Here is a 53304-nt window from a genome sequence, read left to right as displayed (position 1 = left end):
GGGCCTCGTCATCTTGCCGCAGGACCTCCCCATCACCGCGGTGCAGCAGACGGTGGAGTTCGTCAAGAGCCGCGACCTGGTGCTCGACACCCCGGTGGTGCTCGGGCCCGACGATTCGGTGTCCGACGCCACGGCGCTGATCCACAAGCGCGCGCACGGGGTCGCGGTGGTGACCTTCGAGGGCCGTCCACTAGGCCTGGTCAGCGAGTCATCGTGCCTGGGCGTGGACCGCTTCACCCGGGTGCGCGACGTCGCCTTGACCGATTTCGTCAGCGCCCCGGTGGGGACCGAGCCGCGCAAGGTCTTCGACCTGCTCGAGCAGTCACCCCTCGGTGTCGGGGTGGTGACGAACGCCGACGGCACGCTGGCCGGCGTGCTGACCCGCACCGGCGCCATTCGCGCGGGGCTGTACACCCCGGCGGTCGACGCGCGCGGGCGGCTGCGGGTGGGCGCGGCCGTCGGCATCAACGGCGACGTCGGAGCCAAGGCGCGGTCGCTGGTCGAGGCCGGGATCGACGTGCTGGTGATCGACACGGCGCACGGGCACCAGGTCAAGACCATCGAGGCGATCCGGACGGTCGCGGCGCTGCAGCTGGGGGTGCCGCTGGTGGCCGGCAACGTCGTCTCGGCCGACGGCACCCGTGACCTGCTGGACGCCGGGGCGACCATCGTGAAGGTCGGCGTCGGGCCGGGGGCGATGTGCACCACCCGGATGATGACCGGTGTCGGCCGCCCCCAGTTCTCCGCTGTTGTCGAATGCGCTTCGGCGGCACGGGAACTGGGTGGGCACGTGTGGGCCGACGGCGGCGTCCGGCACCCGCGGGACGTGGCGCTGGCGCTGGCCGCCGGGGCGTCCAACGTGATGATCGGGTCGTGGTTCGCCGGCACCTACGAGTCGCCCGGCGACCTGATGCGCGACCGCGACGACCAGCCGTACAAGGAGAGCTACGGCATGGCCTCCAAGCGTGCGGTGGTTGCGCGCAGCGGGGCGGACACGGCGTTCGACCGGGCCCGCAAGGCGCTGTTCGAGGAGGGGATTTCGACGTCCCGGATGGGCCTGGATCCGGCCCGCGGCGGGGTCGAGGACCTGCTCGATCACATCACCTCCGGCGTGCGCAGCACCTGCACCTATGTCGGCGCCGCGAATTTGGCGCAGCTGTACGAACGGGTGGTGATCGGGGTGCAGTCGACCGCGGGCTTCGCCGAGGGGCATCCGCTGCCGCAGGGGTGGTGACACGGGCGATAGTAAGGCTAGCCTTGCCTAACTATGGCTGCTAACCTACTGCGCCATGACCTCCTCTTCCCCCACCTCCTCGGCCTCCCCCGCCCACGTCAGCCCCGAGCTGCTCAGCATCCTGCGCGACGAGCTGAACGTCGACGCGGCCCGCGTGACGCCCGATGCCCGGCTGGTCGACGACGTCGGACTGGATTCGGTGGCCTTCGCCGTGGGCATGGTGGCGATCGAGGAGCGGCTGGGCGTCTCGCTGTCTGAAGAGGAACTGCTGAGCTGCGACACGGTCGCGGACCTGCAGGCCGCGATCGCCGCCAAACCCCGCGATGAGTGAACTGGCCGCGGCGCTGACGGACGCGATGCGCACGGGCACCAGCGAACTGGTTGTCTTCGACCGCGAGACGTCGACGTGGGGCCACCATCCCTGGCCGGAAGTGCACGGGCTGGCCGAGAGCATCGCCGCATGGCTGCTCGATCGGGGGCGCCCGGCCGTGGTGGGGCTGGTCGGCGAGCCGACCCTCGAATTCGTCGCCGCCATCCAGGGCGCCTGGCTCGCGGGCGCCGCCGTGTCGATCCTGCCCGGTCCGGTGCGCGGCGCCGAAGGCCGGCAATGGGCGGCCTCGACGCTGGCCCGGTTCAGCGGCATCGGCGTGCGCACCGTCTTGAGCCACGGCTCGCAGCTGGACGGCTTGCAGGCGCTGGATCCGCCCGGCGACATCGTCATCGAAAGCCTTGCCGCAGCGGCAGATACGGGTCGCTCATGCGCCGCGGTTGGCGCCGACGGGAATCCGGCAATCTTGCAGGGCACGGCGGGTTCCACCGGCTCGCCCAAGACGGCCATGCTGTCGGCGGGCGCGGTGCTGGCCAACCTGCGCGGCCTCAATCAGCGCCTCTGCGTGACGCCGGCCGACGTCGGCTGCTCGTGGCTTCCGCTGTATCACGACATGGGCCTGTCCTTCCTGCTCGCCTCGGTGCTGGGCGGGATGTCGCTATGGCTGGCGCCGACGGCGGCTTTCACCGCCTCGCCGTTTCGCTGGCTGAGTTGGCTCTCGGAGAGCCGGACGACGATCACCGCCGCGCCCAACTTCGCCTACAACCTGCTGGGCAGGTATGCCCGCCGGGTGTCCGACGTCGACCTGGGCGCGGTGCGGGTGGCCATCAACGGTGGCGAACCGGTCGACTGCGAGGGATTCCAACGGTTCGCCGACGCGATGGCCCCGTTCGGATTCGACGCCGGTGCCGCGACCCCGTCCTACGGGCTGGCCGAATCGACCTGCGCCGTGACCGTGCCTGCGCCGGGCACCGGGCTGCGCGTCGCCAGCGTCGCCGGCGAGACCGGAACGCGTCGCCACGCGGTGCTGGGCCAGCCGATTCCGGGCACCGAGATCCGCATCGCGCCGCACGACGACGCCGACGGCGACATCGGTGAGATCGAGATCCGGGGCGCCTCGCTGATGGACGGGTACCGCGACCACCCGCCACTGGACCGCGAAAACTGGCTTCCCACCGGTGATCTCGGCTTCTTCGACGAAGCCGGGCTGGTGGTGTGCGGCCGCGCCAAGGAGCTCATCACCCTCGCGGGTCGCAACATCTTCCCGACCGAGATCGAGACGGTCGCCGCCGGCGTCCGCGGGGTCCGCGAGGGCGCCGTGGTGGCGCTGGCTACCGGCGAACGGTCCGCGCGCCCTGGCCTGATCGTCGCGGCCGAATTCCGCGGGGCGGATCAGGCGGGCGCCCGCGCCGAAATCATTCAGCGCGTCGCATCCATGTGCGGCGTCGTTCCCTCCGACGTGATCTTCATGGCACCGGGGTCGCTGCCCCGCACGTCGTCGGGCAAACTGCGCCGGCTGGAAGCCCGGCGCGCTCTGGAGGCGGTGGACTAAGTGACGACAACATCCATGCCGACCGAAGAATCCGCCACCACCCTCGACGACTACCGGCGCCTGCTCGCCGGCGCGTTCGACGACCGGGTGCTGGCCTGGACAGCCGAAGCCGACGCGCGGCAACGCTTTCCGCGTGAGCTGATCGAGCACCTGGGCGCCTGCGGCGTGTTCAGCCACAAGTGGGGCACCGGACCGCTGCCCGACGTGGCCCGGCTGGTGGAACTGGCGCTGGCGCTGGGCGGGCTGTCGTCGGCCGGCATCGGGGTCGGCGTCAGCCTGCACGACTCGGCCATCTGTGTGCTGCGCCGATTCGGCAAGTCGGACTACCTCAAGGACATCTGTGAGCGGGCGATCCGCGGCCAGGCCGTGCTGTGCATCGGGGCCTCCGAGGAGTCGGGCGGGTCGGACCTGCAGATCGTTCGCACCGAAATATCCTCTCGGGACGGCGGTTTCGACGTTCGCGGCATCAAGAAGTTCGTGTCGCTGTCCCCCATCGCCGACCACATCATGGTGGTGGCCCGCAGCGTCGCCCACGACTCGGCCAGCAAACACGGCAACGTCGCGCTGATCGCGGTGCCCACCGCGCAGGTCAGCGTGCAGCGGCCCTACAACAAGCTCGGCGCCGGGCCGCTGGACACCGCCGCCGTGCACATCGACACCTGGGTGCCCGCCGATGCCCTGGTCGCGCGGGCCGGCACCGGGCTGGCCGCCATCAGCTGGGGGCTGGCGCACGAACGAATGTCGATCGCCGGGCAGATCGCCGCATCGTGTCAACGGGCGATCGGAATCACCTTGGCCCGCATGATGACTCGGCGCCAGTTCGGCCACACGCTGTTCGAGCATCAGGCGTTGCGGCTGCGGATGGCGGATCTGCAGGCGCGCGTCGATCTGCTGCGACACGGCCTGAACGGCATTGCGGCGCAGGGCCGTTTGGAGCTGCGTGCCGCCGCGGGCGTCAAGGTGACCGCGGCCCGCCTCGGTGAGGAAGTGATGTCGGAGTGCATGCACATCTTCGGCGGCTCGGGATATCTCGTCGACGAGACGCCGCTGGGGGCGTGGTGGCGCGACATGAAGCTGGCCCGGGTCGGTGGCGGCACCGACGAGGTGCTGTGGGAGTTGGTGGCCGCCGCGATGGCGCCCGACTACCGCGGCTACGAGTCGGTGATCGGGGCTTCCAGCGCGTAGAGCGCCATGCGCCGGTTGGTCGTGTCGTGCTCGCCGAGGAACTTGCATCCCGCGTACTCGCACAGCCGGCGCGCGGTGGTGTTGCGGTGATCGGGGTCGAACATGACCCGCCGGCAGCGGGGCTCGAGCGCGAAGACGCTTGCCACGATCCGGGGCAACAGCATCGGGCCCAGGCCGCGGTTCACCAGTTTCAGGTCCGCGATCGCGGCGTGCAGCCCCAGGTCGTACGGCTCGGCGTCGTAGTGACGGGAGATCAGATCCTTTGCGCCCCAATACAGTTCGAGGTAGGCGCAATCCCTGCCCCGGATGCTGCCGAGCAACGGCAGGGAATATGTCCCGTCCAGCTGGGCGCTCAGGTGCTGGCGCCACCGGGGTGCCGGCCAGTCGTATTCCCAGGCCTGCGCCAGATGCGGGCGATTCATCCACTCGGTCACCATGTCCACGTCCTCGAGCTGCGCCACGCGCATGGCGAAGGGTGGATCCAGCGTGGGAACCGGTGGGCGGGGGATGCGAACCACCTCGTCGGGGATGTCGAAGCGTTCGCGCGGCAGGACGTGAATGGACGGCGTCTGAGCGTCGGGCATAGTGCGCAGAGCCTACCGGGTAAGGTTAGCCATACCATAGTTGGGCCGGGCCGATGAGCCGAGGCGGTCGGCATGCCCGCGCCGGGCGGCGCCGTGCGGTGGCGGGCCGGGCTAGCATAAGACAGCAAAGACGGAAGCAACCGCGACCGCCCCGCCATCTGGCAGCGAAAGGATCGACGTGCCGCAGGCACCCGTGCAGGCCATCGGCTTGCGGGCGCACGGGCCGTCCGACGAACCGCGCGATGCGGAGCCTCCCCCGCCGCCTTTTCTCCTGATCGGCGTTCTCCCGTCGGGGCGGCGTAGGTCATGAACGTCACCGTCACCGTGATCAGCGTTGTGGCGATCGCGGTGCTCATTTTCGGCAACGCCGTCTTCGTCGCCGCGGAGTTCTCGCTGACCACCCTCGACCGCAGCGCGGTGGAGGCCAACGCCCGCGGCGGTGGTCGGCGGGACCGTTGGATCCGCCGCGCCCACCACCGGCTGTCGTTCCAACTGTCCGGCGCCCAGTTGGGCATCTCGGTCACCACCCTGGCGGCCGGTTACCTGACCGATCCGATGGTGGACGACCTGCCGCACCCGTGGCTGGATGCCATCGGCATACCCGACAAGGTCGGCGACGCGATCATGGCCTTTGTGGTGCTGGTGATCGTGACCTCGGTGTCGATGGTGTTCGGCGAGCTCGTCCCCAAGTACCTCGCGGTGGCCCGGCCGCTGTCCACGGCCCGCGCGGTCGTCAGCGCCCAGTTGGTGTTCTCGCTGCTGCTGACCCCGGCGATCCGCCTGACCAACGGCGCCGCCAACTGGATCGTGCGCCGGCTGGGCGTCGAACCCGCCGAGGAGTTGCGGTCGGCTCGCTCCCCGCAGGAGCTGCTGTCGCTGGTGCGTTCGTCGGCGCGCAGCGGCGCGCTGGACGCCGCCACGGCCGCCTTGGTGCGCCGCTCGCTGCAGTTCGGCACGCTCAGCGCCGAGGAACTGATGACGCCCCGCTCCAAGATCGTGGCGCTGCAGACCGACGACACGGTCGCCGACCTGGTGACCGCGGCCGCCGAGTCCGGCTTCTCCCGCTTCCCCATCGTCGACGGCGACCTCGACGAGACGGTCGGCATCGTGCACGTGAAGCAGGTGTTCGCCATCCCGCGCACCGAACGGGCCCGCACCCGGCTGGTCACGGTGGCCCAACCCGTTCCGAAGGTGCCGTCCACCCTGGACGGCGACGCGGTGATGGCCGAGATCCGGGCCAACAGCCTGCAGACCGCGCTGGTCGTCGACGAGTACGGCGGCACCGCCGGCATGGTGACCGTCGAGGACCTGATCGAAGAGATCGTCGGCGACGTCCGCGACGAGCACGACGACGCCACCCCGGACGTGGTGCCCGCCGGCAGCGGCTGGCGGGTCTCGGGCCTGCTGCGCATCGACGAGGTGGCCACCGCCATCGGTTTCCGCGCGCCGGAGGGCCCCTACGAGACCATCGGCGGCCTGGTGCTGCGCGAGATCGGTCACATCCCGGTGGCCGGTGACACGGTCAAGCTGCCCGCGCTGGACGCCGACGGCCTGCTGGACGCGGTGACCCGCTGGCAGGCGACGGTCATCCGGATGGACGGCCGCCGGATCGACCTGCTGGAGCTGATCGAACTGAGCAATCACGGCGAGGTCCCCGCCACCGGGGGGCGCCGATGAGCGACACCATGGGCCTGCTGCTGGCCTGCCTGCTGATCGGGGTGAACGCGTTCTTCGTCGGCGCGGAGTTCTCGCTGATCTCGGCGCGCCGCGACCGCCTCGAGGCGCTGGCCGAGCAGGGCAAAGCGGCCGCGGTCACGGTGATCCGTGCCGGGGAGCAACTGCCGTCGATGCTGGCCGGTGCCCAGTTGGGCGTCACGGCCGCGTCGCTGCTGCTCGGGCGGATCGGGGAGTCGGCGGTGTCCAATCTGCTGCGAACGACGCTGGGGCTGACCGGAATTCACCCGGCGCTGCTGCACACGCTGTCGTTCGCGATCGCGCTGGCGATCGTGGTGACCCTGCACGTATTGCTGGGCGAAATGGTGCCGAAGAACATCGCACTGGCCGGCCCGGAGCGCACCGCGATGCTGCTCGTGCCGCCGTACCTGGCCTACGTGCGGGCTGCCCGGCCCTTCATCGTGTTCTACAACAAATGCGCCAACGTGGTGGTGCGCGCGTTCGGCGTCGAACCCAAGGACGAGCTGGAGATCACAGTCTCACCCGTCGAGCTCAGCGAGATGATCGCGGAGTCCGAGTCCGAGGGCTTGCTGGACCGCGAGGAACGCACCCGGCTGACCCGGGCGCTGCAAATTCGCCACCGCGTGGTCGGTGACGTGGCCGTCCCCCTCGCCTCGGTGCACGCGCTTCCGGTGGCCGCGGCGGGCTCGGGGCCGACGGTCGGGGCGGTCGAGCAGGCCCTGGCCCAGACCGGCTACTCCCGGTTCCCGGTGGCCAGCGTCAGCGGCGTGTTCGTCGGATATCTGCACATCAAGGATGTGCTGACGCTCGACGACGATCCGCGGACGGTGATCGATCTGGCGATGGTGCGGCCGCTGCCGCGGCTGTCCCGGTCACTGCCGCTGGCCGACGCGCTGTCCCGGATGCGCCGCAGCAACAGCCATCTGGCGTTGGTGACCGGCGAGACCGGCGCCGTGGTCGCCATGGTGGCGATGGAAGACCTGGTTGAAGACCTCGTCGGGACCATGCGCGAGGCCTAGCGGCACTGGCCGGCCGGAACGACCGCGCGCAGCCCGTATGATCTTCACGGCTACCAGTTAAGAAAGTGCTGGAGGGCGGGCGACCGCGGGCGCGCGGAACATGCGTTGCTGGACACGGATCCCGGCGCCCGCCGCAGCGTCGTTCTTGGGGCGCTCAGCGCGGTCTGACCTGCGCCTGCCGGGTCGGGCGAATAACGCCCGCCACGCTGCGCTCGGTAGGCTTATGACATTGCCAATCTGGGCCTGTGCGGCCCATGGACGGTCCAGTGCGGCCCGTGATGGAGGAGAATCATGACTGATCGCGTGTCGGCGGGGAACCTGCGCGTCGCCCGAGTGCTCTACGACTTCGTGAACAACGAGGCGTTGCCCGGCACCGACATCGACCCGGACAGTTTCTGGGCGGGCGTCGACAAGGTCGTCACCGACCTGACCCCCAAGAACCAGGATCTGCTGCGCCGGCGGGACGAGCTGCAGGCCCAGATCGACAAGTGGCACCGGCAGCGCGTCATCGAGCCGCTCGACATCGAGGCGTACCGCAAGTTCCTCATTGAGATCGGTTATCTGCTGCCCGAGCCCGAGGACTTCACCATCACGACGTCCGGCGTCGACGACGAGATCACCACCACGGCCGGCCCGCAGCTGGTGGTCCCGGTGCTCAACGCGCGGTTCGCGCTCAACGCCGCCAACGCCCGGTGGGGCTCGCTGTACGACGCGCTGTACGGCACCGACGTCATCCCGGAAGACGACGGCGCCGAGAAGGGCTCGAGCTACAACAAGGTCCGCGGCGACAGGGTGATCGCCTACGCGCGTAAGTTCCTCGACGAAGCGGTGCCGCTGGAATCCGGGTCGTGGGCCGACGCGACGGGCCTGTCCGTCGAGGACGGCCAGCTCAAGATCGCGACCGCCGACGGCGCCGTCGGCCTGGCCAGCCCGGAGAAGTTCGCCGGCTACACCGGCGAGCTCGGCTCCCCCAGCTGGTCGGTTCTGCTGGTCAACCACGGCCTGCACATCGAGATCCTGATCGATCCGGAATCACCGATCGGCAAGACCGACTCGGCCGGCATCAAGGACGTGGTCCTGGAATCGGCCATCACCACGATCATGGACTTCGAAGACTCGGTGGCCGCCGTCGACGCCGACGACAAGGTGCTCGGCTACCGCAACTGGCTCGGACTGAACAAGGGTGACCTGTCCGAAGAGGTCAGCAAGGACGGCAAGACCTTCACCCGGGTGCTCAACGAGGACCGCACCTACAAGACACCCGACGGCGAGGGCGAGCTGACCCTGCCCGGCCGCAGCCTGCTGTTCGTGCGCAACGTCGGTCACCTGATGACCAACGACGCGATCGTCTGGAGCGAGGGCGACGAAGAAAAAGAGGTGTTCGAGGGCATCATGGATGCGCTGTTCACCGGGCTGACCGCGATCCACGGGCTCAAGACCGGTGACGCGAACGGCCCGCTGGCCAACAGCCGCACCGGGTCCATCTACATCGTCAAGCCCAAGATGCATGGACCCGACGAGGTCGCCTACACCTGCGAGCTGTTCAGCCGCGTCGAAGACGTTCTCGGCCTGCCCCAGGGCACCCTGAAGGTCGGCATCATGGACGAGGAACGGCGCACCACCGTCAACCTCAAGGCCTGCATCAAGGCCGCGGCCGACCGGGTCGTGTTCATCAACACCGGCTTCCTGGACCGCACCGGCGACGAGATCCACACCTCGATGGAGGCCGGCCCGATGATCCGCAAGGGCGCGATGAAGAACAGCACCTGGATCAAGGCCTACGAGGACGCCAACGTCGACATCGGGCTGGCGGCCGGCTTCAAGGGCAAGGCCCAGATCGGTAAGGGCATGTGGGCGATGACCGAGCTGATGGCCGACATGGTCGAGCAGAAGATCGGCCAGCCCAAGGCGGGCGCGACCACCGCGTGGGTGCCCTCGCCGACGGCGGCCACCCTGCACGCGATGCACTACCACTACGTCGACGTCGGCGCCGTGCAGGAGGAACTCGCCGGCAAGAAGCGCACCAAGATCGAGGAGTTGCTGACCATCCCGCTGGCCAAGGAACTGGCCTGGGCCTCCGAGGAGATCCGCGAAGAGGTCGACAACAACTGCCAGTCCATCCTGGGCTACGTGGTGCGCTGGGTGGCCCAGGGCGTCGGCTGCTCCAAGGTGCCCGACATCCACGACGTGGCGCTCATGGAAGACCGTGCCACGCTGCGGATTTCGAGCCAGCTGCTGGCCAACTGGCTGCGCCACGGGGTGATCACCGAGGAGGACGTGCGGGCCAGCCTGGAGCGGATGGCCCCGCTGGTCGACGAGCAGAACGCCAAGGACGCGGCCTACCAGCCGATGGCGCCCAACTTCGACGACAGCCTGGCCTTCCTCGCCGCCCAGGATCTGATCCTGACCGGAACGCAGCAGCCCAACGGCTACACCGAGCCGATCCTGCATCGCCGTCGGCGGGAAGCCAAGGCAGCCGGCCCGCAGAATTGAGCCCGCGCTCAGTTCGGGTTCGAAACGTGGCATAGCGCCGCCGATGACTAAGATCGGCGCCGAGTTAACGATGGATCGACGGAAAGGCCGAGGGCACTGCTATGGGTAGGCACAGTGCGCCCGACCCTGACGACTCCCTCGACGAGCCATCTCGCGACGACGCCGTCGACGAGCCGTCTCGAGGGCACGAGGCAGGAGATCACCGCCGGGATGCCGGCGCGGATTCGGAAGCCGACCTCTACTCGGACGACGATGACTACGCCGATGAGGGCGACTATGCCGACGAGGGTGGTTACTACTCCGCCGAGCGTGGCCATCCCGACGACGCCTACCCGGCCGAGGATGCCTTCGCAGCCGGCGCCGCCGACGACTACCCGGAGTTCCCGTCGCGGCAGGCGGCCCCGTCGAAGCCTGAGCCGGCGGCCGCATCGCCGTCGCTCTTCCGGGGCGGGCATCGCGGGCTCGGCGATTGGCGGGGCGGTCACCGCAGTGAGGCCGGCCGTCGCGGCGTCAGCATCGGCGTGATCGTGGCGCTGGTCGCGGTCGTGGTCGTGGTGGGAGCGGTCATCCTGTGGAGCTTCTTCGGTGACGCGTTGTCCAAGCGTTCACACAAGGCGGCCGGCGGCTGCGTCGGGGGTCAGGAAACGGTGCCCGTCGTGGCCGATCCGTCCATCGCCGATGCCATCGGGCAATTCGCGGAGAGCTACAACAAATCCGCCGGGCCGATCGGTGACCGCTGCATGGTGGTGAGCGTCAAGCCGGCCAACTCCGACGCCGTGCTGAACGGTTTCATCGGCAAGTGGCCCGCGGAACTGGGCGGCCAGCCGGCGCTGTGGATTCCGGGCAGTTCGATCTCCGCCGCGCGACTCGCCGGCGCCACGGCGCAAAAGACCATCACCGAGAGCCATTCGCTGGCCACCTCGCCGGTGGTGCTGGCCATCCGTCCCCAACTCGCGCCGGCCCTGGCCAACCAGAACTGGGCGGCGCTACCCGGGCTGCAAACCAATCCGAATGCATTGGCGGGGCTGAATTTACCGGGATGGGGCCCGCTGCGCCTGGCGCTGCCGATGAACGGCAATGCGGACGCCTCGTTTCTGGCCGGCGAGGCGGTGGCGGCCGCGTCGGTGCCGCCCGGCGCACCGGTGACGCAGGGCACCGGCGCGGTGCGCAGCCTGTTGAGCGCGCAACCCAAGCTGGCCGACAACTCGCTGACCGAAGCGATGAACACCCTGCTGAAGCCCGGTGACGCCGCAACCGCGCCGGTGCACGCGGTGGTCACCACCGAACAGCAACTGTTCCAGCGCGGGCAATCGTTGCCAGACGCCAAGGGCGCCTTGGCCTTCTGGCTGCCGCCCGGGTCCGCGGCGGTTGCCGACTACCCCACCGTCCTGCTCAGCGGCTCATGGCTCACCCGCGAACAGGCCTCGGCGGCCAGCGAGTTCTCGCGATTCATGCACAAGTCCGACCAGCAGGCCAAGCTGGCCAAGGCCGGCTTCCGCGTCAACGGGGTGAAACCGCCGAGTAGCCCGGTCACCAATTTCCCGTCGCTGCCCGCGGCGCTGTCGGTGGGCGACGACGCGATGCGCGCCACGCTCGCCGAGGCGATGGCCAGCCCGTCGAGCGGGCAGGCCACGACCATCATGCTCGACCAGTCGATGCCCGGTCAGGAAGGTGGAAAAACCCGCCTGGCCAACGTGATCGGGGCGCTGCAGGACCGGATCAAGGCGCTGCCCGCGTCCGCGGTGGTGGGCCTGTGGACGTTCGACGGCCACGAGGGCCGTTCGGAGGTGGCCAGCGGCCCGTTGTCCGACCCCGTTAACGGCCAGCCGCGTTCGGCCGCGCTGGCCGCCGCGCTGGACAAGCAGTACTCGTCGGGTGGTGGCGCGGTGTCATTCACCACCCTGCGGATGCTCTACCAGGACATGCAGGCCAATTATCATGCGGGCCAGAACAATTCGATCCTGTTGATCACCGCGGGGCCACACACCGACCAGACGCTGGACGGGGCGGGGCTACAGGACTTCATCCGCAAGAGTGCCGACCCGGCCAAGCCCATCGCGGTGAACGTCATCGATTTCGGGGCCGACCCGGACCGCGCGACCTGGGAAGCGGTCGCCCAACTCAGTGGCGGCAGCTACCAGAACCTCGCGACGTCGGCGGCCCCCGACCTCGCGTCGGCGGTCAACAACTTTCTGAGCTGACAGCGCTGACCGGCCGGGCCCACCCAGCTCGTAGCCGATGCCGCGGGACGCGAAGCGAAGATCCCGGTCGTTGCGCGATCAGTGCGGCGTTCGGATGCCGATCCCGGATGAATCCGCCGCCGCCCCTGTCCAACGACGGCGGTCTGTGCCAGACTCCACGATAGAATCCGCCTTGATTTCTATCAGGCGTGGGCTGAGGGAGACGTATTCGAAGATGTCCGCTGCACCAGCCGGCCCGGCGCTGACGCCGGCATTGCACCCGATCGGTCCCGGTTCGGCGACGTGGCGGCGCGGCATCGACTGGCGGATGCCGCTCGCCAGCCGAGCGACGCTGTTGCTGCAAGTGGCGCACCCGGTGATCGGCGCCGGGGTGATCGATCATTCGGAGTTCCTCAGGGACAGGTGGGGGCGCATCTCGCGGACACTGGCCGCGGTGCGGCGCTATCACGGATTTCACGGGCCGCAGGCCGCCGTCGCCGAGGGTCAGCGGCTTCGCGACGTGCACCGCAACATCTCCGGGATGGACGCGCTCGGGCGCAGCTATCACGCACTGAATCCGGACGCGTACCTGTGGGCGCATGCCACCACCTATGCGGGTGCCGCCGACGTGCGCCGGGTGTTCGGCGGGACGCTCGACGGCGCGACCGAGGACGCGTTGTTTCGCGAGTGGCGAGACGTCGCGGGGATCCTGCGCATCCCCGAACGGGTGATCCCGCAGACGCGGGCGGCGTTCTGGGATTACTACCACGACACCGTCGAACGCCGTCTGGAACGCAACGCCGCGACCGAACTGCTCCTGGAACTGGACCGCTATCCGATGCCCGTGCCGCCCGGCGTGCGTGTGCCACAACTGGTGTGGAATTCGGCCGCGGCTCCGCTGGCCGCGCTGCTGAGGCTGACCACCGCCGGACTGTTGCCGGTGACCCTCCGGGAACGGCTGCGCATCGAGTGGACTGCCGAACGCAAACAGCGGTTTGAGCGCGCGGTGGTCGCGGTGCGGGCATTGGACCGCGCGCTGCCCGCCAGGGTCCGCTACCCCGCGGCGCACCGCGGCGAGCCGGTGTTCGAATCCGTCTGAGCTGTCAATTAATTCAGGAAGGCACAGCATGGCCCATCCCCTGCCCACCGGCCCGGAGGACGCGGCGGTGCCGCCGGATCGGGGCGCCCGGCGGGCGGACACCGATTCCCTCGACACGGCGTTTCTGGCCGAGGAGATGTCGCCGTGGCTGTCCCCGGCCTACGGTGCGGCGAACGTCGTGATGCAACTGGCGAATCCGGGTGTGGCCTATGGGGTGATGGAGAGCAAGGTCGACAGCGGCAACCTGTACAAGCATCCCTTCAAAAGGGCCCGCACCACCTTCACCTACATCGCGGTGGCCATCGCCGGCAATGCCAACGACCGCAAAATCTATCGGGACGCGGTCAACGCCGCACACGTCCAGGTGCGCTCCGGGCCGCAAAGCCCGGTGCGCTACAACGCCTTCGACCCCGCGCTGCAGCTCTGGGTGGCCTCCTGCATGGCCGCGGTCTTCGAGGACACCCGCAAGCTGCGGGGCGGCCGCTCGCGGCGCGACCCCGAGGCGGTGCACCGGGCCGCGTCGGTGTTCGCCACCACGCTGCAGGTGCCGCGGGACATGTGGCCCGCCGACCTGGACGCAGCCGCCCGCTATTGGCAGGACCAACTCGATCGGCTCGACTTCGACGACCGGATGCGCAGCTATCTGACCGGCATCGCGCGCCTCGATTTCCTGCCCGCACCCATCCCGGCGCTGTTCAGCCGATGGAACCTCTTCATGACCCTGGGCTACCTGCCCCCGCAGCTGCGCGACAAGCTCGGGTTCGCCTGGTCGGACGCGCAGCAACGCCGATTCGACCGCTGGCAGCGCATCTTCGGGCTGCTCGACCTGTTCACACCGCGGTTCCTGGTGCGCCTCGGCGTACACGCGGTGGTGTGGGACATGCGATTGCGTCACCGGATCGGCGCGACGGTGGTGTGACCGACCAGCTCAAGGAGGACCGGGCATGACGACGACGGCGAGTTTCCATGGCAGCGTGGCCGGCGCGGCGTCGAAACCGGACGCGGCGCGCCGGGAACTGGCGGACGACGTACGGTGGTTCGCGGGCTCGCCCTTGGCGGCGGCGTTCGGCCGCCTCGCCCTCGACCAGGTGGCGCACCGCGAAATCGCGGCGGCGGTGGACCGCAGCGGACGGTTCGCGGACAACTTCACCGACCGTGGCATCCGCAGTTTCGCATTCACCGCCCTGGCGACCTTCGGCGACAGTTCGGACGTGCGGACGTCGCGGGCCGACCTGAAGCGACTGCATCGAGACGTGCGGGGCGCCGGCAAGGACTCGTTCAGCGACACCCGTTACAGCGCACTGAATCCCGACGTGTGGATCTGGGTGGCGGTGAGCGGCCTCAACCTGCTGTATCAGGCCTATCTGCGGGTGTGCGGTCGCCGGCTCACCGCGGCCGAGAAGGAGGTCGTCTACCAGACGCTGCGGGGCGAACTGCAGTTCCTGGAATTGCCCAGTAAGCAGGCGAAGCTGCCGGCGACCCTGCACGACATGCTCGAGTACTACGACTCCGTCGCCGTGAAAGACCTGGCGGACAACGAATTTCTGCAATTCGCGAATCGCAGTTTCGTCGCGCCGCCCATCCCGAAGTTGTTGGTAGCCAAACAAGTTCGGCCACTGCTGCGATTGGTGTGGCCGGTGATGACGACGCTGGCGTCGCGGCCGGTGATCGTGTGTTCCGCCGCGGTCGCCCATCCGGCCATGCGCGAGCTGCTGGGCGTGCGGTGGGGTGCGCGCGAGCAATTCGAGTTCGCCGTCTACGTTGCCGCGTTGCAGCTGGGCTGGCGATGGTTGCCGCGACGGCTCGCCCTGGAGCCGTTGGCCTACAACCGCTACCAGTACGAGCGGCTGCGCGACCGGTATCGCTCGGTGCTGCTGGATTCCTTCGCCGCGCCCGACCGGCCTGATTCGGCACACTAGGTCGCGAAGCGCCCGGCGGCGCCCGATAGCGCACAATCGTCGTGACACCCCGATCGGCTGGAGGCCAGATGGTAGACCCCGCGATGCTGCTCGGCTTGGTGCCCGACGGCCTGGCCACCCTCGATCCGACCGCCCGCACCATCGTCACCGCGGCGCGCACCTGCTTTACCGAGCGCGGATTCTCCAACACCACCATGCAGGACATCGCCGACACCGCCGGTGTCGGCGTCGCCACGGTCTACCGCCGGTTCCGGCACAAGCGAAACCTGGTGCGGCTGACCATCATGGACGAGTCGCTACGGCTCAGCACGCTGGTCTCCGAGGTCGCCGGCCGGGCGTCGACACCGCAGGAAGGGATCGCCGAAGTCTTCGCCGCCTTCGTTCACGAAGCCTCGGCGCCCAAGCTGCTGACCCGAAGCATCCGCGAATCACCCGCCGCCGGTGAGCTGACCGCCTACCTGACCGATGAGAACCTGATCGCCATGACCCGCGGCTACATCGCCACGTGGCTTCGCCGCTGGCAGGAGCGCGGCGAGCTGGCGGCCGATCTCGACACCGAGATCGTCGGCGAGATGATCGGGCGGCTGATCATTTCGCTGATCAAGACGCCGCAATCGGCCATCCCGATTTACAACCTGAGCCAGGCCCGCGATTTCGCCCGCCGGTATCTGGTGCCGTTGGTGGTGCCGGCCCCGGCGACGACGCCCGGCTGAGGGCCGGCCGGACCGTCAGGCGAACGCCTCCACCGGCGGGCACGAGCAGACCAGATTGCGGTCGCCGTAGGCGCCGTCGATGCGACGCACCGGCGGCCAGACCTTCGGCCGGAACTCCTTGCCCAGCGGGTAGGCAGCCTGCTCCCGGGTGTACGGGTGGTCCCAGTCGCTGACCACCAGGCACTCGGCCGTGTGGGGCGCACCGCGCAGCGGGTTGTCTTCAACAGGCCACTCCCCCGCGCCCACCCGGTCGATCTCGGTGCGGATGGCGATCATCGCGTCACAGAAGGCGTCGACCTCGGTCAGGCTCTCGCTCTCGGTGGGCTCCACCATCAGCGTGCCGGCCACCGGGAAGCTCATGGTCGGTGCGTGAAACCCGTAGTCCGCCAGGCGCTTTGCCACATCGTCGACGGTGACTCCGGTGGACTTGGTGATGCCCCGCAGGTCCAGGATGCACTCGTGGGCGACCATGCCGTTCTCGCCGGTGTAGAGCACCGGGAAGTACTCGTCGAGTCGCCGGGCGATGTAGTTGGCCGACGTGATCGCGGTCAGCGAGGCCGCGCGCAGCCCCTCGGCGCCCATCATCCTGATGTAGGCCCAGCTGATCGGCAGGATCGAGGCCGACCCGTAGGGCGCCGCGGACACCGGGTGGCCCTGGGGTAGTTCGGGGGCGTACGGATGCCCGGGCAGGAACGGCGCCAGGTGCGCGCGCACCGCCACCGGCCCCACGCCGGGCCCCCCGCCGCCGTGCGGGATGCAGAACGTCTTGTGCAGGTTCAGGTGGCTGACGTCGCCGCCGAATTTGCCCGGCCGGGCCAACCCGACCAGCGCGTTGAGGTTGGCGCCGTCGACGTACACCTGGCCGCCGGCGTCGTGCACCGCGGCGCAGATCTCGGCGATGTCGTGCTCGTAGACGCCGTGCGTGGACGGATAGGTGATCATCAGCGCGGACAGCCGGTCGCGGTGCTCGCCGACCTTGGCGCGCAGGTCCTCGAGATCCACGTCGCCGTTGGTGTGGCAGGCCACCACCACGACCCGCATCCCGGCCAGGGCCGCCGAGGCCGCGTTGGTGCCGTGTGCGCTGGACGGGATGAGGCAGATGTCGCGGTGCGGTTCCCCGCGGCTGGCGTGGTAATCGTGAATGGCCAGCAGGCCGGCGTACTCGCCCTGCGACCCGGCGTTGGGCTGCAGCGAGACGGCGTCGTAGCCGGTGATCTGCACCAGCCAGGTCTCCAGCTCGGCGATCAGGCGCCGCAGCCCGGGGGTGTCGGACGCCGGCGCGAAGGGATGCTGGCGGGCGAATTCCGGCCAGGTGATGGGCTCCATCTCCGCGGCGGCGTTCAGCTTCATGGTGCACGACCCGAGCGGAATCATGCTGCGGTCCAACGCGATATCCTTGTCGGCCAGCGCGCGCAGGTAGCGCATCATCGCGGTCTCGGTGCGGTACTGGGTGAAGGCGGGGTGGGTGAGGAACTCCGACGTGCGGGTGACGATGCCGGCGTCGGCACCCGCCTGCCCGGTAGGTCGCACCCCGAAGGCGTCGAGCACGGCGGCGACGTGCTCGCCGGTGGTGGCCTCGTCGCAGGCCACCGACACGTGGTCGTCGTCGACCCGCCACAGGTTGATGCCCTTGGCCTTGGCCGCGGCGATCACCTCGGCGGCGCGCCCGGGCACCCTGGCCAGCACGGTGTCGAAGTACTTGTCGTGCACCAGCGCATCGCCGAGCGCGGCGGCGATAGCCCCGGCGTGGCCGTGGACGCGGCGCGCGATCGCCGTCAGCCCCTCGGCGCCGTGGTAGCTGGCGTACATCGCGGCCATCACCGCCAGCAGCACCTGCGCGGTACAGATGTTGCTGGTCGCCTTGTCGCGGCGGATGTGCTGTTCGCGCGTCTGCAGCGCCAGCCGGTAGGCGGGCGAACCGTCGGCGTCCAGCGACACCCCGACCAGCCGGCCCGGCAGCTGACGCGCGTGGTTGGCGTGCACCGCCAGGTAGCCGGCGTGTGGTCCCCCGAATCCCATTGGCACGCCGAATCTTTGGGTGCTGCCGAAGGCGACGTCGGCGCCGATCTCACCGGGCGGCGTGACCAGCGTCATGGCGAGCAGGTCGGCGCCGATGGCGACCAATGCGCCGCGCTCGTGGGCCTGCTCGACCAGGGCCGACCAGTCGGTGACCCGGCCGCTGGCCCCCGGCAGCTGGGCGATGACGCCGAAGAAGTCCCCGTCGGGCAGGCCGTCACGCAGGTCGGCGGTGACGATCTCGATGCCCAGCGGCTTGGCCCGGGTGGCCACGATGGCCGCGGTCTGGGTGAACAGGTCGGCGTCCATCACCAGGCGGTTGGCCTTGCCACGAGCCGCCCGGTGCATCAGCGTCATGGCCTCCGCCGCCGCGGTGCCCTCGTCCAGCATCGAGGCGTTGGCGACCTCGAGGCCGGTGAGGTCGGCGACCATCGTCTGGAAATTCAGCAGCGCCTCGAGCCGGCCCTGGCTGATCTCCGGCTGGTACGGCGTGTAGGCGGTGTACCAGGCCGGGTTCTCCAGGATGTTGCGCAGCAATACCGGCGGGGTGAGCGTGTCGTAGTAGCCCTGCCCGATCATGGACACGGCCACCGTGTTGGCCTCGGCCAGCGACCGCAGCTCGGCCAGCGCCTCGGTCTCGGTGGCCGCCGGCGGCAGTTGGTCCAGACCGGGTGCGACGCCGCCGTCGCCGCGCCGGTCCAGGATGCCGGCCGGCACCGCCTTGGCGGCCAGGTCGTCCAGCGAGTCGACACCGATGACGGCGAGCATGGCCGCGACGGCCTGACTGTCCGGGCCGATGTGCCGAGCTGCAAAGGTGAATTGATCGGACACTGGAACTCCTGTGTGGGCGGGCGAAGACGGATCGGGGCAGAGGACTAACGGCCCTCTCCCTCTGTCTTCACCCATCGCCGGGCGCCTGAGAGATTCGGCGCCCGCTACCGAGCGCCTTTCCCCATCGGCGGGTGCGGACCCACAGGTCCACGCCGCTTTCCAGAGGCATCATGATGTCGCGCGGTCCGGGTGCCTGAGAGGTTGACGGAGAGGTGTTGCTCCTTCGGCGTCCGTGACTGGCAGCCACGAAACTCTCCCGCACGAAAGCGATGCGCTGCCCAGCTTACTCGGCCGCGCGAAGCGCCACGTCGCGCGTGGCGCGGTGCGCCGTCAGCCGATCTTGCGGTCGCGGTGCTTGCGCCGGGACGCCAGCTCGTCCTCGGGCTCGGCGATCGATTCGCCGCCGTCGGCCCGCTCGCCGGGGAAGTCCGCGATGACGCCGGTCAGCTCGCGCATGGCGCCGGACACGGCGATGCCGAAAACGCCCTGCCCGCCCTGCAGCAGGTCGACGACCTCTTCGGCCGAGGTGCACTCGTAAACGGTGGTGCCGTCGGAGAACAGGGTGATGTTGGCCAGGTCCTGGACGCCGCGCTGGCGCAGGTGATCGACGGCGACGCGGATGTTGTGCAACGAGATCCCGGTGTCCAGCAACCGCTTGACGATCTTGAGGACCAGGATGTCCTTGAACGAGTAGAGGCGCTGGCTGCCCGAGCCCGCCGCGCTGCGGATCGACGGGACCACCAGTGAGGTGCGGGCCCAGTAGTCCAGCTGGCGGTAGGTGATGCCGGCGATCTGGCAGGCGCTCGGACCGCGGTATCCGACCAGCTCGTCGGGCACGGAGTCGTCCGGGAACAGGCCGGGCTGTACGGGTGCGCTGGCTACGGTGACACTGCGGTCACTGGGCGCCGGGTTAGCGCTGTCCGCTAGGTTGAGCTGCTCTTGGCGTGGCTGCTCGCTCACGGTGGTTCCTCTCCGCGATCGCGCTCTCGTCGTTGGCTGCGTCTGAAGGCTGCATCGCAGCCACGTTTGCTCAAGCCCGAGTGCTAGTAGAGCTTACGCTCTGTAGATAGCCACCGCGCCTGTAGTCGCGATCAAAGTATGGCCGCCGCGGGGCCAAGTCGGCGAGCTATCCGCCAGCGTGTCGAGATCACGGTGCTGTTTGAGACGCATCCGTGATGTCGCCATCCAGGCTAAACCAGCCGGCACCCCGATCCCAAAGCGCTGGTAACAGGCTTAGGTGGCTTTGAAGTCGTCCGGAGACACGCTGTCGAGAAATTCCTTGAACTTCTCCACCTCGTCCTCGCGGACGGCGGTGCCGCCTTCCTCGTCGCTCTCGTCCGGAATCAGCAGGCCGGCCTGGGCAAGCACGCCTTCCTCGACGTAGATGGGCACGCCGACGCGCAGCGCGATCGCCACCGAGTCCGAGGGGCGGGCCGACACGGTGATGTTGCGGTCGAACACCAGGTCGGCGTAGAAAGTGCCCTCTTGCAGATCGACGATCCGCACCTCTTTCAACGAATGTCCAAGGGCGGCAATGACATCCCTGATCAAATCGTGCGTCAACGGGCGCGGGGGCTCGACGCCTTGCTGTTCGAGGGCGATGGCGGCGGCCTCCGACTGACCGATCCAGATCGGAAGGTAACGGTCACCGTTGGTTTCGCGCAGTAACAACACCGGCTGGTTCTGCGGCTGCTCTACGCGAATGCCGACAACACGAACTTCACCCATTTGTGTCTGCCCTCCGCATTGTGGCGCCGGTTGGATTGGTTACTCGCCAGGACGGCGAGGTCAAAAATCCGCCCTACTGCCGAAAACCAAGCTGTCGAACGAAGTCTAGTCCTCACCGATCCAGAACGTCGCGAACGGCGGATTTGATCAACGACGTGTGCAACGTGATGGCGAGTGCGGCGACCTCGCGCGCCAAATCGTCGGCGCGGTCGCGGGCGCCGGCTTTGCCGGCTTTGACTACCGGCCCGGCGATTTGGGCGATCAGGTCCGACTGCCGATCGGCGGCCGAGCGGAAAGCCCGCAAGTGCCGTGGTTCGACACCGTAGTCCGACAGCGCCCGGGCGCATTGCAGGATGACCACGGCGTGCTCGTCGAAAAATCCGGCGGGCCCGGTGGTGATGACTCCCGCTTTGAGAAGCGAGGTCAGCAGCTCGTCGTCCACGCCCGCGCGCGCCAGCAGCTCTTCGCGGCTCAGCCGGACGTGGGTGGGGGCCACCGCCGAAGTGTCCGAGCGCGGATCCGAGCCGGCGCCGTCCCCGGTGCCCGCCACCGACACCAGTCGCGGGACCGAATATGACGATTTGACGGGCGGCAGCTCGCCGTCGGGCTGGGCGTCCAGTTGCGCCCTGATGACCTTCAGCGGCAGATAGTGATCACGCTGCGCAGTAAGGATGAACCGCAACCGCGCGCAGTCATATGCGGTGAACCTTCGATACCCCGACGCGGCCCGCTGCGGCGTCACCAGCCCCTCGGCCTCCAGGAAGCGGATTTTGGAGATGGTGACATCGGGGAAGTCCGGCCTCAGCAATTCCAAGACCGCCCCGATCGACATCCCGGCCAGTGCCGAGCTATCGGGTGCGCTCACTAGCCTGAAGATCCTCCGTCCTCACCCTGCTTGGGTCCGGTGAGAAACACCAAGCGGAACTTGCCGATCTGCACTTCGTCGCCGTTGGCAAGCACCGCCGAGTCCACGGGCTCACGGTTGACGTAAGTGCCGTTGAGACTACCAACGTCGACCACGCTGAATTCGTTGTTTTCCAACCTGAATTCGGCATGCCGGCGGCTGACGGTCACGTCGTCGAGAAAAATGTCGCTGTCGGGATGCCGCCCGGCGGACGTGGTGGCCTGATCCAGCAGGAATCGCGAACCGGCATTCGGTCCCCGCTTGACGACCAGCAACGCCGAGCCCGCCGGGAGCCCTTCGACCCCGGATACCGCGCTCTCGGTTCCCGCCTGCGCGGGCGCGTCCAATTCGTTGAGGAAGTCCGCACGGAAGACCGAAGTCGTCTCTACCGTGACTTCGTCCGAATTCTGGTCGTTGTCCATGTCCGTCACGCGCTGCTCCTCACTGGCTGCTGTGGCGTTGTCTGTCCGGGCCGCTCGGCCGGCTTGTGCACCAGGTTTCTCTGCCCGGTATGCCGATTACTGCCGTTTCGTACTGTCAAAGTGTCTGTCACGTGTCTTTCAGCGATCTTCGAAGGTCTTCAAAGGTCGATGTGTCGACGGTACCGCGCACCGGCCTGCAATGCGCCCACCACCTGACGAACCGAAACTCCGATTCCCCCGTACCCTGGCCCCGCCGCTCGCCGGCGGTGCGGGGCTGCAGGGACATTAGCAATCGTCATTCGGTAAGCGTTCCGCGGTAGGCCTCAGCGTCGAGCAGCGAAGAAATTGTCGACTCCAATTCGCCGACCTCGGATACCTGGACGTCCAGCAACCACCCGGCGCCGTACGGGTCGGAGTTCACCAATTGCGGACTGCCGTCCAGATCGGCGTTGACCGCCGAGACTTTGCCCGAGACGGGCGCATACAAGTCCGACACCGATTTCGTGGATTCGACCTCACCGAAGGATTCGCCCGCGGTCAACTCGGTGCCCACGTCGGGCAGCTGAACGAAAACCACATCACCCAACGCCGATTGCGCAAAATCGGTGATGCCCACTCGCACGGTGTCATCCCCACTTCGACGAACCCATTCGTGTTCGGCGGTGTAGCGCAGATCGGGCGGGATATCGCTCACGAGTGATCCTGTTCTGTTCGGGTGATGCTCACTTGACCGGCTGAGCGTATTGGTGCGGTTTTGGTTGCCGCAAGGTGGTCACGTCCACCCGGTCGGCCTGCTGGACCGACATTCGCCCCCCGACGCGCTTGACGGTGTCCTGGGCGCCGCCGGGAATGTTCATGGCCGCGGCCAGGGTGGGCGGATCGCCAATCGCCAGAATCGAATACGGCGGTGCCAGCGTTTTCGAGTCGATGGTCAGCGACCCGGGCGTCCCCACCACCCAGGTGTCGACACCCACTCGCACCGACTGGTGTGCGTCGTTGACCTCGATCGCCTCGGCGCCGGCGGCGCGCAACTCGTTGATCACGTCGAGCATCGCCTCCGGCGAAACCCCGGGCCCGGGGTCCTCGATCGTGACGGTGACGCCGGGCCCGGTGGCACCGACCGCCCCCACCAGAATGGACAGCGCCGCCAGCCTGGACTGTGCGGACTGGATGGCGGCCTGGTCGTTGTTTCCCGACGCCTGCAACGAATTCAGCGTGTTCTGTAGCTCGTTCACCTCGGTGTTGAGCGTGCCTTCGCGTTGCCGCAACGAATCCAGCAGCACCAACAGGTCCGCCGGCCGCGCCGTCTCCAGCGCGTCACCCGACTCGGTCTGGCGGGCCTGAGTGACGATCGCGAGGCCCAGCAGCAGGCACAGCATCGCGGCCAGCGTCCCGAACGCCATCCGGGAGCGGCCGCCGCGCACCATCCCCGACAACCCGGTGCGGTGCACCGCACCGATTTCCGGACGGGGGCTTTTCGCGGCCAGTTCGTGGCGGCCGCGCGGCGAACCCTGTTCCGGGGTCGCACCGTCACCACCGTGGCCGGCGGCCCGCTGGCCGCCGGCGCGATCTTGCGGATCCTGGCTCACGTCAACCTCAACCTCAAGTGCGTCACGCCCCGAACAGCCTGCGGCGCAGCGCGGCCGCATTGCCGAAGATGCGGATACCCAGCACGACGATGATGGCCGTGGACAGCTGGGTGCCCACCCCCAATTGGTCACCGACATAGACGATCAGGGCGGCCACGAACACGTTGAACACGAACGAAATCACGAAGACCTTCGGGTCGAAGATCCGTTCCAGGTATGCGCGCAACCCGCCGAACACGGCGTCCAGCGCCGCGACCACCGCGATCGGCAGATAGGGCTGGACGACTTCTGGCACCGCGGGGTGAAAGACGAGGCCGAGCACGATGCCGATCGCCAGCGCTGCGATACCGATCATGCGTGGTTTCCCGTCCGCGTCTCGCACAGGGGAATGCGTCTGTTCAGGACTTCTCTCACCGTGGCCCAATCTGCTTGGCGAACTTGACATCCCGGATCGATCCGGCTGGCAGCGACAGACCGTCGGCGGCGTCCACCGTAACCACGACACCGTAGGAAATCTGCAACAGCCGCAGTCGCTGCAGGCCGGGGCTGCTGTCGAAGACGTCGCGCATCGCCCGCGGCGCACCGATGGCCAGGACCGTGTACGGGCTGCTGGTCGGGTTGTTGTCGACCAGGATCGCGCCGCCGGCCTGCCGGATGGTCACGTTCGGCCCGATCCGCACTCCGCCGACGGAGATCGCCTCGGCGCCGCTGGCCCACAACGAGTTGACCAGCAATTGCAGATCGCGGTCCAGGATGATCTGCCGGCTGCCGCTGACCCGCTGCTTGGACACGTCGGAAAGGTTCGGGCTGGCGCCGGGATCGGTGACGGTCACCTTCAGGCCGGGCCCGATGATCGCCGTGCTGGCCGCGGCCAGGCTCAGCGCGTCCAGGCGTTTCAGCAGCCGCTGCCCCTCGGCGTCGTCGGCCAGGGCGTGGCGCTGAACGTCGTCGACGCGCGTCGTCAGCTCGCCGCGGCGCTGGTTCAGCTTGGCCGCAGCGCCTTCGGCCGACCGCACATTGCCCAACAGCAGCTGCTGGGCGGTGCGCACCCCCGGAGCCACCGAGCGGGCCTGCGCGACCGCGGCGGCGAACACCGTCGCGATCAGCAGCGCCGCCAGCGCCTGCCAGAGCCAGCCGACCACCCGCCGGCGCCCACCGGATGGTGCGTCGGCGGCACCGCGCTTGGCCGCCGCCGCGGCGTAACCGGGATCGAGGTGCTCAGAGAGCAGGGCGCGCAGCAGCGAGGGCACCGGGATCTGTTTCGGTCGCGACGCCACATGCGCGCTGTGCCCGGCATTGGGGTCATAGCCGCCGAGCAGGGGATCCCTATCAGCCATGGTCAGCCACCTTCGCCGCGGCCGACGGGCGAGAACCGCGATCGACCTTGGGCATGCGTCGCAGCACGAGAGTCATCTGCACCGCATACTGCACGAACGCCCACAGGTAGGCATACATGCCCCAGATCAAAAAGGCCCATCCGCAGGCCCCGATCACGTGGCTCCACAGCGCATCCCAGGTGCCCAGCAGCACCAGCGGGAAGCCGGACATCAGGGCGAACGTCGCGGCCTTGCCGATGTAGGTCACCGGCAGCGCCGTCAGGCCTCGACTCCACAGCAGCGGCAGCGTCGCGGCCAACAGGCCGTCGCGCGCGAGCAGCACGATGACGAACCACCAGGGCACGATCCCGCTGAACGCCAGCACGATGGGCACGGCCACCATGTAGAGGCGGTCGACCGCCGGGTCGAGCAGGACCCCGAGCCGGGAGGACTGATCCAGCAGCCGGGCGATCTTGCCGTCCGCCCAGTCCGAGGCGCCGCTGAACATCAGAATCCCGACGGCCCACCCGTTGGCGTGGGCGACCAGCAGGGCATAGACGAACACCGGGATCAGCGCCAGACGGACAGCGCTCAGCGCGTTGGGCACCGTCAGCACCCGGTTGGGCGGAAGCACCGGCTCCATGAGCCGTGACCTTAACGCGACTGGGCGCCGAACGCCCGGCTGCGCCGCGCTTGCGATCGCCACGAGCTCAGCGGAACACCCCGGGCAGGCTCAGAGTGGACAGCGTGTCATCCGACAGCGGGTTGTCGTTGACCATGTAGGTCCACGTCGACGTCGGCCGCGCCAGCTTGGACAGGTCCAGCCCGGGCTCCTCGTCGAGGACGTTGGCGGTTTCGAACGTCTGCTGGGCCGCCTCGATGGCGTCGGCGGCCAGTGACGCGAAGGCGTCGACCGCCAATCGGTGAAACTCGTCCAGCGGGTTCTGCCGGCCCAGCGCCCGCAGATGGATGCTTTCGCGGATGTCGGCCAGATACGCCAGGTGGTCGGCCCAGCCGCGGTCGAGGTGATACAGCATGATCTGCCGGCAGATCGTCTCCAGGCGCTCCTCGGTGATCCCCTCGGTCTCGGCCAGCTCCTTGTAGCGCTTGGGGGCCAGCTCGGCCAGCTCCTCGCGCGCGGTTGGGTTGCGCAGCAACGTGTTTCGCCGGTCTACGATGATGGCGCGCTGCTGGGCGATCAACTGGTTGTAGCGCCAGGTGTTCGCGTGCACGTCCAGCATGCGGCCCTCGGCCACGCGCTGGGCGTGGTCGAGCAGGCCCGCCGCCTTCGGGCTGACGATCCGGCCGTCCTCGTCGGTGTCCATCGGCAGCTTGTTGTGGTCGAGGTTGGCCGCCACCACGTCGTCTTCCCAACTCGAGAAGAAGACCGACGACCCCGGGTCGCCCTGCCGCCCGGCGCGCCCGCGCAGCTGGTTGTCCAGCCGCTGGGTGTGGTGTCGCCCGGTTCCGACGACGTGCAGCCCGCCGAGCTCGGCGACCCGGTCGTGGTCGGCTTCGTCGGAGCCGCCGAGGCGGATGTCGGTGCCGCGCCCGGCCATCTGGGTGGAGACGGTGACGACGCCGAACTTGCCGGCCTCGGCGATCACCTGAGCTTCCTCGGCGTCGTTTTTCGCGTTCAGCACCACCGCGGGCACCCCGCGGCGCAGCAGCCGCTCGTGCAGGTCCTCGGATTCGGCGACGTCGCGGGTGCCCACCAGCACGGGCTGCCCGGTCTCGTTCACCTCGGCGATGTGGGCGACGATCGCGTCGTTCTTGGCGGCGGCGGTGATGTACACGCGGTCGGATTCGTCTTCGCGAATGTTGGGCTCGTTGGGCGGAATTGGTGACACACCGAGCTTGTAGAACTGGCGCAGCTGCTCACCGGCGGCCAGCGCGGTGCCGGTCATGCCGCACACCGTCGCGTAACGGTTGATCAGCGCCTGCACCGTGATGGTGTCGAGCACCTCGCCGGTTTCGGTGGTCTCGATGCCCTCCTTGGCCTCCACCGCGGCCTGCAGGCCGTCGGGCCAGCGTTGCAGTTGCGCGATGCGCCCCCGCGCGGCGTTGATCAGGTGCACCGCGTCGTCGCGGACGATGTAGTGCACGTCGCGCTGCAACAGCACGTGGGCGTGCAGCGCGACGTTGATCTCGGTCAGGGTGGTGACGACGTGCTCCTCGGAGTACAGATCGATGCCGCCGAGCGCCTTTTCCACCTTGCGGGCGCCGACCTCGGTCAGGTGGACGTTGCGGCTGTCGGCGTCGGTGTCGTAGTCGGTGCCGGCCTCGAGCTGGCCGGCCAGCTTGATGATCTCCAGCCGCGGCGTCTCCCGGTGGGTGGTCCCGGCCAGCACCAGCGGCACCAGCGCCTCGTCGACCAGCACCGAGTCGGCCTCATCGATCAGGGCCACGTCGGGGTTGGGTGAGACCAGGTCGGCGACGTCGGTCACCAGCTGATCGCGCAGCACGTCGAAGCCGATCTCGTTGACCGAGGCGTAGGTGACGTCGCAGCCGTAGGCGGCCCGGCGTTCCTCGCTGGTGGACTCGGCGGTGATCCAGCCGACGGTCAGGCCCATGGCCTCGATGACCGGGCCCATCCATTCCGCGTCCCGGCGGGCCAGGTAGTCGTTGATCGTCACCACGTGCACGTGCCGACCGGCCAGCGCGTAGCCCGCGGCCGCGATCGCCCCGGCCAGGGTCTTGCCCTCACCGGTGGCCATCTCGATGACGTCGCCGGCCAGCATCCGCAGCGCCCCGAGCAGCTGCACATCGAATGGGCGCAGGGTCGTCGATCGTTCGGCCGCCTCTCGGGCGATGGCCAGGAACTGCGGGATGTCCTCGGAATCGGCGAGGTCGTCGAGGTTGAGCAGCCCGGCCGCCTTGCGCAGCTGCTCGTCGCTGAGCCCGGCCGCCTCGCCGTCGTACTCCGACGAGTCCTTGACCTGGGTGAGCGAGCGGCTGCGGTCCTTTTCGGTGCTGGCGCCGAGCAGCTTCCAAAAGCGGCTGCTCAGCCGGCCGGGTTGAGCGCGGGTCGTCTTAGGCACAGGTCAACGGTACGCGGTGACCCACCGCGCGAATTCATCACGCGAGGTTGGACCGGCGTGGATATGCGACGTCGGGGTCGGTGAGCACATTGACGACGGCCGGCAGGCCGCTGGCGAAGGCCCGTTCCAGCGCGGGCCGCAGCTCGCCGGGCGCGGCGACCAGTTCGCCGTGCCCGCCCAGGGCGCGGGCCACCTCGTCGTAGCGCGTGCCGGGACGCAGTTCGGCGACCACCGAGTAGCCGTACAGCGCTTCCATGGGGTGCTTCTCCAGCGCCCAGATTCCGTTGTTGCCGATCACGGAGACGACCGGCACGTGGTGCCGAACCAGGGTGTCCCATTCCATGCCGCTGAACCCGAACGCGCCGTCGCCCTGCAGCAGCACCACCTGGCGGTCCGGGTGGGCCAGCTTGGCGGCCAGCGCGTAGCCGGGGCCCGACCCCAGACAGCCGAACGGTCCGCTGTCCAGCCAGCAGCCCGGCTGGTAGCTGTCGATCACCCGCCCGGCGTAGGACCCGAAATCGCCGGCGTCGATGACGACCACGGCGTCGCGGTCCAGCATCGGCGCGAGCTCGGCGTAGACCCGCATCGGATGCAGCGGTATGCGGTCGTCGGCGAGTTCGGCCTTCTCCTTGTCGCGCGCCGCGGTCTCGGCGATTCGCAGTTCGTCGATCCAGCCGCGGTGGTCGCTCCCGGTGGCCGGGGCCAGCGCGGCGAGGATCGTCAACAGGTCGCCGTACAGCTCGGCCGCCACCGGCCGGGGATGGCGGCGGTCGGGTTCGACCCGGTCGACCACGATGAGCTCGGTGTCTGGCCCGAAGACCGCGCCGAAGCCGAGCCGGAAATCCATCGGCACCCCGACGATCAGCGCAACGTCGGCCTCCCCCAAGGCTTTTCCGCGGACCCTGGAGAACGCCAACGCATGGTCGGCGGGAACCGCGCCGCGGGCCATGCCGTTCATCAGCACCGGGATGTGCAGTTCCTCGGCCAGGCGCAGCAGGGCCGCCTCGCCGTGCCCCCACCACACATTGGTGCCCGCCATGATCACCGGCCGCTGCGCCGCGGAGAGCAGGGCCGCGGCCCGACTCAGGGCCGCACCGTCGGGCGCGGGCCCGGGTGGCAGGTCGACGAGCGCGCCGGGCCGGCCATCATCGTCGGACACGGAGAACACGTGGTCCATCGGGAAGTCGACGAAGCCGACGCCCGAGGGCGCTGTAACCGCGGCGCGCAGCGCGTCGTCGACGAGCCGGCCGGCGTCGCCCGCAGACTGCGCGGTGGCGGCGAAGCGGGCCAGCGGCGCCACGAACGGTACGTGGTCGATCTCCTGCAGCGACCCCATGCCCCAGCGCTGCGCCGGCGCCCGGCCACCCAGCACCACCAGCGGCGACTGGTTCTGCTGCGCGGCGGCCATCGCGCTCATCCCGTTGGTGATGCCCGGCCCCGCGGTCAGCGCGGCCACGCCGGGCGACCGCGTCACCTTCGACCAGCCCTCGGCGGCGAAGGTCGCGGTCTGCTCGTGGCGGGTGTCGATCAGGCGGATTCCTTCTTCGCGGCACCCGTCGTAGATGGAGAACAGGTGGCCGCCGGACAGCGTGAAGACGGTGTCGACACCGCTGGCTTTGAGGCGGCGCGCGATGAGTCGGCCGGCATGTACGGTCTGGCTGGATGGAGCGTCGATGCTCATCTGCGCAGCCTATTCGAGAACCGCTCGGGTAATTTGCGGGGAAGTGCCGACCGCAGAAGGAGACGCCGAAATTGGACTCGAAGCTGTTCAAACCGTCCATCGATTGGTCGTCGGCATTTCAGGATTCCCTGCGGTGGCTCGCCATCGCATGGGTGATCGGTGCCGTCAGCCTGCTGGCCGCGCTGGTCGCCGCCAGGTATCTGACCCCGTGGGGCCGCCAATTCTGGCGGATCACGCGCGGTTACTTCGTCGGGCCGACCAGCGTCAGGGCCTGGCTGGGGCTCGGTGTGCTGCTGCTGCTGGTGCTCTTCTCGGTCCGACTCAACGTGCTGTTCAGCTATCAGAGCAACGACATGTACACCGCGTTGCAGGTGGCACTGAAAGGGCTCGCCACGGGGAACAATGAGGTCAAACAGTCCGGGATCCACAACTTTTGGGTCTCGCTCGGGATTTTCATCCTGCTGGCGGCCATCTTCATCGCCCGGGTGATCCTCGACATCTACCTGACGCAGCGGTTCATCATCGCCTGGCGCATGTGGTTGACGGGGCATCTCACCGACGACTGGCTCGCGGGCCGGGCCTATTACCGGGATCTGTTCATCGACAACACTATCGACAACCCCGACCAGCGCATCCAACAGGATGTCGACATCTTCACCGCCGGGGCGGGCGGCACCCCCAACATCCCGTCCAACGGGACGACCAACACCCTGCTGTTCGGTGCCGTCAACGCGGTGGCATCGGTGATCTCGTTCGCCGCGATCCTGTGGAATTTGTCCGGAGACTTCGATCTTTTCGGTGTGACCGTGCCGCGTGCGATGTTCTGGACCGTTCTGATCTATGTCTTGATCGCGACGGTGGTCGCGATTTGGCTTGGACGCCCGCTGATTTGGCTGAGCTTCAACAACGAGAAACTCAACGCCGCGTTCCGTTACGCCCTGGTGCGGTTGCGCGACGCCGCGGAGGCGGTGGGCTTCTACCGCGGCGAGCGCGTCGAGCGGGCGCAGCTGTGGGGGCGCTTCACGCCGGTCATCGACAACTACCGCAGGTTTGTCCGCCGGACCATCATCTTCAACGGATGGAACTGGTCGGCGACGCAGACCATCATTCCGCTGCCGTTGGCAATTCAGGCGCCGCGCCTGTTCGCCGGGGAGATCGCCTTCGGCGATGTCACCCAGACCGCGCAGGCTTTCGGCAACATCAACGACTCACTGTCGTTCTTCCGCAACAACTATGACGCGTTCGCGGCCTTCCGGGCGGCGATCATCCGGTTGCACGGCCTCGTCGACGCCAACAGCAAGGGCCGCGCGCTGCCCACCATTTTGGTCAAGCCCAGCGAGGATTCCGCAGTGGAGCTGCGCGGCATCGAGGTGCGCACGCCGGAGGGCGACCAGCTGGTCGACTCGCTGGACATCCAGCTCGATTCGGGCGACAGCCTGGTGATCACCGGCCGGTCCGGGGCCGGCAAGACCACGCTGCTGCGCAGCCTCGCCGAACTGTGGCCGTACGCCTCGGGGACCCTGTGCCGCCCGGACGGCGACAACGCGACGATGTTCCTGTCCCAGCTGCCGTATGTGCCGCTGGGCAGTTTGCGCACCGTGGTGTGCTACCCGAACTCGCCCGACAATGTGCCCGACGAACAGCTACGCGACGTGCTCACCAAGGTGGCCCTGGCGCCGCTGATCAACCGGCTCGACGAAGAGAACGACTGGGCCAAGGTGCTCTCGCCTGGCGAACAGCAGCGGGTCGCCTTCGCGCGCATCCTGCTGACCCAGCCGAAGGCGGTCTTCCTCGACGAGGCCACCTCCGCTCTGGACGAGGGCCTGGAATTCGCGCTGTATCAGTTGGTGCGGACCGAGCTGCCCGAGTGCGTCATGGTCAGCGTGAGCCACCGGCCCACCGTCGAACAACACCACTCCCAGCAGCTGCACCTGCTCGGCGGCGGCCCGTGGCAATTGGGACCCGTCGAGAAGGAACCCGCGCCGGTCTGACGCCTACGCTCCCCCGGCGCGTTGCGCCGCGTGCGCTCCGGCGCTGGGTCGTGGCGCGCCTACGCTCCCCCGGCGCGTTGCGCCGCGTGCGCTCCGGCGCGGCGGCCGAAGAACGACCCTTCGCCCAGCTGCGTTCCGCTCGCGTAGCCCTTGCCGTCCTGGGCGAGGTTGGACGCGCACGCCCCGGCGGCATACAAGCCGGGCACGACGGAGCCGTCTTCCCGCTGCACCTCGCCGTCGACGGTCACCGCGAGGCCGCCGATGGTGAATCCCGAGTACATCGCCCGCCCGAGCGACAGATCGAACACCGCCCACGGACCATTGTCTTGCGGCGCAAGGAATTCCGGCTGCTTGTGGAAATCGGGATCCTCGCCCGCGGCGGCATTCTTGTTGTAGCGGTCCAGCGTGGCCGCAAGATTGCCGGCCGGAATGCCAAGCGCGGCTTCCATTTCCGCGATCGTCTCGTACCCGTCGAGGAAGCGGATCAGCGGCATGGCGGGCATCTCGGTGTGCGCCTCGTCCACGATCAGGTACGCCGTCTGGTCCGGCTGCTCCAACACGAAGGCCGACGTCCGCGAGTGGTAAGAGTCCTCGGCGACGAAACGCTGGCCGTCTTTGTTGACGATCACGCCGGTCAGCAACACCTCGGGCGGGTAGGCCGCCGCGGTGATGAACAACTCGTCCATGTTCTTGGTGGCGCCGCCGGCCGAGACGCCCATCCGGATGCCGAGTCCGTCGTCGTTGGGATTGCCCAGGATGTAGGGCGCCACGACGCCGTGGTGTTTGGTGCGTCGCTCCTGACCCAATGCGGGCGTGTGCTCGGCGACCATCTCCGGGTTCATCGCGAATCCGCCGGCCGCGATGATCACGGACTTGGCTTTGATGGCGCCGGTTTCGGTGAAGTGTTTCCAGGCCACGCCGACGACCGCGCCGTCGCCGTCGGTGACCAGGTTGGTCACCGACGTCTCGTAGCGGATCTGCACGCCCAGGGCGTCGGCCCGCTTGAGCAGCAGGTCGACAACCATGCTCGCGCCGCCCAATTCGCCGGGCACCGGCACCGAGTGCCCGCGCGGTGCCGGTTTGGCCCGCTCGCAGAAGGGCCAGACCTTCTCGTTGCCGGTGTAGCTCAGCCCCTCGGTGCCCGGCGGCACGACGACCTTGCCCGGGTAATAGCTGCGCTCGAACTGAAAACCCAGGTCTTCCAGCCAGTTGAAATGCTCGACGCTGCCCTCGCAGTAGGCGCGGATCTTGTCGAGTTCGGGTTCCCGCGACACCTCGACCAGATACTTGTACATCTCTTCGACGGAATCGTCTTGACCGGTCGCCTGCTGCACCGCGGTCCCGCCACCGAGGTAAAAGTGGCCCCCGGCGAGCGAAGTGGTGCCGCCCGCCGCGGCCGCGCGTTCGAGCACCAGCACCCGCGCGCCGGCGGCGGCCGCACTGACCGCGGCGCAACCGCCGGCAATGCCGAACCCGATCACCAGGACGTCGACGTCATCCGACCACGCGGTCACGTCGTTCGCGCTGACTGTCGCCGGTATCTCCGTGCTCATGGGCGCCACTCCTCCTCATCGCTGCGTCGCGCACCGTCGCCGGCGCGGCTCACCGCTGCTCCTGTTTGATGTAGTCGTAAAAGGCCCGCATTTCGGGCGAAACGTACGCAACCTCCACATACGGCACACCCGCCTGCGGCGCGGACAGGTAGACGAAGTGGATGCCGCCGGGCATCACGCCTCGCTGCACAACCGCGGCGCCCCGCTCGCCGGCCTCGCTCACCGCCACTTCCAGTTGCTCGGGGCTTTCGACCTCCATGCAGACGTGGTGCAAACCCGGCCCGCACTCGGACAGGAAGTCACTATAGATGTTCTGGCCGCGGACCGGCTGGATCAGTTCCAACTGCATGTCGCCGAGGTAGCTCAGCGAGATGCTGGCAAAGAAGTCGGCGGCCTCGCCGCGGTAGCTGCACGCTTCCGGAGCAAAGTGCACCTCGGGTATGCGCACCCACTTGCGCACCCCTAACAGGCCGGTGAGGGCCGTTTCGGTGGCATCCAGGTCGCCGGTGACCCAGGCAATCTGCGTCGGTGATTCGAGGGGAAGCGTCATCGTCTCGCACAATAGTCCAGCCGCCGGGCCGCCAGAAAGGGCCCGAATGACTTTGCCGTGGGCGGCTGCTCCGGCCGCCTGCTCACCGGGTGAACACGTTCTAATTATGGTTTGCCGGCGGCCGCCGCGCCCGTCAGTGCCGGCTCAGTACGTCCACCAGCAGCCGCAGCTGGGCCTCGAAGACGCCCTGCGGGTCGGTCAGGGTGTCGGCGCCGTATTGCCCGAACACCTCGAGGCTGATGGCGCCGAGCACACCCGCCCACAGCAAAAAGCACTTGGCCAGCACCTGGTCGTCACCGGGGAACCCGAATTCCTGACGGATCCGTTCGAAGTCCGACGACATCGGTTGCGGGGCAACATCATTGGTCAGCCGGATGTCACCTGTGGCGATTCCCGCCGCGACCGCGTCGAACAGCGCCGCCACCACCCGGGTACCCACCGCAACCGTGCGCTCGGGCGGCGCGTGATATCCGGGCACGGGACTGCCGTACAGCAGGGCCCAGCAGGCCGGGTGCGCGACGGCCCACTCCCGGGTGGCTCGCGCGATGGCGACGACATCGTCGCTCCACAGGTCGCCGACCGACTGACGGGCGCGATCCACGGCATCGGCCAGGTCGGAATAGGCGTCGACGAGCAGCAGGGTCAGCAGTTCGTCGCGGCTGGACACGTAGCGGTACACCGCCGAGGACACCATGCCCAGGTCGCGGGCTATCGCACGCACCGACAGTCCGGCGGCGCCGCGGTCGACCAACTGGCGGCGACCGAGTTCGATGATGCGCGCCTCGATCTGCTCGCGCGATTCCTGGCGTTTGCCCACGCCGCCAGTCTGTCACGACCGAGAACACCGCTCTTGCTTTCCGCGGCGGGTCGTGGCAGCATCGTCGAAACCGAGAGCATCGCTCTCGTTTCGATCGGGATTGCTGAGAGGCCACGACATGTCCACGCGATACGAAGAACCGAACCGGGCCGCGCGCGCCGCCAACCGGGTCATCCGCTGGCTGGCCGAAGCGGGGATCAGCATCGCCGGCACCCGGGCCTTGCGGGTGCGCGGTCGCAAAACCGGAAAGCCGCGCGCCGTCGTGATCAACCTGCTGACCGTCGACGGCGTCGACTACCTGGTCTCCCCGCGCGGCAACACCCAGTGGGCCCGCAATGTCCGGGCGGCCGCCGTCGTCGAGGTGGGCCCCCGCTGGCACCGGCGCAGCCTCCGGGTCAGCGAGGTCGATGACGCGGCCAAGCCCGAGCTGCTGAGGCGCTATCTGGCCCGGTGGTATTGGCAGGTCAAGGGGTACGTCGCCGGATTAACCCCGGACAGCACCGACGAGCAGTTCCGCGCCGCCGCTCCCTCGATTCCGGTGTTCGCGCTGACCCCGATCGGCGCAGCCGGCTTGGCCTAGTGCGCGTTGTCGCGCACGCAATGACCTAGTGCGCGTTGTCGCGCACGCCGAGATCCTCGCGGACCTCCTGCGACGTGGCCCCCCACGACACCGCGGCGGGCAAGTCACCCCACACGCTGTTGAAGATCCCGACGATCTGTCCCGGGCCGCCGTTGGGCGCCAGGTACACCGGTCCGCCCGAATCGCCGTTGTGGCTTTGCACGCCGTGCGACATGGTGAACCAGCCGTTGTTCACGCTTTCCACCGTCCCGCAGGTTTCCCCGGTGATCACGCCGAAATGGCAGACGGGCTGTCCGGGCGCGAGCGCCAGCCCGGGGTCGGAGACGAGCGGCCGACCGCCCGGCAGGATGTTGTTCGCCGTCACGCTGTTGTCCAGCACGATCGCTTCGTAGTCGCTGATCGTCTGGCTGGTGGACACCGTCGTCCCGCTGGGCGTGTTGTCCCGGAAGGCCGCCATCCGGCCGATGACGGCGCCGCCCCGGTCCGTCACCACTCCGGCCCCGCTACGGCAGTGGCCCGCGGTGAATGCGATCTTGAGAGCGGGGTCGACGTAGCCGAGCGTGCACACCCGGTTGTCCTGGCGTATCTCCATGCCCGGGTACACCATGACGTCGGCTTTGGCCTGCGCGGCCGGCAGCAAGGAGGCGAGCGCTGCGACAGTAGTCGACGCGGCGAATGCGCGCGTTGCCAGTCGATGCACCATGAACTCCGATCCATCGGGCCGATACTGACGGGAGGCGGGGGTCACGGCGTAACCCTCCTCCACGCTCGGCTTTTCGCGCCGGCCCGCGCAAATGTTACAGCGAGGTCACGAGCGGGGTGGTGGCGTCGGCCGGACGGGCCGCCCGCGGCAGCCAGCCCGGCGGGCCGAACACGTACCCCAACCGGTCACGCAGGCGCGTCGCCGAGCGCCAGTCGCGGGCAATCGCGACGTATTCGCGGGTCTGCAACGTCCAGATGTTGAACGTGTCCACCCGCTTGGTGAGCCCGTAATGCGGCCGGAACAGCTCGGGCTGGAAGGTGCCGAAGAGCCGGTCCCAGACGATGAAGATGCCGCCGTAGTTCTTGTCGAGATACACCTTGTCCATTCCGTGGTGCACCCGGTGGTGCGACGGCGTGTTGAAGACGAACTCGAACGGTCGCGGCAGCTTGTCGATGCGCTCGGTGTGGATCCAGAACTGGTAGATCAAGTTCAGCGAAAAACTGAAGAACACCATCCACGGTGGAATCCCCAACAGCGGCAACGGGATCCACATCAGGATTTCGCCGCTGTTGTTCCACTTCTGGCGCAGCGCGGTGGCGAAGTTGTAGTACTCGCTGGAGTGATGGGCCTGGTGCGTCGCCCAGATCAACCGCACGCGGTGCGCGATCCGGTGATAGGCGTAGTAGAGCAGGTCCACACCGAGGATCGCGATCACCCAGGTGTACCAACGGGTCGCGGGCAGCTGCCAGGGCGCCACGTAGGCGTAGATCGCCGCGTAGCCGAACAGCGCCAGCGTCTTCCAGCCGGCGGTGGTGGCCACCGACACCAGCCCCATCGAGATGCTCGCCATCGAGTCGCGGGTCAGGTGGGCTCCCGAGGCCGGCCGCGCGGCAACGACGGCGTCGGCCCCCTCGGCCGCCTCGGCCGTCAGATGTTCCAGCTTTCGGGCGGCGGTCCATTCGAGGGTCAACAGCAGCAGGAAGAACGGGACGGCGAAGAGCACCGGATCCCGCATCTGCGGAGGCAGCGCGGATAGGAAGCCTGAGAGGGCGCTCACACAGGTAAGACTACGACGAGCGCCGCGGTATTCACCTCGCCACGGTCGGTCGGGCGCCGCACCGCGGTGGCACGTCGATCAGCGACGATCGTCGGACTGCGCTTCGTCCCCGGCATACCACTGCACCGCGCGGACGCCGGGCAGCAGCGACAGTTCGGCCACCAGCCGCTCCAGCCGCGCCGGGGCATCGCCGTTCATCAGCAGGTGGGCGGTCAGCGCGACCTCATCGCCGTCCGGGTTGCCGGTGTGGATCCCGCGAAGCGTGATGTCGTTGCTGCCGGCGTGCTGGACGATCTGGGCGCGGGCGTACTTCTCGTGCTTGGGACGGCAGATCACCTGGACCAGATACGGCAGCAGGCTTTCGTCTTCCTCGGCGCTGTTGTCGCGATCGATCAGCCGGCCGAGCGGGCGTCCCAGGACATGAATGCCGACGACGGTGGCGGTGCCGATCAGCGCGAACACCAGGTGCCCGGAAGCCGCCAGCACGCCGATCGCCGCCGAGCACCACAATGTGGCGGCCGTGTTCAGGCCACGGACGTTGACGCCCTCCCGCAGGATCACCCCACCGCCGAGGAATCCGATACCGGACACCACATAGGACGCGACGCGCGTCGGGCTGCTGTCGGAGGTGGCGGCCGCGTACAGGACGAACAGGGTGGCGCCTCCGGCGACCAGCGCGTTGGTGCGCAGCCCGGCCCGACGCGCCCGCCATTGCCGTTCCAGGCCGATGAGGGCGCCGCAGCCGACGCCGACGCCGAGCCGGAGCGCGAAATCGAGGGCGCTCAACGTCTCCAACGACACGCTCCTTCCCGGTTGCAAGACGGCGAAGGGAGCTAACCAGATCCGGGTTAACGGCAAGTGGAGCCGACCGAATCGCCGACGTCGGGAGTATCCCCCGCGAACGGCGAGCCCGGGCTAACCGGTTTTGGGCGTCAGGTGGTGCGGACAGTAGGCGCTCGACGCGAGCGCCGCGAATTTGGCCGCGGCGTCCATCGTCATGCCGGGGTTTTGGTCCTTGATGTCGCTGACGACCTGCAAACCCGTTTCACCCCTGCCCAGCAAGCCGCACACGGCTTTGGCGGACGCGATGACCTGGCCGGGGCTGCTGTAGGTGATGCCCGAACTGTCGAGGTTTGCCAGAAACGCCCCATCGTCCCCCTCGGGCTCGGCATGCGCGAGCGCCGCGAAGCTGATCGTGCCGATGGCGCCGAGCAGCGCCAGTAGGAGTCTCATACCGTTCGCGCCCTCCTGACCGGGGCGTCGGGCGGGGTCACCGTGGGCTTGTCACCACTGGACACGTGCACCGCATGGATGCCGGGCTTTGTCGACAGTTGGTCGAGCAGAGCGTCCAGGCCGGCCTTGTCGACATTCCAGTGCTGCACGGCTTCCGGTTGCTTTTGCAGCTTCGCGATGACGTCGTCGAGTTTGACGGGGGCGGTGCTCTTCGTGGCACCGCCGGCCCGGACGCCTCTGCCGCCCACTACTTGCGGCGCGACAGCGCCGAGGGCGCCCCCGGTCAGGCTGCCCAGTGCCATCTGACCGAGCAGGCTGCCTGGGATCGCGGCGGTGGGGGCCGCGGCCAGGCCGGCGGCCGGAAGGCTGCTGGCCAGCCTGATCGCCGGGGTCGCCGAGGCCCAGGTCGGCGGCACCGACAATTTGCCCACAACGTTCGCCTCGCCCACGCCGGCTGATACCGCGCCGGTCAGGCCCGCGCCGGCCGACCGCAGACCGAGCCCTGCACCCAAGGCGGACTTCGGGATTTCGATGCCCTCGACCGGGACTTTGTAGAACATCTTGAACTCGGTCATGGCGAGGTTGATCGGGCTCATGCTGTCGTTGGCGACCGTGCTGAACCGGCCGATGTCGGCGAGGATGCCGAAGGTGTTCTGCCACGTCGTGCCGGCCAGCGGGGAACCCGTGAGGGTGTTGAGCACCTGGTCCCAGAACTCCATGTAGCCGCGGGAAGCGCTGCCGAGGGCCTCGAGTAGCTGGCTGATGATGCCCGACGGTGGGGACGCGGCGTCCGCGGCCGCACCGGTACCGCTTGCTAAAGCGCTGGCCTGGCCCACCGCGGCCGACTGGGCGGCGATTCCCGTCGCGTTGGTGGTCTGGGGTGGCTCGGTGAACGGGGTCAGCCGGGTGGCGGCGGCAGACGCGCTGGCGTAGCCGAACATCGCGGTGGCGTCCTGCGCCCACATTTCGCCGTATTCGGTCTCGGTTGCGGCGATCGCGGTGGTGTTCTGCCCGAAAACGTTGGTGGCCAACAGCATTGCCAATCGTGCGCGATTGGTCGCGATCGCGGTCGGTGGCACCACCGCCGCGAAGGCGCTCTCGTAGGCCGCCGCGGCCGCCGTCGCATGGATGGCCGCCGTCTTCGCCTGCGCCGCAATCGTCGACATCCAGGCCGCGTACGGCGCGGCGGCGGCGGCCATGGCGACCGCCGACGGGCCGGCCCACGCCTCGTTCGTCAGCCCCTCGATGACCGAACTGTAAGACGATGCGGCCGACTGCAATTCGGCCGCTAACGCGTCCCACGCGGCGGCGGCCGTCAGCATCGGTCCCGCCCCCGGACCCAGGTACATCTGGCCAGAGGTGATCTCGGGTGGCTGGAGAGCGAAATTCATCGCGGCGCCCTGGTCACAGCGGGCATGGCGCGTTCTCCATGGTGCGATGGTTCGGTGCCGTCCGAGGTGTCATGTCGAAGGTCCGCTCAATCCGCCGGTACCACAATGATTGTGGCCGTGGTGGCAACGCCATCAGCCGCCGCCGCGAGGCCGGTGGTGCCATTGCTGACGGTGCGCACACCGGCGCCCGCCAAAGCGCGTCCGGCCAGGCTCGCCGCGGCCATCTCGCCGAACATCACCCCTTGCGGCGTCGTGGGGATCGTCGGGATTGGCCCCGTACTCGCGCTCGGCAGTACCGAGGCGACTGTCTTCATCACGGGCGCGGCTGCGGCCCAGCCTTGCGGGACCGACAGCGATCCGACCAGGGTCGCGCGGCCCATGGACCCCGCTACGCCCCCGATCTCTGGTGTCACCGCGGAGACGTAGCCGCCCCGCAACGGAGCCAGCGGCGACAACCCGCCGGCGATGGCCTTCCCGCCGCCGAGCAGTTCGGCGACACCCGGCGCGTTTTGGGCCAGCCCTAAGGCCTGCAGGGACAGCAGCCACCAGCCGCCGGGCAAGATGATCGCCCCGATGGGGCTGTAGGCGCCGGTGATGGCGGCGAAAAATGGCCTGAGGGCGGCGGTGATGGGGTAAATGGTTTCGATGATCGATGCCGCCGGCGTCGCCGCCGCCGCCGAAGGGGTCGACGCCAGGCCTTGCAGCATCGTGGGCAGCGCGTCGATCAGCGCCGGCAGCTGGGATGCGACGTCCGACGCGGCGTTCTGCGCCAGCGCTGCGGATTGCCTCGCCACCGCGGACGAATCAGTCGTCGGCGGCGGCTCAGCGAAGGGCGGCAACTGGGTGGCCGCAGCCGACGCGGCGGCGTAGGCATACATCGCGGCGGCGTCCTGGGCCCACATCTCGGCGTACTCCGCTTCGGCGGCCGCGATGGCCGCGGTGTTCTGGCCGAGGATGTTCGTGGCGATCAGCGTCATCAACAGGCTGCGGTTGGCGGCGATCGCCGGTGGGGGCACGGTCGCCGCGAACGCGGTCTCGTAGGCCATGGCAGCGAGCCTTGCCTGCATCGCGACCTGTTCCGCCTGGGCAGCGGACTGGTTTGCCCATGCCACATACGGGGCGACGGCGGCACTCATCGACGTCGCCGCCGGTCCAAACCAGGACCCGATGGTCATGCCCGAAATCGTCGAACTGTATGCCGCCGCATAGGAATACAGCTCGGCTCCCAGCGCATCCCATGCCGCGGCGGCGGCCAGCAAGGGCCCCGATCCGGCGCCCACGTACATCCGTCCCGAATTGACCTCTGGTGGCAGCGCCCCAAAGTCCACCCGTTGCCTCCCGTCCTCCTCTGGCGCCAGGGTAGGAGCGCATACGCCACCAGCCGGCAAACAAGCTCCGGCTCAAATGGAATTCATGGGATTCACAGGCGGAACATATCTATGTTTCATGTGATTGGAGAGGTGCTCCGCCGCGGTCGAACCCGCCGTCGCTAGGTCAGCGTTTTGCGTAGAGTTGCTGCGGGCAATAGTATTTCGCCGCGATCGCCAGGAAGGACGTGGCGTGATCATTGGTGAGCCCGGGGTTTTCACTCTTGAGCTCGTCCAGCATTTGCGGGCCGAATTCGCCGTTGCCCATCGACACGCACACCGCTTTGGCGAACTTGATCGCCCCGTCAGGGGTCGAGTAGGTGATGCCCGCGCTGCGCAGCGAGGCGAGGAAACCGGCCTCGTCGACGCCGGGTGCCGCCGGGTCGCCATGGGTGAGCGGGGCCAGCGCGATCGCGGCCGAAACGCCGACGCCGAGCGCGAGCAGCAGTCTCATGACCGGTGATTGTCCCATGTTCAGGAGATGACCGCAGCGGCGCGCGGCGCTTCGCAGACATGTTGAGCTGCAGTGTGTTTCACAGGTCAGCGCCGCGGGCGGGCGTCAGGCCTTGGAAAGCTGGTGGGGGCAGTAGTACTTCGCGGAAAGCACGGCGAAATTCGACGCCATCTCCATGTCCATCCCGGGATTGTGGGTTTTCACGTCGTGGACCAGCTCGAGGCCCGACTCGCCGTTGTTCAAGCACGAACACACCGCCCTGCCGGCGGCGACGGCCGACCCCGGGCTGCTGAAGCTGAAGCCGGCCTGCTGCAGCGCGGCGACGAAGCCGCCGTCGTCCCCGTCGGGCACCGGCGGAGGATCCGCGTACGCCGGTGCGGCCAACCCGATCATCACAACGACGCCAAGCAACGCCAGTAGTCTTTTCATCGCTATCACCTTTCCGTCGTGGCGGATTGTCCGTGCCGCTCAACCCAATTGGGCATCGGCGGGTATGACCTTTGACTTGTCGCCCTTCTTCAGATGCACCGCGTGGATGCCCGGCTTCTTGGCCAGCTGCTCGAGCAGCGCGTCGAGGTTCTCTTGATCGACGTTGTGGTGCTGGACGGTTTCAGGCTGCTCCGAGATCTGTGCGACAAGGCGTTTCAGCTGTTCCGGTGATTGCTTGTCTTTGAGGTCCTTGATGGGAGTCATCCGGTTGCGCACACCGGCACGCGCCACCGTGGGTCCACCGGAGCCGACGGCGCTACCGAGCATCCCGGCCAGCCCCATCGAACTGAACAGGCTCCCCTGGCCCAGCGCGGCCGCGGGCACGGCTTCGGTTCCGGCCGCCGACAGCGCGGCCGCAACCGTTCTGATGGCCGGGGTGGACGTGGCCCAGCTCGGCGGGATGGACAGCTTTCCGACCAGGGTGCCGGCGTTGCCCATGCCGGCGATCGGGGTGATCGAGCTGTACAGGGTGCCGCGGCCGAAGCCCAACGCCCCCAGCCCGGCGCCCAGGGCGTCTTTCGGCAGCGCCCCATACCCGATGGGCGGGGCGAACTTGAGCCATTGCGACAACGGAAAGTTGACCAGCAACCCGATGTCGTTGAACTGCGTGGTCAGGCCTAGCGGCACCTTCACGGCGTTGTACAAGCCCGTATAGAAGCTCGACCCGCCCGGCAGGCCGTTCAAAAGATTTGTGACGAACTGGTTGTAGAGATAGGCGAGGTTCGCCGGGCCCGAGAACAATCCGCTGTAGGGCAGAGTGGTCGTGGCGGCGCTTGCCGCGGTGTTCGCGACGTTGGCGGCGGGGGTGCTGGCCGCCGAACTCACCGCGGCCGCTTGCATCGGCTCGGCCGCCTCGTTGGTGGTCTTGGGCGCCGGGCTGAACTCCGTCAGGTTGTTGGACGCCGTCGCCGACGCGGCGAAGTAGGTGTCCATGGCGGTGGCGTCTTGAGCCCAGAACTCGCTGTACTGGGCCTCATTCGCGGCGATCGCCGACGTGTTCTGCCCGAACAGGTTGGTGGCCACCAGCTGTGCGAGCAGGGCCCTGTTTTCGGCGATCACCGCCGGCGGCACGTGTGCGGCGAAGGCGGTCTCGTAGGCGGCCGCGGCCTCGGTGGCCTGGATCGCGGATTGGGCGGCCTGCGCGGCGGTCTGCTGCATCCAGGCGACGTACGGGGCGGCCGCGCTCGCCATCGCCAGCGATGACGGTCCCACCCAGGGCCCGGCCGTCAGGCTGGAGAGCACCGACGAGTAAGACGTTGCGGTGGACTGCAATTCGGTGGCCAGGTTCTGCCAGGCCGTCGCCGCGGCCACCAAAGACCCCGCGCCCGGACCGCTGTACATCCGGCCCGAATTGAACTCGGGTGGAAAGGCTCCGTAAAACATCTTCGTACCCCTACCTTCGCGTCCGGACGGTCGGTGATTGGCTGCCGTGCGATTGCGTCATCGCGATCACTCCTCGATGCACGGGATCACGATGATGGTGGCCGCGGCCGGATCGGCCTCGGCGGCAACGCCGCCCAGCGAACCCGCTGCCGAGGCGGCACCGCCGGCGGGCCGGGTTGCGGCGGCTGCGACGGCGCGTCCGGCCAGGCTGGACAGGGCCATCTGGCTGAACACGCCCTCTTCACCGGCCAGTGCGGCCGGCGCCGCGGCCATGTTGGTGGGCAGCACCTGGGCGATGGTTCGGATCGCGGGGGCGGCCTCGGTCCAGCCCTGCGGCACCGACATGCTGCCCACCAGAGCGGCTTTGCCCATCGACCCGGATACCTGCCCCGCCCCGACCGCGGAGCTGAGCACGGGTTTGACGGCGTTGGCGCCACTGGTCAGCGGCGCCAACGCCCCAGAAATGGCCTTGGGCCCCGCCAGATAGGCGGCGGCGCCTTGCCCGTTCTGCCCCCAGGCGTAGGCCTGGCCGAATGACAGGAATGGACCGCCCGGGATGCTGGTCCAGGACTGCGGGGAGAACGGCCCGGTGGCGACCGACCAGAACTCGTTCCAATTCGTTATCGCACTCGGCAGGGTGAGTGACGAACCGGACGCCGCCGTTGTCGTGCTGCTGGCGTTGCTCGCGGCCTGCGCCGCGGGCTGCATCGTGCTGCTCAACTGCGCCAATTGGCTGGCGGTGTTCGAGCTTGACTGCCCGGTGCTCTGGGCGACCGCGGCCGCCTGCGTGGGGCCCGCCGAATCGTTGGTGGTCCGCGGGGGCTCGACGAACGGGGTCAGCTGAGCGGCACTAGCTGAGGTCGCCGCGTACGTGTACATCGCGGCGGCGTCCTGCGCCCACATCTCCATGTAGTGGGCTTCGGTGGCGGCGATCGCCGGCGTGTTCTGGCCGAGGATGTTGGTCGCGATCAACGTCGCGAGCAGGGCGCGGTTGGCGGCGATCACCGGCGGCGGAACCGTCGCGGCGAAGGCGGCCTCGTAGGCGTCGGCCGCGAGTTTGGCCTGGGCGCCTGCCTGTTCGGCTTGCGCGCCGGTGGCATGGATCCAGGCCACGTAGGGTGCGGCGGCGGCCGCCATGGCGATCGAGGATGGTCCCGTCCACGGTCCCGTTGCAAGCGTCTCGATGGTCGAGCTGTACGACGCCCCGGTGCTTTGCAGCTCGGCGGCCAATTCATCCCATGCCGCGGCAGCGGCCAGCAGCGGCCCCGAGCCCGCACCGACGTACATCCGCCCCGAGTTGTATTCCGGCGGATAAGCCCCGAAATCCAACATCTAGGGCCTCCGATCCCTCATCTGGCGGCTGGCGCACGCAGCGCTCCATGGCCGCGACATCGACACAATGGCGACACCTCGCAAGGAGTGCGACGGAATTGTTATAAGACACATGTACAAACCTCATGTGCTGCAGGCAACAAAGCCATACCGCTCCTAGCTGTAAATGGATGCCCGAATGGCATATGAACAACTGGTCAAGCCACGCTGCTATTGCACTGACGATGCTGACCAACGCTTATTCGGTGGGCGTTCCCATCAGGTAAACGTTTGTTAAACAAATGTGTTTGCAACGGCTTGACCAGTGTGAGAATGCTGCATAACAACGTTGAGTTAGTGGTGTAAATCACGTGGTAAAGCCAAATGCGGGCAGCATCGACCGACGGCTTGATACAACTCAATCCGTGAATGTCTAACTCGCGTATTCTGAATGCATAGCCGGCACCATTGCCGACGTTATAAACTACGCTCAGAAGCTACCGCTGTGGTCTCCGATCGCGAATCTTCACAACCTCCTATATCGGTTCAAGAAATCATTAAGCGCGATATTGTGCGGACCGTCGGAATAGCGCCCCGGACATCCCGGCATTGCCGCGGAAGGTAACTGGAACTTACGGACCGACGCCCGTGGTGACCTTCCGACTGGCGAGCCGAGCAGCGGCGCTCCACGGGACACCGGTAGTAACCGGCACATCACGAACGACGGCCCGATATTCGGCGTCCGAGAGCGCGGCCCGGGCGCGGATCAAAGCACCTCGGGCCGCTATAGCGCCGAACTGATAATTGATCGTCACAACCGTTCTCCTCAGGTTCCCTCATACGAGTAGACGCGGTCACTCTGCTGTAGCACTGATTAGCTACTGGCAGTTTCCTGGAAGGCCGTTTCTGCAGATCACTGCCGACTTCCGGTCTCACTGGAAGCAGCGACAACGGACGATGAGACGTTGCCGAACAGCCCGCCATTGTGGATCGCGCGCCGGATAAGGGATCGACGGCCGGGGCATCACGAAGCCGGCCCGTCCCCCGGAGCGGATTGGGCAGGGCGACGACGTCAGCGACGCGCCACCCGGCGTTCGTCAGCCTCCGGTGTGGGCGTTAGCCACTGCTGTGCGGGTTCGTTCCGCCATCGCTGGTGGAGAGACGGTCGGGACAGTAGGCGCTGGCGGCGGCCTGGACGAAAAGGGCGGATTTTGCTGCGGTAAACGCCGGGTTGAGCTCATGGACGTCCCTGATGATGTCGAGCTCCGTCGTCCCTGAGTTGGCCAAGTCGCATACCTTTTGCCCCGCCTTTATCGCGCGGTCGGGGTTCGAGTAGGTGATACCCGCCTTGTTGAGCGCGGCAAGGAATGCGTCGTCGTCGGAGTCGGCGTGCGCTGGTATTGCCGTGCCGACCACGGCAATGACGGCGGTCAGAATCGGTAGGTACCTCATGTCGGAATTCCCTCTCTTTATCCGGCGGCCGGTGGGCGACCCATGATGCGGGGGCGAAACCCGTACATCGGCTCGGAGAACTCGTCCTCGTGCCCACCGGGGAGGCCCGCCAGCGGCACACCCGGCATGCCGACTGCCCCGGCCTGTTCCATCACCATCGGGGTGGCAGAGCCGAACCCGTGGTAAGCGCCTAGGCCGACCTGGGTCGTCGCCGCCACTGGCGTGATTGCCGCTCCAGCCGCACCCCAGGCCGGCGGAACCGACAGGGCCCCGACCAGACTCGCCTGTCCGACGCCGGCTACCGCTGCCACGCCGGGCGCGGTCACCGACGCCAGGTTGGCGGTGCCCCCAAGGCCGGCGGCCAGCACCCCCAGTCCCGACGTGCTTGCGTCTACCGCATTCAAGGACGAGATGGAATTCATGTTGACCGCCGAATCGACGAACGACGTCGGGTTCAACAACCCGCTGGTGGTAAACGCGTTGGACAAGTTTGCGACCGAGGCGTTGTTGAGGAAGCTCCCAAATACGTTGCCGTCGGATCCATCCAAAAAGTTCATGAGTCCCGCCAGCCCGGGCTGGCCGGAGCCGTTGGTGTTGGGCGCGAGTCCCAGCCATGCAAGCAGTCCCCCCGACGGGTCGCTGGCGCCGGTCGCGGCGTTGGCTTGAGCGACCGTGGCGGCTTGCTGCGCGATGCCGCCGCCGGTGGTGCCGGACCGCGGCTGTTGGAACGGGGTCATTTGAGTTGCCGCGCGCGAGGCGGTGCTGTAGGTGGTCATCGCGGCGGCGTCTTGCGCCCACATCTCGCCATATTGGGCCTCATTGGCCGCGATCAATCCAGTGTTCTGGCCGAATAGGTTGCTCGCCACCAAGTTGGTCAGCTGCGTGCGGTTGGCCGCGACGAGGGCCGGGGGCACGGTTGCGGCGAACGCGGCCTCGTATGCGGCCGCGGCGGCGTTGGCTTGGGTACCGGCCCGCTCCGCCTGGACGGCGGTGTTGTTGAGCCACTCGACGAACGGTGCCACCGACGCCGACATTTTCGCCGAGGACGGTCCGAACCAGGACTCGCTGGTGAGCGCCGCGATCACCGATTCATAACTGGTCGCAGCGGAACGCATTTCAGCGGAAATGGCGTTCCACGCGGCGGCGGCGGTCAGCATCGATTCCGAGCCGGGGCCGGAATACATTCTGGCCGAGTTGATTTCGGGTGGCAATCCCGCATATAGCGACATGACATCTTCTCCAGAGTTCTCAGCCGGCGGCCGGCGGACGTGGCATGACGACGGGCCGGAACCCGTACTTGGGGATGGCGCGGCGCAGTCGCCGACCGGTACTACCCACCGGCCCCGCGACACCTCCGGGCCCGCCCGCGGCCGGGGCTGCCGTCGCGTCGGTGAGACCGGTGACGCCGATGGCCTGGACGGCCGTTTGACCAGGGTTGATATTGGCCGTCGACGTCCAGCTCTGCGGCACGGACAGCGACCCCACCAGATGCGCATTGCCCACCCCGCCAGACGCGCCGCCCAGGCCGGCCGACCCCACCGTGCTCGACGCCAGGTCGGCACTCGTGATGCCTTCGGCGTCGGCGGCGAAATCCGCGAGGCCCCCCAGCGTCGTCGCATGCTGGGCCGCCAGGACGCCCTGGACCGAGGAAATGATGAACTGCGGGTTGAAGGGACCGCCGGCCAGCGCGCCATTGACCACGGCCGTGCTGAAGAAGTTGCCGTTCGTGAACGTACCGAAAGCGGAATTATCCGATCCGCTCAGCAGGCCGGCCAGATACGACGACACCGAACCGGGCGACGAGATACCGCCCCCGCCCGACGACACTGCCGACTGCACCGAACCCGCTGGCGTTTGGGCCGCCTGGGCCACGGTGTTCGCCTGCGCCGCCACCCCGTCGGTATTCGCCGTGGACGGCGGCGCAGCCAACGGAGCAAGTTGGGACGCGGTGCTCGAAGCGCTGGCGTAGCCGTTCATCGCGGCCGCATCCTGCGCCCACATTTCGGCATACTGCGCCTCGGTGGCCGCGATCGCGGGCGTGTTCTGGCCGAACACATTGGTTGCCACCAGCGCGGCCAACTGAGCGCGGTTAGCCGCGATCACCGGCGGTGGCACCGTCATGGCAAAGGCCGACTCGAAGGCGGACGCTGCCGCGAACGCCTGGCCGCTGGCCTCCTCGGCGTGCGTGGCGGTGCCGTCCAGCCAGGCCAGATAGGGCGCGGCCGCGGCCAACATCGACATCGAGGACGGCCCCAGCCAACCCGAACCGGTCAGTTCGGTCACCACAGACCCGTAAGCGGCTGCGGCGGAGCGCATCTCCGCGGCCATCGTGCTCCATGCCGCGGCGGCGGCCAGCATTGGGCCCGATCCGGGCCCGGAATACATTCTGGCCGAGTTGATTTCCGGCGGCAGCGCCGCAAAATCCAACATGATGCATTCCCAACGATTTCAGCGGGCCGAGGCTGCGTTGATGGCCTCGGTGGCCGCATACGAGCCGGCGCTGGCCTGCAAGGTGATCACGAAGTTCTCATGCAGCGCCGCTGCCTGAGCGCTCAACGCCTGGAACAGCTGGCCGTGTCCGGCGAATTGCGCCGCCGTCAGCATCGACACCACATCCGCTGCGGCAGGCACCACCCCGGTCATCGGGGCCGCGGTGGCCGAGCTCTGCGCGGTCAGCGCCGAACCGATCTCTTGCAGCCGGCTGGCGGCGACGGCCAGCGAATCCGGCTGTGCGGTAACAAAGTTCATCACAAATCTCCCCACCAAGAAAGGAGGCGAGCCAGGATCCCTGGCCGCGCCGGGGCGCGCATCAGCGCCACACGTCAGTGAGCGCGCGCGTTACGAAAGGTGGCTAATTACAAGCCAATTCAGGAAATATCGATGCCGAGGTCGGATCGAAGCGAAATGGTCATCGATCTGGAATACGGACTGTCGTCGGGACTCACGTCGCTCTCACCTCCTCCAAGCCAGGGCACGCGGGGGTGCCACACGGTGCACACGGGGAGGAACAACCAGGCGAAACGGCCGGCTGCGGCACCCCTCTCGTCAGAGCTTCGGCACCACACGGCGTATCCGGCTAGCTGAAGCCGGAAGCCACTTGGGCTCAACCCTTAATCCGGGAAGAGCTGTCCTGACCCTGGGCGTCTTTCGACGTTCGAGGTCAGTGGCCTATGTCCGTGCAGACGCCTCACCTAGCGAGGTGCTTGCATTGGCCATGGTGGCACTCGGCGGTCGTCGAGTCAAGCTGAAGGACAACGCATCCCCAACGGTTCACGCGCCCGTCACCTGGGGGCGCGCGCAATGGCGGCCACCGGACGGGCCAGGATCCGGTTAGTCCGCCTTCTTCTCGGCGACCGCCGCGCTGAGACCCTCCGCCAGATCCTCCCGCGTCAGTTCCTTGAACCGCAGCAGTTGACGTTCGCTGAATTCGGTCACGTCGCTGGCCAGCACCGCATCCAGGTCCTCGTCGTCCAGACGGAAACTGCGGTGATCCCGGGCCTTCTCCACCACGTTGCGCACGAAACCGGCGTTGCCGAGCGTATCGATGCCGCGGATGAGATCGCCGTCCTCGGAATAACTTTCGTCGAGATAGAACTTTGTGTACGACGGCAGCAACGCTTGGGCCGACTCATCGGTGATGACGTCTTCGTTCTCCTGGCCCATCAACCGCGTCAGCGCGACCAGCTCGTCCGGGGTGTAACTGAAGAACTCGATGACGGTCGAAAACCGCCGTCGCAGACCCTGATTCACTTCCAGCATTTTGTCCATGGCCTTGGCGTAACCGGCGCCGAAGACCACCAGCTCGTCGCGGTGGTTCTCCATGTACAGCAGCAGCGTGTTGATGATCGCGTTGCCGTACGGGTCACCCTGCTGGTAACCCTTCTCGTGCAGCGTGTGCATCTCGTCGAAGAAGACCGCGCCACCGAGGGCGCCCTCGAGCATCTCCTCGGTGTTCTTCTCCGCGTCGGCCATGTACCGCCCCAGCAGCTTGGTGCGGCTGGTCTCCACCACCACGGGCTTGCGCAGCACGGTCAACCCGCACAGCTGCTTGCTGAAAGCCCTTGCCACCGAGGTCTTTCCGGTGCCGGGCGGTCCGAGCAACAGCGTGTGGCGCGAGGTCACGGGCACCGGGAGGCCCATCTTGGCGCGCGCCAGGTTCACCTTGGTCGTCGACTTGATGAGCTTGATCTCGCGCTTGGCACGTTCCATGCCCAGCATGGCGTTGAGCTCGGCGTCGCCCTCGGCCAGGTACTTCGCCGCCTCTTCGGCGTGACGAGCGGCCTCGGTCTCGGCCCGGGTCGGCGCGCTGTCCTGGTCCCACGGGTCGGTGCGGGCCTCGATCGTTTCCGGGTCGGTCAAGACCAGCCGATAGTTGGGGTTGTCCAGCGCCTCGCGGGCCGGCGTGAACTTCGGGTCTCGCGAGTACACCCGCCGCAACAACTCGACGGCCTCGTCCTCGCGGCCGAGGTGCCGCAGGCACATCCCCTGGGTGTACAGGGCGATGTTGGCCGCGCCGGGCACCCGGTCACCTTCGATGGCGTCCTGACCGCGGCGCAAGGCCTCCTCGAACACACCCAGCGAAGCCAGCGCCGTGGTGGCCATCGCGGCACCCGCGGCCTTCAGCTCGGGCTGCCGCCAACTCTTGCCCTCGGCGAACTGGTTGAGCACATCCGGCCACCGAGCGGTGCGGAAGTACAGCACGCCGCGTACGTAGCTGACGAGTTCCTCGTCGACGGGCTGGCGGGGCTCGACGCTGTCGATGAGTTTCGCGGCTTCCTCGTAGCGTTTCGCTTCGGCCAGGACCGCGGCGTACGCGCACGCCAACGTCTCGACGCTGGTCACCGCCAGCCGCAGGAACAGCCCGTCGGAAACCTCGGGACGGAACTGCAGCTCGGTGACCCCGAGGCGGCGAGTCTCCCAACCGAACGTCCGGATGGCCGACCACGCGCCGGAGAGCACGTCAATGCTCTGCTCCCCCACCAGGATTCGCGCCAGCCAGGCGTCACACATGCCCGGATCCAGGTTGGTCGCGGTGGCGAACATCTGCGCCGCGACCTGCGGGTTGTGGCTGGGCTGCAGCCCGTTGACCGAGACGCCGGAGGCCAACAGGCCGGCGACCATCGCGTTGCGGGCGCCTTCAGCGGTGGATTGCGGCCTCGTCATTGCGCTACAGGTACGCCCGCCGAGCTCCCTCGCAGCTGGTCGACGGATAACGCAAGGTCTTCATCGTCGGCGCGCAGTGGACGACTCGGCACCACCAGCAGGGGGCGCGCCGTGGGGGCGGGCAGGCTGGCGCGCACCGCGGCCAGCTGGCGTCCGGTGAGACGGTTGAGCCCCGACGCGACGTTCCTGCGCAACCGCTTCTCGGTGTGGTAGCGAACCCAAGCCGATACCTGCGGCCGGCCGCCGCGCGAGGTGAGCCGGATGGTCAGCACGGTCGCGACGGTCTCGTCGTCCCACAGCTCGTCCAGCTTCTCGGTGGTGATGTCGGACGGCGACAACCACAGGCTGGTGACGAAACCGTTGAAGTGCTTGAGGCGTCGCCACCCGGGACGGCTCCAGGTCGGTTCCAGATCGGCCAGCACCGCCCGGTCGACCTCGGCGAGCTCGTCGGCCGTCAACGGCCGGGCCGCACAGGTCAGCCCGTCGAGGTCCTGGGCGAGCCGCTCGGTGGCCGCCACCAGGGTGGACGCCAGCGAATCGCGGGCGGCCACGGCGGCGACGTTGCGCTGCGGGTTCATCCGCAACACCAGCCAGGTGCGGCGAATGTAGGAGGTGGGCTGGTCGTGGGCCACCTCCCACTCTTCGGGCCCCCAGTCGTCCAGCTTGGACAACTCCGCGGCTCTGGCTTCGGGGCCGCCGCGCCGGACCTTCACCGACACGATGTCGATGTCGTCGAGGTGGATGTCGAACTGGCGCAGGCCCGACGCGACCGCCGACACCAGCAGCGTGGGGGGCGAATTGCGGTGCCGAAGCCGCGAGGCCGACTCCTCGTCACCCCCGTTGATCGTGATCACCGTGACCAACTGGCCGTCGTGCTGGCGCACGCCGACCGTGTCGCGCCCGTATTTGCGTTGGTGGTCGAGGGCCGGGGCGCAGCCGGCGGCCAGCGCCGAACCCGGGTCGGCGGACCAGTCCCACAGCCACGTGGCCAACCCCGAGGTCACCGTCAGCCCGTGATAGGTGACCAGCGACAGCAGCGTCACCAGCAGGGCCAGACCGACGCCCACCCAGAACGCGATGCGATACGTGCCCTGCCAGGACTCGGGGCAGTGGCTGGCCACCACCATGATCACCACGTCGACCAAGAACACCGCGGTCAGCCGCGGCCACGTTAACGACAACCCAAATCTGCGCTGAGCCTTCATGAGTGTTGCTGCTCCGCCCCTATTGCTGTTTCCGCGATCGCTTCATCAGCATCGCCGTACCGAACACTCCGCCGCCGATGAGTAGCGCCCCCAGCAAGCCGCCGGCGGCCACCCACACTGGCACCATATCCCGGTGCGGCACGGGTTTCGGAATGTTCAGGGGTGCCGACAGTTGCTGCGGCGGTTTCACCGGACCGTCGGGCACGTCCCAGGTCAAAGCCGCGACCGGGTCGACGACGCCGTGACCAACCTGGTTGTCCACGCCGCGTGCCGGCGCCCGGGCGGTGCGCGTCAACCGGTTGATGACCTGATACGCCGATAGCTGCGGGAACTTCGCCCGCACGAGCGCGGCGACCCCGGACACGATCGCCGCCGAGAAGCTGGTGCCGGACGGGACCAGCAGCGTGTTGTCGGGTCCGTCGATCGCGTTGATCAGCCCGTCGTCGCGGGGCGACAGACCGATGACGTCCGTTCCCGGTGCGGCGATCCCGACCCACGGCCCGGCCACGCTCGTCGACGCCTGACCCTGATTGCCCTGGCTGAGCGGGCGGCCGTCGTTGTCCACGGCGCCGACCGTCAGGACGTAGTCGCTGAACCAGGACGGCGTCACGACCGTGGTGACCGCGTTCCAGTTGCGAGGATCGTTGGGCTGCAACGGATCATGCGGCGGGTTCTGCTTGCAGTCCTTCTTGCTGGTGTCACCCGCGGCGGCCACGATGACGGCGTTCTTGTCGACGGCCGCGTAGCGCACCGCCGCGCCCAGCGAGCGCTGGTCGATGATGTTGCGCGCGCTCATGCAGGTCACGTCGGAGATGTTGATGACCTGAGCCCCCATGTTGGCGGCGTGCACGATCGCCCGCGCCATCGTCTGCACGTTGTCGATCTTCGCCGAGGTCTGCGGATCCTCGTCACCGGTGTAGGCGTCCTTGAGGCCGAAGGCCTGGCTGGATTGCCGGATCGCGATGATGTCGACGTCCGGAGCCACCCCGCTGAACGCGTCCGGGCCCGCCTTGGGGGCCCGAAGAGTGGGAGGTGGCCCACGACCAGCCCACCTCCTACATTCGCCGCACCTGGCT

Annotated in this window: 47 protein-coding genes and 2 riboswitches; of the genes, 14 read left to right on the top strand and 33 right to left on the bottom strand. The window is 68.2% G+C overall.

Features of this window, described 5'->3' with window-relative positions:
* The 4 genes from A5659_RS11770 to mbtN form a co-directional block, all read left to right on the top strand.
* A partial coding sequence (locus tag A5659_RS11770; RefSeq protein ID WP_067181200.1) for a GuaB1 family IMP dehydrogenase-related protein occupies positions 1-1234 on the top strand: 1234 nt, incomplete at its 5' end.
* A gap of 55 nt (positions 1235-1289) precedes the next feature.
* Entirely contained in the window at positions 1290-1565 is a 276-nt protein-coding gene (locus A5659_RS11765; RefSeq protein WP_066878209.1) for an acyl carrier protein, read from the top strand.
* Positions 1558-3114: a long-chain-fatty acid--ACP ligase MbtM gene (gene mbtM / locus A5659_RS11760; protein WP_067181196.1), complete on the top strand. Its 1557-nt coding sequence runs from the start codon at positions 1558-1560 to the stop codon at positions 3112-3114. Before A5659_RS11765 ends, mbtM begins: the two co-directional genes overlap by 8 nt.
* 15 nt (positions 3115-3129) lie before the next feature.
* A complete protein-coding gene (gene mbtN, locus A5659_RS11755; protein ID WP_067181193.1) occupies positions 3130-4299 on the top strand; it encodes a mycobactin biosynthesis acyl-ACP dehydrogenase MbtN in 1170 nt (389 codons plus the stop codon).
* Here mbtN and A5659_RS11750 read toward each other — a convergent pair.
* On the bottom strand, positions 4266-4883 hold the full coding sequence (locus tag A5659_RS11750) for a GNAT family N-acetyltransferase (protein WP_067181190.1): 618 nt from the start codon (positions 4881-4883) through the stop codon (positions 4266-4268). The two genes, mbtN and A5659_RS11750, sit on opposite strands and share 34 nt — an antisense overlap.
* Before the next feature lie 306 nt (positions 4884-5189).
* Here A5659_RS11750 and A5659_RS11745 point away from each other — a divergent pair, with 306 nt between their 5' ends.
* The 8 genes from A5659_RS11745 (at position 5190) to A5659_RS11710 (ending at position 16001) form a co-directional block, all read left to right on the top strand.
* Positions 5190-6560 carry a hemolysin family protein gene (locus tag A5659_RS11745; protein WP_066878217.1) on the top strand — a complete coding sequence of 457 codons (1371 nt, stop codon included), beginning with the start codon at positions 5190-5192 and terminating at the stop codon, positions 6558-6560.
* On the top strand, positions 6557-7597 hold the full coding sequence (locus tag A5659_RS11740; protein WP_067181187.1) for a hemolysin family protein: 1041 nt from the start codon (positions 6557-6559) through the stop codon (positions 7595-7597). The genes A5659_RS11745 and A5659_RS11740 overlap by 4 nt, the downstream gene beginning before the upstream one ends.
* A 291-nt stretch (positions 7598-7888) precedes the next feature.
* Positions 7889-10090 carry a malate synthase G gene (locus A5659_RS11735; protein ID WP_067181184.1) on the top strand — a complete coding sequence of 734 codons (2202 nt, stop codon included), beginning with the start codon at positions 7889-7891 and terminating at the stop codon, positions 10088-10090.
* A gap of 101 nt (positions 10091-10191) precedes the next feature.
* Complete coding sequence (locus A5659_RS11730) at positions 10192-12291, top strand: substrate-binding domain-containing protein (protein ID WP_067181182.1); 2100 nt, start codon at positions 10192-10194, stop codon at positions 12289-12291.
* A gap of 214 nt (positions 12292-12505) precedes the next feature.
* Positions 12506-13369 (top strand): oxygenase MpaB family protein, encoded by an 864-nt coding sequence (locus A5659_RS11725; RefSeq protein WP_067181179.1) that lies wholly within the window; start codon positions 12506-12508, stop codon positions 13367-13369.
* A gap of 28 nt (positions 13370-13397) precedes the next feature.
* On the top strand, positions 13398-14288 hold the full coding sequence (locus A5659_RS11720) for an oxygenase MpaB family protein (protein ID WP_067181176.1): 891 nt from the start codon (positions 13398-13400) through the stop codon (positions 14286-14288).
* A 25-nt stretch (positions 14289-14313) separates the two neighbouring features.
* Positions 14314-15288, top strand: a complete 975-nt coding sequence (locus A5659_RS11715) for an oxygenase MpaB family protein (RefSeq protein WP_067181173.1) — start codon at positions 14314-14316, stop codon at positions 15286-15288.
* Between the two features lie 68 nt (positions 15289-15356).
* On the top strand, positions 15357-16001 hold the full coding sequence (locus A5659_RS11710) for a TetR/AcrR family transcriptional regulator (RefSeq protein WP_066872744.1): 645 nt from the start codon (positions 15357-15359) through the stop codon (positions 15999-16001).
* Between the two features lie 15 nt (positions 16002-16016).
* Here A5659_RS11710 and gcvP read toward each other — a convergent pair whose 3' ends face one another.
* The 12 genes from gcvP to A5659_RS11650 form a co-directional block, all read right to left on the bottom strand.
* Positions 16017-18848 (bottom strand): aminomethyl-transferring glycine dehydrogenase, encoded by a 2832-nt coding sequence (gene gcvP / locus A5659_RS11705; RefSeq protein ID WP_067181170.1) that lies wholly within the window; start codon positions 18846-18848, stop codon positions 16017-16019.
* Positions 18849-19019: 171 nt separating this feature from the next.
* A riboswitch (glycine riboswitch) is annotated at positions 19020-19117 on the bottom strand.
* 61 nt (positions 19118-19178) lie between these two features.
* A complete protein-coding gene (locus A5659_RS11700) occupies positions 19179-19808 on the bottom strand; it encodes a MerR family transcriptional regulator (protein ID WP_066872738.1) in 630 nt (209 codons plus the stop codon).
* A 273-nt stretch (positions 19809-20081) separates the two neighbouring features.
* The gene (locus A5659_RS11695; protein WP_007771374.1) at positions 20082-20576 is read right to left on the bottom strand and encodes a bifunctional nuclease family protein; all 495 of its coding nucleotides are present in this window, start codon (positions 20574-20576) and stop codon (positions 20082-20084) included.
* 112 nt (positions 20577-20688) lie between these two features.
* Positions 20689-21441, bottom strand: coding sequence for a MerR family transcriptional regulator (locus A5659_RS11690; RefSeq protein ID WP_066872735.1), 753 nt, complete (start codon positions 21439-21441; stop codon positions 20689-20691).
* Positions 21441-21902, bottom strand: coding sequence for a glycogen accumulation regulator GarA (garA, locus tag A5659_RS11685; RefSeq protein ID WP_369806961.1), 462 nt, complete (start codon positions 21900-21902; stop codon positions 21441-21443). Before garA ends, A5659_RS11690 begins: the two co-directional genes overlap by 1 nt.
* Positions 21903-22197: 295 nt before the next feature.
* Entirely contained in the window at positions 22198-22596 is a 399-nt protein-coding gene (gcvH, locus tag A5659_RS11680) for a glycine cleavage system protein GcvH (protein ID WP_066872726.1), read from the bottom strand.
* Between the two features lie 28 nt (positions 22597-22624).
* Positions 22625-23491: a DUF881 domain-containing protein gene (locus A5659_RS11675; RefSeq protein ID WP_066872724.1), complete on the bottom strand. Its 867-nt coding sequence runs from the start codon at positions 23489-23491 to the stop codon at positions 22625-22627.
* A gap of 22 nt (positions 23492-23513) precedes the next feature.
* Positions 23514-23846 carry a small basic family protein gene (locus A5659_RS11670; RefSeq protein WP_007170008.1) on the bottom strand — a complete coding sequence of 111 codons (333 nt, stop codon included), beginning with the start codon at positions 23844-23846 and terminating at the stop codon, positions 23514-23516.
* 55 nt (positions 23847-23901) lie between these two features.
* The gene (locus A5659_RS11665; RefSeq protein ID WP_066872721.1) at positions 23902-24828 is read right to left on the bottom strand and encodes a DUF881 domain-containing protein; all 927 of its coding nucleotides are present in this window, start codon (positions 24826-24828) and stop codon (positions 23902-23904) included.
* A complete protein-coding gene (locus tag A5659_RS11660) occupies positions 24821-25450 on the bottom strand; it encodes a CDP-alcohol phosphatidyltransferase family protein (RefSeq protein WP_066872718.1) in 630 nt (209 codons plus the stop codon). Before A5659_RS11660 ends, A5659_RS11665 begins: the two co-directional genes overlap by 8 nt.
* A 67-nt stretch (positions 25451-25517) precedes the next feature.
* Entirely contained in the window at positions 25518-27848 is a 2331-nt protein-coding gene (secA2, locus tag A5659_RS11655) for an accessory Sec system translocase SecA2 (protein ID WP_066878232.1), read from the bottom strand.
* A 37-nt stretch (positions 27849-27885) separates the two neighbouring features.
* Complete coding sequence (locus A5659_RS11650; protein ID WP_066872712.1) at positions 27886-29529, bottom strand: acetolactate synthase; 1644 nt, start codon at positions 29527-29529, stop codon at positions 27886-27888.
* Positions 29530-29600: 71 nt separating this feature from the next.
* Between A5659_RS11650 and A5659_RS11645 the strand changes: the two genes are divergently transcribed.
* Positions 29601-31520, top strand: coding sequence for an ABC transporter ATP-binding protein/permease (locus A5659_RS11645; protein WP_066872709.1), 1920 nt, complete (start codon positions 29601-29603; stop codon positions 31518-31520).
* A gap of 59 nt (positions 31521-31579) precedes the next feature.
* Here the strand turns inward: A5659_RS11645 and A5659_RS11640 are convergent, their stop codons facing one another.
* From A5659_RS11640 to A5659_RS11630, 3 genes are all read right to left on the bottom strand, one after another.
* Complete coding sequence (locus A5659_RS11640) at positions 31580-33073, bottom strand: FAD-binding protein (RefSeq protein WP_067181167.1); 1494 nt, start codon at positions 33071-33073, stop codon at positions 31580-31582.
* Positions 33074-33122: 49 nt separating this feature from the next.
* Positions 33123-33623 (bottom strand): VOC family protein, encoded by a 501-nt coding sequence (locus A5659_RS11635; protein ID WP_066872704.1) that lies wholly within the window; start codon positions 33621-33623, stop codon positions 33123-33125.
* Positions 33624-33756: 133 nt separating this feature from the next.
* A complete protein-coding gene (locus A5659_RS11630) occupies positions 33757-34440 on the bottom strand; it encodes a TetR/AcrR family transcriptional regulator (protein ID WP_066872701.1) in 684 nt (227 codons plus the stop codon).
* Between the two features lie 118 nt (positions 34441-34558).
* On the opposite strand from A5659_RS11630, the gene A5659_RS11625 reads away from it, so the two are divergent.
* Positions 34559-35020, top strand: coding sequence for a nitroreductase family deazaflavin-dependent oxidoreductase (locus tag A5659_RS11625; protein ID WP_066872698.1), 462 nt, complete (start codon positions 34559-34561; stop codon positions 35018-35020).
* Positions 35021-35045: 25 nt separating this feature from the next.
* Here A5659_RS11625 and A5659_RS11620 read toward each other — a convergent pair whose 3' ends face one another.
* The 17 genes from A5659_RS11620 to A5659_RS11540 form a co-directional block, all read right to left on the bottom strand.
* Positions 35046-35723 (bottom strand): hypothetical protein, encoded by a 678-nt coding sequence (locus A5659_RS11620; protein ID WP_066872695.1) that lies wholly within the window; start codon positions 35721-35723, stop codon positions 35046-35048.
* Between the two features lie 94 nt (positions 35724-35817).
* Positions 35818-36780, bottom strand: a complete 963-nt coding sequence (locus A5659_RS11615) for a sterol desaturase family protein (protein ID WP_066872692.1) — start codon at positions 36778-36780, stop codon at positions 35818-35820.
* A gap of 78 nt (positions 36781-36858) precedes the next feature.
* A complete protein-coding gene (locus A5659_RS11610; protein ID WP_066872826.1) occupies positions 36859-37575 on the bottom strand; it encodes an MgtC/SapB family protein in 717 nt (238 codons plus the stop codon).
* Positions 37576-37695: 120 nt separating this feature from the next.
* Complete coding sequence (locus A5659_RS11605; protein ID WP_066872689.1) at positions 37696-38013, bottom strand: DUF732 domain-containing protein; 318 nt, start codon at positions 38011-38013, stop codon at positions 37696-37698.
* Complete coding sequence (locus A5659_RS11600) at positions 38010-39404, bottom strand: PPE family protein (protein WP_066872686.1); 1395 nt, start codon at positions 39402-39404, stop codon at positions 38010-38012. The genes A5659_RS11605 and A5659_RS11600 overlap by 4 nt, the downstream gene beginning before the upstream one ends.
* Before the next feature lie 86 nt (positions 39405-39490).
* Positions 39491-40732, bottom strand: coding sequence for a PPE family protein (locus A5659_RS11595; RefSeq protein ID WP_082976029.1), 1242 nt, complete (start codon positions 40730-40732; stop codon positions 39491-39493).
* Positions 40733-40898: 166 nt separating this feature from the next.
* Positions 40899-41225 carry a DUF732 domain-containing protein gene (locus A5659_RS11590; RefSeq protein ID WP_066872679.1) on the bottom strand — a complete coding sequence of 109 codons (327 nt, stop codon included), beginning with the start codon at positions 41223-41225 and terminating at the stop codon, positions 40899-40901.
* Positions 41226-41330: 105 nt separating this feature from the next.
* Entirely contained in the window at positions 41331-41654 is a 324-nt protein-coding gene (locus A5659_RS11585; protein WP_066872676.1) for a DUF732 domain-containing protein, read from the bottom strand.
* A 39-nt stretch (positions 41655-41693) separates the two neighbouring features.
* A complete protein-coding gene (locus A5659_RS11580; RefSeq protein ID WP_067181161.1) occupies positions 41694-43097 on the bottom strand; it encodes a PPE family protein in 1404 nt (467 codons plus the stop codon).
* A 66-nt stretch (positions 43098-43163) separates the two neighbouring features.
* A complete protein-coding gene (locus A5659_RS11575) occupies positions 43164-44429 on the bottom strand; it encodes a PPE family protein (protein WP_067181158.1) in 1266 nt (421 codons plus the stop codon).
* A gap of 1095 nt (positions 44430-45524) precedes the next feature.
* Complete coding sequence (locus tag A5659_RS11570; RefSeq protein WP_066872668.1) at positions 45525-45860, bottom strand: DUF732 domain-containing protein; 336 nt, start codon at positions 45858-45860, stop codon at positions 45525-45527.
* 17 nt (positions 45861-45877) lie between these two features.
* Positions 45878-47089: a PPE family protein gene (locus tag A5659_RS11565; RefSeq protein WP_067181154.1), complete on the bottom strand. Its 1212-nt coding sequence runs from the start codon at positions 47087-47089 to the stop codon at positions 45878-45880.
* Between the two features lie 19 nt (positions 47090-47108).
* Positions 47109-48290, bottom strand: coding sequence for a PPE family protein (locus A5659_RS11560; protein WP_067181150.1), 1182 nt, complete (start codon positions 48288-48290; stop codon positions 47109-47111).
* Between the two features lie 18 nt (positions 48291-48308).
* Positions 48309-48608, bottom strand: a complete 300-nt coding sequence (locus A5659_RS11555; RefSeq protein WP_066880855.1) for a PE family protein — start codon at positions 48606-48608, stop codon at positions 48309-48311.
* Between the two features lie 282 nt (positions 48609-48890).
* Positions 48891-49066, bottom strand: a riboswitch (M-box (ykoK) riboswitch).
* Between the two features lie 124 nt (positions 49067-49190).
* Entirely contained in the window at positions 49191-51023 is a 1833-nt protein-coding gene (gene eccA5 / locus A5659_RS11550) for a type VII secretion system ESX-5 AAA family ATPase EccA5 (protein ID WP_066872655.1), read from the bottom strand.
* Complete coding sequence (gene eccE, locus A5659_RS11545) at positions 51020-52228, bottom strand: type VII secretion protein EccE (protein WP_067181147.1); 1209 nt, start codon at positions 52226-52228, stop codon at positions 51020-51022. The genes eccA5 and eccE overlap by 4 nt, the downstream gene beginning before the upstream one ends.
* A gap of 19 nt (positions 52229-52247) precedes the next feature.
* Positions 52248-53304: S8 family serine peptidase (locus A5659_RS11540; protein ID WP_369829374.1), on the bottom strand; the 1057-nt coding region annotated here is incomplete at its 5' end.

This window comes from Mycobacterium sp. 1165196.3, from assembly GCF_001673415.1.
GTDB lineage: Bacteria > Actinomycetota > Actinomycetes > Mycobacteriales > Mycobacteriaceae > Mycobacterium > Mycobacterium europaeum_A.
This window is presented reverse-complemented; position numbering and strand designations above follow the sequence as displayed.

Coding starts and splice junctions, on each gene's coding strand:
- mbtN (WP_067181193.1), top strand. CDS start 3,130: ATGCCGACCGAAGAATCCGCCACCACCCTCGACGACTACCGGCGCCTG.
- A5659_RS11670 (WP_007170008.1), bottom strand. CDS start 23,846: ATGATCGGTATCGCAGCGCTGGCGATCGGCATCGTGCTCGGCCTCGTC.
- A5659_RS11740 (WP_067181187.1), top strand. CDS start 6,557: ATGAGCGACACCATGGGCCTGCTGCTGGCCTGCCTGCTGATCGGGGTG.
- A5659_RS11570 (WP_066872668.1), bottom strand. CDS start 45,860: ATGAGGTACCTACCGATTCTGACCGCCGTCATTGCCGTGGTCGGCACG.
- A5659_RS11565 (WP_067181154.1), bottom strand. CDS start 47,089: ATGTCGCTATATGCGGGATTGCCACCCGAAATCAACTCGGCCAGAATG.
- A5659_RS11555 (WP_066880855.1), bottom strand. CDS start 48,608: ATGAACTTTGTTACCGCACAGCCGGATTCGCTGGCCGTCGCCGCCAGC.
- garA (WP_369806961.1), bottom strand. CDS start 21,902: ATGGACAACGACCAGAATTCGGACGAAGTCACGGTAGAGACGACTTCG.
- A5659_RS11745 (WP_066878217.1), top strand. CDS start 5,190: ATGAACGTCACCGTCACCGTGATCAGCGTTGTGGCGATCGCGGTGCTC.
- A5659_RS11590 (WP_066872679.1), bottom strand. CDS start 41,225: ATGAGACTGCTGCTCGCGCTCGGCGTCGGCGTTTCGGCCGCGATCGCG.
- A5659_RS11650 (WP_066872712.1), bottom strand. CDS start 29,529: ATGAGCATCGACGCTCCATCCAGCCAGACCGTACATGCCGGCCGACTC.
- A5659_RS11640 (WP_067181167.1), bottom strand. CDS start 33,073: ATGAGCACGGAGATACCGGCGACAGTCAGCGCGAACGACGTGACCGCG.
- A5659_RS11625 (WP_066872698.1), top strand. CDS start 34,559: ATGTCCACGCGATACGAAGAACCGAACCGGGCCGCGCGCGCCGCCAAC.
- eccE (WP_067181147.1), bottom strand. CDS start 52,228: ATGAAGGCTCAGCGCAGATTTGGGTTGTCGTTAACGTGGCCGCGGCTG.
- A5659_RS11580 (WP_067181161.1), bottom strand. CDS start 43,097: ATGTTTTACGGAGCCTTTCCACCCGAGTTCAATTCGGGCCGGATGTAC.
- eccA5 (WP_066872655.1), bottom strand. CDS start 51,023: ATGACGAGGCCGCAATCCACCGCTGAAGGCGCCCGCAACGCGATGGTC.
- A5659_RS11660 (WP_066872718.1), bottom strand. CDS start 25,450: ATGGAGCCGGTGCTTCCGCCCAACCGGGTGCTGACGGTGCCCAACGCG.
- A5659_RS11635 (WP_066872704.1), bottom strand. CDS start 33,623: ATGACGCTTCCCCTCGAATCACCGACGCAGATTGCCTGGGTCACCGGC.
- A5659_RS11720 (WP_067181176.1), top strand. CDS start 13,398: ATGGCCCATCCCCTGCCCACCGGCCCGGAGGACGCGGCGGTGCCGCCG.
- A5659_RS11605 (WP_066872689.1), bottom strand. CDS start 38,013: ATGAGACTCCTACTGGCGCTGCTCGGCGCCATCGGCACGATCAGCTTC.
- A5659_RS11730 (WP_067181182.1), top strand. CDS start 10,192: ATGGGTAGGCACAGTGCGCCCGACCCTGACGACTCCCTCGACGAGCCA.
- A5659_RS11560 (WP_067181150.1), bottom strand. CDS start 48,290: ATGTTGGATTTTGCGGCGCTGCCGCCGGAAATCAACTCGGCCAGAATG.
- A5659_RS11710 (WP_066872744.1), top strand. CDS start 15,357: ATGGTAGACCCCGCGATGCTGCTCGGCTTGGTGCCCGACGGCCTGGCC.
- A5659_RS11585 (WP_066872676.1), bottom strand. CDS start 41,654: ATGAAAAGACTACTGGCGTTGCTTGGCGTCGTTGTGATGATCGGGTTG.
- A5659_RS11715 (WP_067181173.1), top strand. CDS start 14,314: ATGACGACGACGGCGAGTTTCCATGGCAGCGTGGCCGGCGCGGCGTCG.
- mbtM (WP_067181196.1), top strand. CDS start 1,558: ATGAGTGAACTGGCCGCGGCGCTGACGGACGCGATGCGCACGGGCACC.
- A5659_RS11725 (WP_067181179.1), top strand. CDS start 12,506: ATGTCCGCTGCACCAGCCGGCCCGGCGCTGACGCCGGCATTGCACCCG.
- A5659_RS11765 (WP_066878209.1), top strand. CDS start 1,290: ATGACCTCCTCTTCCCCCACCTCCTCGGCCTCCCCCGCCCACGTCAGC.
- A5659_RS11575 (WP_067181158.1), bottom strand. CDS start 44,429: ATGTTGGATTTCGGGGCTTATCCGCCGGAATACAACTCGGGGCGGATG.
- A5659_RS11665 (WP_066872721.1), bottom strand. CDS start 24,828: ATGGCTGATAGGGATCCCCTGCTCGGCGGCTATGACCCCAATGCCGGG.
- A5659_RS11620 (WP_066872695.1), bottom strand. CDS start 35,723: ATGGTGCATCGACTGGCAACGCGCGCATTCGCCGCGTCGACTACTGTC.
- A5659_RS11735 (WP_067181184.1), top strand. CDS start 7,889: ATGACTGATCGCGTGTCGGCGGGGAACCTGCGCGTCGCCCGAGTGCTC.
- A5659_RS11600 (WP_066872686.1), bottom strand. CDS start 39,404: ATGAATTTCGCTCTCCAGCCACCCGAGATCACCTCTGGCCAGATGTAC.
- A5659_RS11750 (WP_067181190.1), bottom strand. CDS start 4,883: ATGCCCGACGCTCAGACGCCGTCCATTCACGTCCTGCCGCGCGAACGC.
- A5659_RS11695 (WP_007771374.1), bottom strand. CDS start 20,576: ATGGGTGAAGTTCGTGTTGTCGGCATTCGCGTAGAGCAGCCGCAGAAC.